The following is a 57,671-nucleotide window of genomic DNA, read 5'->3' on the forward strand; positions in this document are numbered from 1 at the left end:
TTTATTCCCGTATTTCGCGCTGAACTAAGCCCGCCGTTTGCCTGATGAATGACCTGGATTCTCGCATCCCGTTTTGCATAGTCCTCTGCAATCTCGCCTGAACGATCCGGTGTTCCGTCATTCACGAGGATGATTTCAATATCAGAAAGCGTTTGACGAAGCAAAGAATCAATGCACTCTTCTATAAATGGTTCAACATTATACATCGGGACAATAATGCTGACGAGCGGGATCATTGCGCTTCACCGCTGATTTTGTCACGCAGACCTTTAAAATACACATCTCTCGGAAAGCCTGCACGGGGTGTTTCTTTTGTTAAAAGCTCATTGACTGCGGCTGTTACGCGCTCTGGCTCCGGATGTTCTATCAGCTTCATTAACGGGATGTCTTTAAGCCATTGATAGCCCTCCATTACCTTATGGTCAAAGGAGCGAATGACAACACACGGCGTTCCTGTCAGCGCGCAAAAAATCATGCCATGAAGCCTGTCAGTGACGACGGCTTCTGCGCTTTTCAGCTTAGACCACAGTGCTTCAAGTTCTTGTTCGCGTGTATCGCGGCTGACCCGGCGGCCGATCGTTGTCGTAAAGGATTGGATCTCGCCGAATTCCTCAAATAGCGCAGCCTCGACCCGGTTCCTCTGGTCCTCCTGAAGCACGCTTTCCTGATCCTCGCGCAAACACATATAAACCCCTTCGCGTTCTGCGGGGGTCTTGCTTCTATCTAAATACAGCACCATGTCCGGCTGCTTCAAAATTGTTTTTTCTTGAAAATGCTGTTTCATAAATTGATACGTTGTTTCATCCCGTGCCATGAGCAATAGGCCGGGGTGCGCATTATAAATTTTCTGTGCCCGTTTCAGCTCTTTGCGCCCCTTTTTCGTGTCAGAAAAATGAGCCGTTGCCGGAAGCTGGATAACCCGATAGTCACGGAATGTTTTAATGATGAAGCGGCGCGTCCACTCCTCATAACGGTATAAATCCCCCATGTTTCCGCCGCCGATGATAAAGACCATATCCTCCGGATGGCGCGAGCGGATCAGGCTTTTTGCTGATTTGTAAATGTCCTTCATATCAACCTCGACGATGTCAAAGTCCGGGTATTCTTGCTCAAGAAATACCTTGCTGGCATAAGCAATTGCGTGATCTCCCAAATTGTCATGGGACGGCAGCAGGGTCAGTATGATTTTTTTCTGATGTGCTGCGGCCTTTACCGGTTGATCTGCCGCTCCCAGCCAATATTGGGACGGATATTTGACCTTTAGCAGCAGCCATTCTGCAAAATTGATTTTCAACGATTGTAACGACATGTCCTCACCCTCTGTTTCTCATTTTGTACTCGATCACCCGCTGATACACAGCCGATGCCATAGCGACGAACGGAATCATTCTGTATTTCGCCATCAGAAGCAGGCATGACCGTTTTGCGTCAAAAGGAGCAGTACCCGTTTTTGAAAGACTTTCTTGAAACACCGGGTCCGCGCATATCATGCCAACATTTCTAAGCTTTTCAAACAGTCGGCGGCTGCCGCTCGTTTTCCATTCATTCAGCATGCAGATGCTGCTGTGAAGAACGATAAAGGTATCAAGCTCCTTGCGATACTCCTCCAGTTTGTTGTTCTCCTGTAAAAACGCCGCATTCGCCTCATACAGCGCAAGTCCTGATTCAAACAATTTTTTCTGATAGCGCTGCACAATGGAGGAAAGGTGAATTCGGTAATGATAGAGCGGCGTTTTTACGTAGGATACTGAGCGGGCGAAAAAATGAGCCCTGAAGCTGAAAAACTGATCCTCGACATGCTCCAGCTCGCCTCGGAGCGGAAACGACAGCCGATGGGCTTCAATCATGCTTCTTCTGTACAGTTTGTTCCATGAAAACCCTCTGACCTTCCCTTCGAATAACGCCTTGATATAGTGCTCCTTCGGTTGATCCTGATAGGTTTGGGCAATGTCAGAGTCCATGGTTTTGCCAGTGTCCTCAAACTCTGCGGCGTAATTGCAAATGACCAGATCAGTTTCATCGCCTGCTGCCCGGAGCATCTGCTCGCAATAATCAGGCTCAATCCAATCGTCTGAATCGATAAACGCGATAAATTCGCCGCGTGCTGCCTCAATGCCTTTATTCCGAACCGCACCGAGACCCTGGTTCTCCTGATGAATCACCTTGAACCTGTTGTCCATTTTGGCGTATTCTTCTGCGATATCCGGGCTGGCGTCAGCTGAACCGTCATTGACAATGATGATTTCAATATTGTCCACTGTCTGGTTCCGCAGTGATTCGAGACACGTTCTGATATATGTTTCTGTGTTATAAACAGCGACTAACAGACTAACCGCAGGTGTTTCCATAATGACCGGCTCCTCGTGCATAAATTACCGGGAAAAAATCGTTCTGTAAGGCAGAACCGATGAATCAACCGGCATAAGCAAATAACTGTAAAGAAAATAACAAACAACGATAGCGATATAGATAAGAGCGTTCGATTTTTCATCAAATATCCTGACAAAATAAGGGACTAAGATCATTTGATACAGACCGAAATAAATATTGAATCTGGCAAAAATCACGTCCTTTGTGGCCAAAAGGCCGAACAAAAAACCAAGCAGGCACAAATTAACGACAATATCGATTTGCGGCCACAGACTCCGCAGTCGTTCTTTATAGCAAAATGCAAGGAACAGCGGCAGAACCAACACAGCGATTTTGATCACATTCATTCCATTTGTGTTCGTCATGAGCCATTTTTCATAATGGCTGTATGAGCTGTTTTCAAGTACAACGACAAACACAGAAATAAATTTTTGATATAAAAATGTCATGCCGAGAAATAAAGCGGATAGGCCGAATATCGCCGGTGACCAGGCTTTTCTTCTGACAATAAAGTACACTGGAATCATAATCAGCGCCGACGAATGAAAGAGAGAGCTGACCAGCACAATCAGGAAATATCGCTTCCAGTTCCCGCTGATGATATAACGGATCGCCCAAAACAAAGCAGCTGCGACCATGTATTGCCTGATGCCGTTAAAAGACGCGTAGTAATGAAAGGTTCCCAAAAACAAAAAGACACTCAGCTCAAACGGCCTGCCATAGTCGGCGAGTGTCTTCATAATAAAGCTGTAGGTCACGACCGCCACCGTAAAATACATGATTTGAGGATCTTCCGTGATGAAATTCATCAGCCAAAGGAGTGCGGTAAACCCCGGATCTGTCGCTGTTTTCGCAGTGCCGAAACCGAATATCTGCCACACATTTTGATAATCGCCCGCCAATTCGTACAGCAGCGTGTACGTCTGAAAATCCGTGCCGACTCGATAGCGGAGACCTGACACGAGCACAAGTGAAGCGAGCGGAATCCAGATCAAAAGCTTATTCGGCCGATACCCCGTGGCAAGCGAATCGTCACGGCCGCCGCACATTTTAGCGAACCAAGACCAAATAAATACAATCCCCATATTGACGGCATATACAATCATCGGTCATGGTCCTTTTCCGTGCTGATGTTGTATACATTCAGCAGCGCTCCTACATTTTGCTGTGCATCGTAGCCAAGTTGAGCAAGTGTTTCTTTGATGAACTCACGCTTCGGCCTGCCTGCGGCGGCCGCCCTTGCAATGGTTTCAGCCCAGACGCTGATCGGCTCAGAAAGACTTAATCTTGTGACAAGCCCGAGACCGGCGTCGACTTTTTCTGTAATGCTGTCTGAAATGATGCATGGAAGCCCCGACGCCTGTGCTTCCACAAGCACAACCGGCAAGCCTTCGTACAGAGACGGCATGACAAATACATCAAATGTGCGCATCAATTCATGGATCCGTTCTTCCGTGCCTAAAAAGAGGACGTCTGAAAGCAAATTCTGCCGGCGCGCCTCCTCCTCTATCTCCCCGCGCAACGGCCCGTCTCCCGCCAGAACGAGCTGAAAGCGAACGCCTCTTTCTTTGAGATGTGCGGCAAGTTTCAGCAGGAACGCGTGGTTTTTCACTTCATGAAACCGGGCCACATGGCCAATGATGAGCCGGTCGGCTGCAATGCCGCGTGCTGCTTTTTCTTCATCAGCCGCCTGCCCATTTGGGGCGAACAACTCAAGGTCAATCCCGTTAGGAAGAAGGTGAACACGCTCCCGCTCCATATTGGACTGTCCAAATAAAAACCTGCCCGCATCCTCTCCGCAGGCACACAGCGCTGTCGCATTTGCCAAAATGAGCCGCCTGAACACGAGCAGCTGCAATCGATCCTTCCAGTTGAAGCCGGTCTTCCAAGACGTATTGTGGGAGTGGCATACCCTGACCGGCACTCCGGCGAGCCTTGCCGCAAGGGCGATAAAACCCGTTTGGAAATCCGTGTGCGCATGAACGGCGCTGAACGGCCCGTTTTCTTTTATCGCGTTTCTCACATTCCTCACAAATGTAAGGGGATTGCTTTGCCCAATGCTCGGGACATAAAAAAGCCGCCCGCCTAAAGATAAAATCTCTTCATCGTAAGCGCACGGATCATTTCGATACGTTAAAAAGTCAAATTGCACTTTGCTTTTGTCCATTTTCCGATATAAATTCATCACCATGGTTTCCGCGCCGCCCCTGTTCATGCCGCTGAGAACATGGAGCACGCGTTTTTGGCTGCTATTCATGCTTGACAAGCCCTTCCTTTTGGTTCATCACTCTTTTTTTATGGTAGCGATTCATCACAGCTGCAGGCATAAAGGCGCGAATTAACGGTTTTGCGATATATATGTAATCAGATAAAGGAAGCTTCAAGCGTCTGCACGCCTGATAGACAAGAATGGCATTGTCGATTGAATACGTAAATGACCGCCGTTTGAATGCATCGCTGTCTTCCCTCACTTTATACAAGGCTTCCTGAAGATTATAGCCCCTGAAGCCCTCTTCAAAAAAGCGAAGCCACAAATCAATATCTTCCATTCGTCTCGTCCGCCGCACCGACCGGTAGCCTTTCAGCGTGCGGTAGGCACTCGCTCTCATCATAATCGTGCCGTGGCAAAATGGAGTCCCTTTTGCCATGATGCCCGGCTCCGGAACAGAAGGCAGAATGCGGGCGCCTCTTACGCCAAATTCATCAAACACAAGCATGCCGGTGCCAACCACCTGATAGTGTCGGTGCTTTTCTAAAAACGCGACCTGCTTTTCCAGACGGCGCGGAAACGAAAGGTCATCTCCGTCCTGACGTGCGATATAATCGCCTGTCGCATGCGAAAGACAATGATTTAATGATGCGGCAAGCCGCTTATTTGTTTTGTTTTGAATCAGTTTGATGCGGTCGCTGTAATGAGCGGCATACTGCTTCGCGATACGGAGCGTGCCGTCTGTTGACGCATCATCGCACAAAATCAGCTCCCAATTTTTATAGGATTGGCTGAGTATGGATTCTATGCTTTCTGCCAATGTGCGTTCGCAATTATAAATGCCCATAATGACAGAAACTTTCGGTCCTGAGTTCATACGCTTTTCTCCTTTGTATCCATATCCATGTACGCGGAATAAATATCTGCCATTTCTTCCACCGTTCGCGCCTCCGAGAAGCGCAAGGCTGTTTTTCGGCCTTCCTGGCCCAGCTTTCGGCAGAGCTCCGGCTTATGGTAAAGCTGTTCAATCCGGCGGGCAAAAGCAGCACTGTCACCGATTTTGATCAGAAAACCGTTTTCTCCGTCGCGGATGATTTCCCGATGCCCGCGATTATCTGTGGCGATCGCCGGTTTTTCTGCCGCCATTCCCTCAAGCACATTCATGCCGAGGCCCTCTCTAATGCTGGATGCGACAGATACATCCGCAAGCTGAATCAGCTCATGTATGTCGCTGCAAAAGCCGTAAAAACAGACATTGGCGGAGGCACCAAGCTTTTCAGCTAACATTTGATACGTTTGTTCCATTGCCCCTTCCCCGGCAAACACAAGGCGGAGCGAGGGAATTTTTTCTTTTAGCAAGGCTGCGGCTTCAATTAACTGCTTCTGGTTTTTGTTCAGATTGAGCTCAGCCGGATAAACCAATATAAAATCATCTTCACGGAACCCGTGCTTTTCTCTGAGTCTTTGCTGCTCTATCGGACTGACAGGCCGGAAACGCTCGGTGTTGACGCCAATGCCGTGAATTTTCTGCGTCCTTCCGCCCGGCCTTTGAAGTCCTTTCGCCCGTTTATAATCCTCTTCATTAATCGTAATCAGGCAGTCCGTATATGCTGAAAGCCATTTCTCGACCGGATAGTAAAGAAGCCAATTTTTCATTGGTGCTCCTTTGCAGAAGTGAAATCCGTGCGCTGTATACAGCACCTTTGTTCCGTGCCGCCGTGCCTGCCTCGCCGCCAGTCTGGCGAGAACGCCGCCGACCGGTGTATGGCAATGGACAATGTCGTATTCATAAGTGTCGATCACTTTCTTCAACTGCCTATAAACGGCCAGGTTCTGAGGGTCAAAAGGTGACCTGCGAATCGGGATGGAGAATTTCTCATCTACATACGGCAGCTTGGTTTGTCCGTTCGCGGCGACATGAACCTCCCAGCCCCTTTGTTTAAACCATTTAAAATAAGGGAGGTGAAAGGCCTTAAAATGATAATCAACAGTCGCGCAAAACAAGATCTTTTTCGTCATTTTCACTCCCCCTAATGAACACTGGCAGCCGTCATTTTGTCTGATGTATTGATTGCCGCAAACAGCCTCGCTCTCAGGTCGGCTTCCGACAGCTCATGAAAATCCTCGATAAAGCGCATCAGCACCGGCCAATCACCGTCCACCGCTTTACCGATGTGAATTTTCGGAAAGATTTGTTCAGCATGGACTTCATTTTTGTTCAGTAATTCTTCATACATTTTTTCGCCCGGACGAATGCCTGTGAATTCGATTGGAACCTGCTCTGTCGTGTAGCCGGACAAATGAATGAGGTTTTTGGCAAGATCTACAATCTTTACGGGCTCTCCCATATCGAGAACAAAAATCTGACGCCCTTTCGCCAGTGCCCCAGCCTGAATCACAAGCCTTGATGCCTCGGGAATCGTCATGAAATAGCGGGTCATTGCCGGATGTGTTACTGTCACCGGGCCGCCTTTTTCAATCTGTTTTTTGAAAATCGGAATGACGCTGCCTCGGCTCCCGAGTACATTGCCGAAGCGAACAGCGACAAATTTGGTTCTGCTGACTTTCCCAAGATTCATAATAATCATCTCTGCGAATCGTTTTGTCGCCCCCATTACGTTGGCTGGGTTCACCGCTTTGTCCGATGAAATCAGCACGAATGTCTCTGTTCCCGACATATCGGCTGCTTCCGCGACATTTTTTGTTCCGATAATATTGTTTTTGACCGCCTCTTCAGGATTATTTTCCATTAAAGGCACATGCTTATGGGCAGCTGCATGATAGACAACATGCGGCTCGTATTTTTTCATCAATGTAAACATTTTATCGCGGTCCTGCACATCAGCGATTTCCGTATGGAACACAATGTGTTTGCCGAATCGTCCGTTTAGCTCTGTATAAATTGAATGAATGCTGTTTTCCCCATGGCCGAGCAGAATAATTTCCTTAGGCTGAAACGCACTGATCTGCCGGCAGATTTCTGAGCCGATTGATCCGCCCGCTCCCGTGACGAGAACTGTTTTTCCTTTGATGCGATTCGAAATTTCGCTAGTGTCGAGGGTTACCGGCTTTCTGCCGAGCAAGTCCTCAGCTTTTACATCTCTAATTTGTCCGGCAGTTCGTGTGCCAAGCAGCATTTCATCAAAATGAGGCATAATTTTAATGCTTACTCCGGTTCGCACACATTCTTTATATAACACCTGAAGCTCATGGGTGCGGAGTGAAGGAATGGCAATAATAATAAAATTAATTTTGAGCTTTTGCACCGCAGGCATGATACTTTCTTTTCCGCCGATTACGGGCAGCCCCATAATTTCTAATTTATGCTTCGTTTGGTCGTCATCAATAAAAGCGACAGGTATGATATCTGGTTCATCTTTCGAAAGCAGCTGCCTGACCATCAGAGTCCCACCTGAGCCCGCCCCGATAATCAGCGCGCGGGACGAGGCGCAGCGTTTTTTCCTGATGCTTTCGTTTAATACTCTGGATAAAATACGGGTCCCTCCAATAGACAAAAGCTGAAGCACCCAGCACGCGGTTAACAGACGGAAGAACATCGTGTGATACACAGCATACTGAATGATACCGGTCACAGCGGCGGAAAGCGTAATGCCCTTAAGCAGGACAATCAGCTCACCAAGCCCGGTGTATGTCCACACCTGTTTATACTGATTGAACAGGAAAGCACACACATGATAGCTGAGGAGCAAGCTGACAGCGGTAAGCAGTAATGCTCCGGAGTCATAAAATTGATAGGAATCTTTTAAAAATTGATATCCTGCAATAACTGAATTTAAAACGAGGTAAGTATCCAGCGCAATAATCATTGACAGTCTTCTCCGGTAACTCAACCTTTTCCCCCCTAATTCTTTTATCGGTTTAGCTGCGGCGGTTTTCGTCTCTCCAAAAAATCGGCAGCAGCTAAACCGACAACACGTCCTATGTATATATCAGATAAGTGGGCATTTAACCCATCCTCACGCCCCGCCAGCGACGACCAGCATCTAAGGCAGCAACTTCAGCTGCCCACAGCAGAGCCGAGTGCCTCCATTGATACAGGTCAGGAGACATCACCTTTACAAAAACTAGTAGGAATAGTGTTCCGATTTTTTCATTTTCTTTTTGTTTAAAAGAGCGCCTAACAGCTTCGCATTGGATTGTTCCAGTGCATCTTTTGCTTTCAGAACGGTATCGGTTTTTGTTTTTCCGCTTAAAACGACGAGCACGCTGCCGTCTGTCTGATTTGCTAGAATCTGAGCATCTGCAACAGCCAAAAGAGGAGGGGAATCAAAGATGACGAGGCTGAATTGTTCATAGATCTCAGATATTAAATCTCCCATTGCTTTTGAAGACAACAGTTCTGCCGGGTTTGGCGGGGTCGGCCCGCTTGTCAGTACATATAAGTTATCGATCGGCGTCTTTTGCACCGTCTCACTGAGTGAAGCATTGCCGACCAGCACATTTGTCAGCCCGGTTACATTATCAACCTGAAACGTCTGATTGATGGTCGGCTTTCTTAAATCGGCATCCACCAGCAGTACTTTCTTTTCCTGCTGCTGCGCAAAGACAGCCGCAAGATTCGCTGCACTGAACGATTTACCTTCACCAGGCACAGAGGAGGTGACGAGGATAGATCGCAAGTTGGTCTGGACAGATGAGAACTCAATGTTTGTCCGAATGGTGCGATATTGTTCCGCAACAACTGATTTATTGTGTAAAACAGATATTTGAGCCAAACCTCGCCTTGCTTTCTTTTTTCTAAAGATCACTCGCTTCACTCCCCGAAATGTTTTATCCCACGATTCCGCCCTTTGTGGACATCAGGAACGGAGCCTAAGCATGGCAATCCGGTTCTCTCGCTGAGCTGCCGTGCGCTTTTGCAAGTATCATCGAGAAAATGCAGAAAAAATGCCAGTGTAATGCCGCCCATGACAGCAGCGCCAAAAGCCATGACCATATTTCGCAGCCTGGCCGGCTTGATCATCGGGCTTTCAGAAGCCTTCGCCTCTGATAATATATGTACGCCTTGTACATTCATTCTTTCATCTACTTCTTTTTCAAACTTGTTCACTAACGTGTTCGCAATCTCAGCCGCTTTCGCCGGGTCGTGATCCTGGACGGCAACGTTGATAATTTCTGATTCATTTTCACTGCTGGTAACCACTTTTCCTTTCAGCGAGGAAGCCGATTCAGATAGGTGCAATTCCGCCTTAACTTCTTCCATCAAGGCAGTGCTTTTCATAATCGATTGGAACGTGCTGCTATACTGAAGATTTCGCTGGATGTCACTGAGATTCGAGTTTTCTTCACCGTCTGATTCATGAACCAGCACCTGTGTCGACGCCTGGTAGGTCGGTGAAATGACCTTAAATTGCACAAAACCCATAATAAGGGTGACGCCGATTGTGATGAGCAGAATCAGCACGAATCTGTGTCTGACAATCGCATATAATTCTTTGAAACTCATATTCTCATTCATGTATTCATAGCCTTCAGCCTTCCCGCGGCTGGCTTCCCGCGCCCCTTTCTGTTAATGATTGGATTATAAAAGAAAACGTTATTATTTAAAAATTGCAAAATAAGCCAATAAGTTCTCTTTAGAGAACAAAATCATGATTTTCCTCTAATTTACTGCACTTCCCTTATTATTTTAAATTTTATAAAGAACGAAAAATTCTTTATAATGAACAAAATAACGACAGGAATAGAGGAGAATTTCATATTATGATTGGAAGAATTATCCGTTTGTACCGTAAAAGAAAAGGCTATTCTATTAATCAGCTGGCTGTTGAGTCAGGCGTATCCAAATCCTATTTAAGCAAGATTGAAAGAGGCGTTCACACGAATCCGTCCGTTCAATTTTTAAAAAAAGTTTCTGCCACACTGGAAGTTGAATTAACAGAATTATTTGACGCAGAAACAATGATGTATGAAAAAATCAGCGGCGGTGAAGAAGAATGGCGCGTACATTTAGTGCAAGCCGTACAAGCCGGGATGGAAAAGGAAGAATTGTTCACTTTTACGAACAGGCTAAAGAAAGAACAGCCTGAAACTGCCTCTTACCGCAACCGCAAACTGACGGAATCCAATATAGAAGAATGGAAAGCGCTGATGGCGGAAGCAAGAGAAATCGGTCTGACTGTCCATGAAGTCAAATCCTTTTTAAAAACAATGGGAAGATGATGATCGGTTAAGGGCTAACGTTCGCATCTATAGGGTAAATCTGTTTATAATGGGGGAAAAAGGGAGAGAACACAATGACTCATCAAATAGTAACGACTCAATACGGCAAAGTAAAAGGCACAACGGAAAACGGCGTACATAAGTGGAAAGGCATCCCCTATGCCAAGCCGCCTGTCGGACAATGGCGTTTTAAAGCACCTGAGCCGCCTGAAGTGTGGGAAGATGTCCTTGATGCCACAGCGTACGGCCCTGTTTGCCCGCAGCCGTCTGATTTGCTGTCACTTTCGTATACTGAGCTGCCCCGCCAGTCCGAGGATTGCTTGTTTGTCAATGTATTTGCGCCTGACACTCCAAGCCAAAACCTGCCTGTCATGGTTTGGATTCACGGAGGCGCTTTTTATCTCGGCGCGGGCAGTGAGCCATTGTATGACGGATCAAAACTTGCGGCACAGGGAGAAGTCATTGTCGTTACATTGAACTATCGGCTGGGGCCGTTTGGCTTTTTGCACTTGTCTTCGTTTGATGAGGCGTATTCCGATAACCTTGGGCTTTTAGACCAAGCCGCCGCGCTGAAATGGGTGCGGGAGAATATTTCAGCGTTTGGCGGTGATCCCGATAACGTAACAGTATTTGGAGAATCCGCCGGCGGGATGAGCATTGCCGCGCTTCTCGCTATGCCTGCGGCAAAAGGCCTGTTCCAGAAAGCAATCATGGAAAGCGGCGCTTCTCGAACGATGACGAAAGAACAAGCGGCGAGCACCTCGGCAGCCTTTTTACAGGTCCTTGGGATTAACGAGGGCCAACTGGATAAATTGCATACGGTTTCTGCGGAAGATTTGCTAAAAGCGGCTGATCAGCTTCGGATTGCAGAAAAAGAAAATATCTTTCAGCTGTTCTTCCAGCCCGCCCTTGATCCGAAAACGCTGCCTGAAGAACCAGAAAAAGCGATCGCAGAAGGGGCTGCTTCCGGTATTCCGCTATTAATTGGAACAACCCGTGATGAAGGATATTTATTTTTCACCCCGGATTCAGACGTTCATTCTCAGGAAACGCTTGATGCAGCGCTCGAGTATTTACTAGGGAAGCCGCTGGCAGAGAAAGTTGCCGATTTGTATCCGCGTTCTCTGGAAAGCCAAATTCATATGATGACTGATTTATTATTTTGGCGCCCTGCCGTCGCCTATGCATCCGCACAGTCTCATTACGCCCCTGTCTGGATGTACAGGTTCGATTGGCACCCGAAGAAGCCGCCGTACAATAAAGCGTTTCACGCATTAGAGCTTCCTTTTGTCTTTGGAAATCTGGACGGATTGGAACGAATGGCAAAAGCGGAGATTACGGATGAGGTGAAACAGCTTTCTCACACGATACAATCAGCGTGGATCACGTTCGCTAAAACAGGAAACCCAAGCACCGAAGCTGTGAATTGGCCTGCGTATCATGAAGAAACGAGAGAGACGCTGATTTTAGACTCAGAGATTACGATCGAAAACGATCCCGAATCTGAAAAAAGGCAGAAGCTATTCCCTTCAAAAGGAGAATAAATATGGGGAAAACAGGATACATTGGTGCTGCCATTGTTGTGGCAGCTTGTATCATTATTTTGTCGGCCGTGGTATGTTTACGAGACACAGTCTATTACCAGCCTATGCGCTGGACTGGCATCATACTGTTTTTCGCGGGAATTGTGATGGTTCCCGCATACTCAGCAAAAAGAAAACCCGGAAAAGAGAAGTAATTCTCTTTTCTGGGTTTTTATGTTTATTATAATCTTCCCGCGCGAATATCGTCTGTCATTCCCTCATAAGGAGCCTTCGAAATCACTTCTTCGTTGTCGACTCCTTCATTTTTCAGAAATGTAATTTCCGCAAATTCAGGTACAACGTATTTTGGATACGTTTCATATTTTTCGCGGGATTCTTTCATCAAATCAATGTGGTCATTTTGGTAGCAAACCGTAATTTCAGGATGTTCATGTACCCATTTCGGGAAGAAAATAATGCCATGCATGCGTTTTTCATTTGGCATAAAGTTTAATGAAACATCCGTGCCAGTCGGCTCTGTCCAAGACACTTTATATACGCCTTCTGTCAGTTTGACAATATTCACTTCCTGATCCCGAACCCAGCGTCCGGCAACCATTCCGCTATGAATTCTATAATCAATTGTATGGTCGTTTTTAATATAAATCTCGTATTCCCATCCGTTTTCATACGTATAAATCATGTGGCTTCCGATAAAGTTTTCCATCTTACACACTCTCCTTAGTCTTTTACTGTACTTCATAAATGTCTAGTAGAACGTAATCAGGGGTTCTTTCTGCGGAACCGATAAACAAGCGGTCATGCAGCCATTGATAGACTTCACTGCCTGTTTCAAACGTCGGTACCGTACGAAAATAAACATGTTCCGGTTCAATAATTTCCCCGGCTGCCGCTTGTTTTCGAAACGGCTCGCTGACTTGCCGTATTCCATTGTTTTCAATGTAAATCAGTTCATGATCTGCTGTTTCAATCACATACCTGGCAGATAAATCTGTTCTGCCGTTAGCGCGAATCATTTGTGAATCGGCACCGCCCGGCAAAATACGTCCCTTTACTTCCCCAGTTATTGTTCCCGAACGAATCGGAATGAATCGTCTCAGTCCCAGGCTTGTCTCACCAATCGTGATAGGCGGATCAACCTTGATTTCTAAAGAGGCGAATGGTTTTAAAACCGGCTTCTTCACGAGAACCACCTCACCTTCAGAAAAAAATCATGTAACTATTTACATGTTTACTTTAACACCATTGCAGTTAACTGTCAAACAATAGGAACATAAAAAAACAAGGACTGTTTGAAGACAGTCCTTGTCTGAAGCTAGCTTTGATAAGCAAGATATGTGCTGACAGTGCTTTTGGCAAGACAGGCAGAGGAATCTATAATCGGAATCTCACTTTGAATATGATCTAACACCGCATTTAAATCCGTGCAGGCTGAAATGATGATGTCTGCATGCTGACTGATTTCTTCATATAGCGTCTGCCACAATGCTTGTGTATGCTGCATATGATTTGGCTGTTTGATTGCGGCGATAAGCTGGTTCACAGCCTGCTGCCAATGGTCCTTGTGAATAACTTCTTGTCCATTTCCCTTCAGAACTTTTTGGTAGATGGCGGATTGGATGGTTGGCTCTGTTCCTAAAACCACCGCTTTTTTTGCGAGATGCGGAATCTCTTTTATCGTTTCCTCAACAATATGCAACATAGGAACCGACAATGCCTGCTGAATCTCTTCATAGTAGACATGCGCCGTATTACAAGGCAGCGCAATGAAATCCACGCCTGTTTTCTCGAGCTTTACCGCTCCGTCGATAATTGCTTTTTTCATCTCGTCATGGTCAATTGGACGATCTGCATAGAAGGGCGTCGGGCATGAATAGATCATCATGTGCGGGTAGTCAATATCGTTTGAAGCCCCATACAGCTTCTGACAGTAATCAATCACCTTATCAATAAACGGCGAGGTCGATTTCGGCCCCATTCCGGCTAATATTCCGATCATCAAATTCATTCCTTTCTACTTCGTACGGACCGCTTCTTCCTCTGAGCCATCCTCATAGAGGATAAAGCTTTTCGCAGCATCCACACCTAATGTAAACTCGACTTCAACAGACAATGCTCGCAGAAAGAAACGGGTTTCCGAAGAAGGAAATAACTCCAGTCTCAGCTGTCCGGCGATCTCCAAATAAAGCCGTTCATTCTCGGCAGTCACCTGTGCAGCCGTCCCATCCTGCAACAGGTAGCTGCCAACATAGCGGCTGTATATCGCCGTATCAATTGCTTTTTTCTTTTTATCAGCAGGACGTTCCGGGACCTCATATGGCTGGCCAAATAGAATATGTTCCGCCGCCTTCAGAATCGCTTGTTCATATTCAGTATCCTCTTCCTTATTACTCAAATAGATCAGTGTTTTACGATGATCGATATATCGGATCATCAACGTCGAATAGCCGGGCCACCCTCCGCTGTGGCTGACAATCCGCCCTTTTTCAGGACTGTTTTGCAGTACCCAGCCAAAGCCATAATCAATTGTTTCTCCATTGTTGAGGCGCACTGGAGAAAACGCAGATTCCTTAGAAGCCTTGCTGATGAAATCGTCCTGATATAAAGCCTGATCAAATCGAAACAAATCGCTTGTGACAGAGTTCACCGTCCCATCTCCCTGTATGCCATCGAGATACACAACATAGTTCGTTTCCTCCAGCTCATCAGGGAGGACGTATGTTTCGGAATGTACATCATACACATATCCATATGCATAATGATCAATTCGCTCAGGCGAAAGCCTCCTGTTATACACTCTTGTTTCATTCATGCCTGCCGGTAAAAAAATACTTGTTTTCATAAAATCCGCATAGCTCATGCCAGATGCTTTTTCAATGATAACCGCCAGCAGCACATACCCCGTATTGCTGTACATCCAGCCTTCATTCGGTTCAAAATAACCAGATAGCCCCTCATTCATCAGCATATCGACAATATCCTGATTCACCGCAATCTTGTGCGGATCCCAATTAGCAAAAAACCAACCCATATAATCAGGAAGCCCTGACGTATGGTTCAATAAATGCCGAATCGTTACACCCTGGTACGGAAAACCGGGCAGCCAGCGATCCACTTTATCTTCATAGCCAAGAATCCCCTTCTCCTCCAGCAAGATGATTCCCAATGCTGTAAAAGGCTTTGACAAAGACGCTAACTCAAACAAAGAGTTGGTTTTCAACGGGCGTTTTTCCGTCATTTCCGCATAGCCAAAAGAGTGGTGATATAAAATATCGCCACCCTCCGCAGCTAGAACCGTCCCGTTAAACTGATGTTTTTCGCCTAATGTCTCAAATAACGTCTGAAGATTCTTTCTTTTATTCTGCTTCATTCCTCCACCTCCCATATCTCTGTACGTTACTAACCTACTAACGTTTCAAATATTTTGAAAACAATAAAAAAAGCTGATTAATCCTCAAATAGGAAAAATCAACTTTAATATAGCGGTATTAGATCTGCATGAATCAAAAAATCCTCTTTTATGAAGTCGGAGAAGGAACTCTAGCGGCTGCAAAATGGGTTCTCGTAGTCGCTTGAATGACTCCTGCGGCAGTACTCCTCATTGCAACTGTCACCGTATCTCCGGCGTTTAACTGAAGAATTTCCGTAATGGCTACGACAGCGGGGAGATTCCCTGCTTGAAATTGGTTATTTCCGCCGCCTACCACATCTTGATTCACGAGAAATACGACTTCTAAGTTGAAGCCAACATTCGCATTCGCTTGAAATTCAACTGATGCATTAAGAGAATACACGCCTGCTGTTCTCGGGGAAAATGTAGATGTGCCGGGGTTATATTCATTCGCCAAATCAAATTGGACATTTTGAAAAAGAACTCCGCTGGCTGCATTTGCAGCAACTGACAGATTCATATTGCTGGTGGCTCTGAAAGCAGAAATAGGCTGGTTCGTCATTGGTGCGAAGGACTGGTTTTGTTGAGCTGATGGGGTATTTCCATTTGTGACACTTGGTGATAAAAGAGGTTCCGGTCGATCGTTCCTCTTAATCCATTTAGTTGGCCGGGGCTGCATAACTTTTTCCTCCTTATAAGCCTTACGCTTCTATCATTTGTTTGCTAGTTAATACATTATTATATTAATCGTTACAGACATTGAAACGGTATCTGCCCGACTGTATAAAAATAGAAATCACAGCAGCATGTTCCCAAAACAGATTACTGCTTTTGATCCAAGAGGCATGCTTCATCAAGGCATCAGACGATCTTATATGAAAGACCTCAGTTAGAGATCCTTTTTAACCCATCACATATACCTGCCGTTCACTACTATTTAGTGAAATGAGATATTATGATATTTTCTGAATTATGATTAAAAAGGCAACTTTATGCCCATGCAACAGAAGCTATAAAAAATACGGAGAATGAAAAGAAACAGATAGATTTTTTAGTTCTTTAGGCCCGTATCCCGCAAATCCTTTTATGATTTTCTATCAAACAAAAGAGGAAAATAGACCAGTTGCAATCCAAACGAGAGTCTAATAGAATGAGGTCGAAAAGTAAATCGAGCGGGTTTGTTACTGATAAAGCAGGCAAGACCTAAAATGTGTAAAGGGCAAAGTGTATACTTTGGCGTCGCCCCTTACATATTTTAGGTCTTTTTTTATTGTGCGTAACTAACTTGCCATCTTCAAATAGGAGGGCTGGAAGAAGCAGACCGCTAACACAGTACATAAAAAAGGAGACATGAACGATGAACATCAAAAAGTTTGCAAAACAAGCAACAGTATTAACCTTTACTACCGCACTGCTGGCAGGAGGCGCAACTCAAGCGTTTGCGAAAGAAACGAACCAAAAGCCATATAAGGAAACATACGGCATTTCCCATATTACACGCCATGATATGCTGCAAATCCCTGAACAGCAAAAAAATGAAAAATATCAAGTGCCTGAATTCGATCCGTCCACAATCAAAAACATCTCTTCTGCAAAAGGCCTGGACGTTTGGGACAGCTGGCCATTACAAAACGCTGACGGCACAGTCGCAAACTATCACGGCTACCACATCGTCTTTGCATTAGCCGGAGATCCTAAAAATGCGGATGACACATCGATTTACATGTTCTATCAAAAAGTCGGCGAAACTTCTATTGACAGCTGGAAAAACGCTGGCCGCGTCTTTAAAGACAGCGACAAATTCGATGCAAATGATTCTATCCTAAAAGACCAAACGCAAGAATGGTCAGGTTCAGCCACATTTACATCTGACGGAAAAATCCGTTTATTCTACACTGATTTCTCCGGTAAACATTACGGCAAACAAACACTGACAACTGCACAGGTAAACGTATCAGCATCAGACAGCTCACTGAACATCAACGGTGTAGAGGATTATAAATCAATCTTTGACGGCGACGGCAAAACGTATCAAAATGTACAGCAGTTCATCGATGAAGGCAACTACAGCTCAGGCGACAACCATACGCTGAGAGATCCTCACTACGTAGAAGATAAAGGCCACAAATACTTAGTATTTGAAGCAAACACTGGAACTGAAGATGGCTACCAAGGCGAAGAATCTTTATTTAACAAAGCATACTATGGCAAAAGCACATCATTCTTCCGTCAAGAAAGTCAAAAACTTCTGCAAAGCGATAAAAAACGCACGGCTGAGTTAGCAAACGGCGCCCTCGGCATGATTGAGCTAAACGATGACTACACACTGAAAAAAGTGATGAAACCGCTGATTGCATCTAACACAGTAACAGATGAAATTGAACGCGCGAACGTCTTTAAAATGAACGGCAAATGGTACCTGTTCACTGACTCCCGCGGATCAAAAATGACGATTGACGGCATTACGTCTAACGATATTTACATGCTTGGTTATGTTTCTAATTCTTTAACTGGCCCATACAAGCCGCTGAACAAAACTGGCCTTGTGTTAAAAATGGATCTTGATCCTAACGATGTAACCTTTACTTACTCACACTTTGCTGTACCTCAAGCTAAAGGAAACAATGTCGTGATTACAAGCTATATGACAAACAGAGGGTTCTACGCAGACAAACAATCAACGTTTGCGCCAAGCTTCCTGCTGAACATCAAAGGCAAGAAAACATCTGTTGTCAAAGACAGCATCCTTGAACAAGGACAATTAACAGTTAACAAATAAAAACGCAAAAGAAAATGCCGATATCCTATTGGCATTTTCTTTTATTTCTTATCAACATAAAGGTGAATCCCATATGAACTATATAAAAGCAGGCAAATGGCTAACAGTATTCCTAACCTTTTTAGGAATATTGCTGTTTATCGACTTATTTCCAAAAGAAGAACATGACCAAAAAACAAAATCAAAACAGAAGCCGGACTACCGGGCGGCATATCATTTTACGACGCCGGATAAATGGAAAAATGACCCTCAAAAACCGATCTATTTTGATGGCAAGTATCATTATTTCTATCTATATAACCGGGATTACCCAAAAGGCAACGGCACAGAATGGCGCCATGCCGTCTCAGAGGATTTGGTGCACTGGACCGATGAAGGCGTGGCGATTCCGAAATATACAAACCCGGACGGTGACATTTGGACCGGTTCCGTCGTGGTTGATAAAGAGAACACAGCCGGCTTCGGGAAAAATGCGCTTGTCGCGATTGTGACACAGCCCTCAGCCAAAGACAAAAAACAGGAGCAATATTTGTGGTACAGCACAGACAAAGGAAAATCATTCAAATTCTACAGTGGCAATCCCGTTATGCCTAATCCGGGCACAGACGATTTCAGAGATCCGAAAGTCATATGGGATGACCAGGATAACAAATGGGTCATGGTCATGGCTGAAGGATCAAAAATCGGCTTTTATGAATCCGATAATCTTAAGGACTGGCATTACACAAGCGGATTCTTCCCAGAACAGGCGGGAATGGTGGAATGTCCCGACCTCTACATGATGCGGGCAAGCGACGGAACGAATAAGTGGGTTCTCGGTGCCAGCGCGAATGGCAAACCGTGGGGCAAACCAAATACGTACGCCTACTGGACCGGAAGCTTCGACGGAAAAGAATTCAAAGCGGATCAGACTGAAGCCCAATGGCTTGACTATGGCTTCGACTGGTATGGCGGTGTGACGTTCGAAGACAGCAAAAGCACAGATCCATTAGAAAAGCGGTATGCGCTTGCCTGGATGAACAATTGGGATTATGCCAACAACACCCCGACAATGAAGAACGGCTTTAACGGCACAGATTCTGTCATACGCGAACTCCGGCTGAAGGAGCAGGATGGAACATACAGCCTCGTCTCACAGCCGATTGAAGCTTTGGAGCAGCTGACTGTTTCAACTGACGAAATAGAGGATCAGGATGTGAACGGATCAAAAACATTGTCGATAACAGGTGATACGTACCAGCTTGATACGGATCTTTCTTGGTCAGAGCTAAAGAATGCAGGCGTCAGGCTCAGAGAATCAGAAGACCAAAAACGCCATATTGATGTCGGTATTTTCGCTGAAGGCGGCTATGCTTATGTCAATAGAGCAGCCACAAATCAGCCTGACAAAAGCAATACCTATGTCGAAAGCAAAGCTCCTTATGATGTAAGCAAACGTAAGGTGCATTTGAAAATACTTGTCGATAAAACAACGATAGAAGTATTTGTTGGCGACGGGAAAACCGTTTTTTCAAATGAAGTCTTCCCAAAGCCTGAAGATAAAGGAATTACCCTTTATTCTGACGGCGGCACAGCCTCCTTCAAAAATATAACAGTGAAACACTTTGATTCGGTTCATGAATAAAAACAGGGGTAGCGCAGGCTGCCCTGTTTTTTTATTAGGAGCGGTATTCTCTGTTACATATTGGGCATTGTAAGAAATATAAGGCTGGTTTCAAAGGAGGAAGCGAATGTCTAAACAAGGAAATTTTCAAAAATCAATGTCGCTGTTTGATCTGATTTTGATTGGGATGGGAGCCATCTTTGGATCAGCGTGGCTGTTCGCTGTCAGTAATGTCGCTTCAAAAGCAGGGCCCTCCGGCGCTTTTTCCTGGATCCTCGGAGGAGCCATTATTTTGTTAATCGGGCTCGTATATGCAGAGCTCGGAGCCGCTCTGCCCCGTACCGGAGGCATCATTCGATACCCCGTTTATTCACATGGCCACCTTGTCGGCTACTTAATTTCGTTTGTCACGATTGTCGCTTATACAAGCTTGATTTCAATTGAAGTGACAGCTGTGCGCCAGTATGTGGCCTATTGGTTTCCCGGCCTGACCATTAAAGGGTCTGATTCACCGACCATTTCCGGCTGGATCTTGCAGTTTGCCCTATTATGCTTGTTTTTCCTGCTGAATTATTGGAGCGTCAAAACCTTCGCTAAGGCGAATTTCATCATATCGATTTTTAAATATATTGTGCCGATTACCATCATTATTGTGCTGATCTTTCATTTTCAGCCGGAGAATTTATCCGTTCAAGGATTTGCACCGTTTGGATTTACAGGTATTCAGGCTGCCATCTCGACAGGCGGCGTCATGTTTGCGTATCTCGGCCTGCATCCGATTGTATCTGTAGCAGGTGAAGTCCAAAATCCAAAACGCAATATCCCGATCGCTTTAATCATTTGCATCATCGTTTCAACCATCATTTATACTGTTTTGCAGGTCACCTTTATTGGTGCAATCCCGACAGAAACACTGAAACATGGCTGGCCGGCAATTGGCCGGGAGTTCTCATTGCCGTTTAAGGATATTGCGGTCATGCTCGGGTTAGGCTGGCTTGCAACGCTTGTCATTTTAGACGCCATTCTGTCTCCTGGTGGAAACGGGAATATCTTTATGAATACGACATCCCGCCTTGTTTACGCCTGGGCGCGTAACGGCACATTATTTGGCATATTCTCAAAGGTCAATAAAGATACGGGGACACCCCGCGCTTCGCTTTGGCTTTCGTTTGCCCTGTCCATTTTCTGGACACTTCCCTTTCCTTCGTGGAACGCGCTCGTCAATGTCTGTTCAGTCGCGCTCATTCTTTCATATGCGATTGCACCCATTTCTTCAGCTGCGCTGAGGGTCAACGCGAAGGACTTAAACAGGCCGTTTTATTTAAAGGGAATGAGCATTATCGGGCCGCTTTCCTTTATATTTACAGCGTTTATCGTGTACTGGTCAGGATGGAAAACAGTCTCCTGGCTGCTCGGTTCACAGCTCGTGATGTTTTTGATCTATCTCTGTTTCAGCAAATATACGCCTAAAGAAGATGTCAGCCTCGCTCAGCAGCTGAAATCAGCCTGGTGGCTTATTGGGTTTTATATTATGATGCTGATCTTTTCCTACATCGGTTCTTTCGGACATGGTTTAGGGATTATCAGCAATCCCGTCGACCTCATTTTAGTCGCGATCGGCTCACTTGCGATTTATTACTGGGCAAAGTATACCGGGCTCCCAAAAGCCGCCATTGATTACGATAAATAAAGAAGCAAGAGGTTTTCTTGCTTCTTTATTCTTTACAAACATACATACACGCGATAAAATGAATGATAGTCAGTCATTATCGGAGGTGTTCCTCATGCCAAAACAAACATCGGGCAAATATGAAAAAATTCTGCAGGCTGCCATAGAAGTCATTTCTGAAAAAGGCCTCGACAAAGCTTCTATTTCTGATATTGTCAAAAAGGCCGGCACTGCCCAAGGAACATTCTATTTGTATTTCTCATCTAAAAATGCCCTCATACCGGCCATTGCAGAAAATCTTCTCACCCATACACTTGATCAAATCAAAGGTAGGCTGCATGGGGACGAAGATTTTTGGACCGTTTTAGATATATTAATTGATGAGACATTTCTCATTACAGAACGCCATAAGGATATTATTGTCCTCTGTTATTCCGGGCTTGCGATCGACCACTCCATGGAAAAATGGGAGACGATCTATCAGCCTTATTATTCCTGGCTTGAACAAATCATCAACAAGGCCATTGCAAACCATGAGGTAACGGAAGGAATCAATTCAAAATGGACGGCCAGAACGATTATCAACTTGGTCGAGAATACTGCGGAACGATTCTATATCGGATTTGAACAAGATGAAAATGTTGAAGTGTATAAAAAGGAAATTTTTTCTTTCTTAAAACGGAGTTTAGGCACAGCTTAAAAAATGACTGGGTAACACCGCTCATTTTTTAATGTCTTAAAAATGACTGACGTTCATTCATAAAAATAGAGAGGTGTTTCATTTGAATTGGGTTCTTGTTTTTATTGCAGGGCTTTTAGAAGTTGTTTGGGCCTCTTCCCTCAAACATGCCGATTCGCTTTTGGATTGGATCATCATTTTTATCTTAATCGCGGTCAGCTTTATCCTGTTGATCCGCTCTTATCAAAAAATCCCGATGGCCGCGGCGTACACTGTGTTTGTCGGAATCGGAACCGTCGGAACATATCTGACTGGAATTGTTCTGGGCGAATCCTTCTCAGCAGCCCAAATGTTCTTTTTAGCTTTATTGCTGGCTGGCATTTTAGGAATGAAATTATTTACGAAAGAAAGCAAATCTCAGCCGGGAGGTGAACAATAATGGCATGGTTTTTATTAGTGATTGCCGGCATAGAAGAAATTATAGCTGCCATTGCCATGAAATATATAGACGGAACAAGAAAAAAATGGCCGATCATTGTGATGACTGTTGGATTCGGCTTATCCTTTTACTGCCTGTCCCAAGCGATGATCGTCCTGCCTGCCGGAGTCGCATATGCCGTCTGGACTGGCATTGGAAGCATTGGTGTTTCGGCGGTCGGGCTCATTTGGTTTAAGGAGCGGTTTCAGCTATCACAGGTGATTTCACTTTGCCTTATCCTAGCCGGCGTCATCGGCCTGCGTCTTACGTCATCTTCATAAAATCAAGGCATATACAGCTGTATATGCCTTTGCCATTAAGCTTCGTGATGTTTTTGAAGATGAAGCGGCGGCGGGATAAGCCAGCCTTTGTTTTTTAGCAGCCTTAAGTATTTTGCGCCGGTTGCCGCTTTCGACATATGAAATTGCCCAAACATCATGGCAATATCCTCACGAATCGATTGCCCCATCATTTTGCTGCATGTCACAAGACCTGCAGCATTTTGTGCTGCCGCGGAGGCCGCCACATCCGGATCGAGAAACCGTGCGCCAGGCGGAATATCGTTAAGATCTGCTGTCGGCGGTTCAGGAGAAGCCGGCGGCAGCGCCACCCCGTTTTCTTTCAGGATCGTGCTGACCTGCTTGATTTCATCTTGGCATTTCTCAATAGACTCACGAAGCAGCTTCTTCAGGTCGTCATCACCGACATGATTCAATAGCATTTGGTAATTGCCGACCATTTTATTGCCCGCCATCACATAACTCCATAAGCCGAATACCTCACCATAATGCATCGGTTCATCCTGCGGATTTCCGCTTAAAATACCCATGTTCATCCTCCTCGCAAATTCAATATCGCACACATTCCATAACGTGCCCGAGAGAAGGAAAATTTATGTTTCAGCGTGAGAGATTTATGAAACAAAACAAAAAAGACAAGAGCGGCAAATCGCCAAACCCTTGTCTTTCCTGTTGTTCTATTGGACGCGCTCGGAGGGATTCGAACCCCCGACAGACGTGGTACCGGAAACCACCGCTCTATCCAACTGAGCTACGAGCGCAGAATGACTGCGTTATGAGAACGTCAGCACAACTAATTATACGATAATTCCATTCAAATAACAACCCTCTATTTCGAGAGGCCGTTTTTTAAATAGACAAAGCATCTTAATTGGCAATCTGACATACGATGGTTTGAACCCCTGTATTTTTGGGGAAAATGGGAAAAAGAGACGACTTTGCATATCAGGCCAGCTTTTTGTTTGACCTTTATTGACCAAAAATGTATCATGTAACTACATACTTACCTAAAAGGTGAAGGAGGAGCATTATGAATTTAATACCTACAGTCATTGAACAAACGAACCGCGGAGAAAGAGCGTATGACATTTATTCTCGTCTATTAAAGGATCGTATCATCATGCTTGGATCTGCGATTGATGACAACGTTGCGAACTCCATCGTGTCACAGCTGTTATTCTTAGCAGCAGAAGACCCTGAAAAAGAAATTTCTCTTTACATCAACAGCCCGGGCGGCTCTATTACAGCCGGTATGGCGATCTATGATACCATGCAGTTTATTAAGCCGAAGGTATCTACAATTTGTATCGGTATGGCTGCGTCAATGGGCGCGTTCCTGCTTGCAGCCGGGGAAAAAGGCAAACGCTATGCACTTCCAAACAGTGAAGTCATGATTCACCAGCCTCTTGGCGGTGCGCAAGGTCAAGCGACAGAAATTGAAATTGCTGCGAAACGCATTCTCTTGCTTCGCGACAAATTAAACAAAGTCCTAGCTGAACGTACTGGCCAGCCGCTTGAAGTGATCGAACGTGACACAGACCGTGATAACTTCAAGTCTGCTGAAGAAGCGCTTGAATACGGCCTGATTGACAAAATTTTGACTCACACAGAAGACAAAAAGTAATAACACAACCTGCAAGAGCTGCGTCTCTTGCAGGTTTTTTCATTTAAACACTTTTGATTCTAAACTGCTCCCATTCCTCATGTAACAGCTCAAGCGTCAAATCACTCGTCTGCCTCACAACCAGATCAGCACCAAGCATCGGCTGCCTTTGACCGACACCAACCGCAAACATCCCCGCAGATTTGATTGCAGAAATGCCTGCTTCTGCGTCTTCTATTGCCGCGCAATCAGCAGGGGAAACATCGAGCATCGCTGCAGCTGTTAAAAAGATGTCAGGATCAGGCTTCCCCTTCGCAAGAGTCGTCGGATCAACAATGGCATCAAAATCATCGATAATTGCCAAACGTCTTAAAATCTTAGGAGCATTGCGACTTGAAGATGCTAACCCGATTTTTATATTTTCGTTTTTCAATTGACATAGGAGCCTGCCAATCCCCGGTAAAAGATCTTCCGGCGTCAATTTGCCGATCAACGTTTGATAATCGTGATTTTTCCGATGCATAAGTTCTTGTTTCTCCGCATTTGTATACTTTGTTTCCGCACCGCCAGAGATCAATATGCTTTCAAGTGACTCTTCTCTGCTGATTCCTTTTAGCCTTTCATTCATGTCTCTGTCAAAGGGGATATTGATTTGTTCTGCGATGTGCTTCCAAGCGAGAAAATGATATTCAGCAGTATCTGTTATCACTCCGTCTAAATCAAAAATGACCGCTTTCATATACTAATGCCCATCACAGCTTCATAAGGTTTGAGGCTAATACTATTTAAGTCAGCCCGCTCCTGCGGATAGTTTGAAATCAGCACTTTCCAACGCTCATGAATCAGTTCTGGAGGCGCTTCGAACAGAGCCTTTTCTTCCGATAAATTCACAACGACAAGAAGCTTTTCCCCTTGATATTCTCGAAGGTAAGAAAAGACCTGCGGATCATTCTCCTGCAAAAGCTGATAATCGCCATATATCATAATCTTATATTGCTTTCGTAATTGAATGAGCTTCTGATAGTAAAAGAAAATCGAATCTTGATCTTTCAAGGACTCTTTCACATTGATATCTTGATAGCGGGAATTTACCGGTATCCACGGGTCTCCGGTTGTGAATCCCGCATGTTTTCCGGCATCCCACTGCATCGGTGTTCTCGCATGATCCCTTCCTTTTATCATCACGGCTTTGAGAAACTCTTTTTCTGACATCGTTTTGTTTTCGACGACTAGTTCACAATATGCATTCTTTATTTCAAGATCATCATACATCTCCAGCGGCATATCGCTGTTGACCATGCCGATTTCTTCTCCCTGGTAAATAAACGGCGTTCCTTTCATGCCGTGCAGAACCGTTGCAAATGCCTTCGCACATTCCTTACGCAGCTTCCCGTCATTGCCCCAGCGGGAAATAACCCTCGGCTGGTCATGGTTTTCAAAATAAAGGGTATTCCAGCCGACATTCATTAACCCGGTCTGCCACCTTGTCATCGTCTTTTTTAAAGCAATCAAATCAAACGGCTTGATCTGCCATTTCCCATTTGGCGAGTTTTGTTCTGTATCAATATCCATATGTTCAAATGTAAAGATCATATTCAGCTCTTGCCTGCTTGCATCTGTGTACTTTTTCGCCTCTTCAATATCAGAGCCGTTTGCCTCTCCGACTGTCATGCAGTCGTAATGAGAAAGCACTTCCCTGTTCATCTCTTGAATAAACTCATGAAGACGTGGGCCGTTAGAGTGATAACGGCCGACAATATAGCTGCGGCTGTGATTCGTTTCGTAGTCCGGAAAATCGGTGTATTTAGAAATAGAGCCGATCACATCCATCCGCCAGCCGTCAACGCCTCTCTCCATCCAGAATCTCATTACATCATAAACTTCCCGGCGAACGGCTTCGTTTTCCCAATTTAAATCAGGCTGTTTTTTCGAAAAGTAGTGCAAATAATACTGCCCTGTTCCTTCATCGTATGTCCACGCTGAGCCTGAAAAGATCGATCCCCAATTATTCGGCTCTGAGCCGTCCGGTTTAGGATCTTTCCAAAAATAATAATCCCGGTAAGGATTGTCCTTCGACTTGCGGCTTTCAGTAAACCAAGCATGCTCATCTGATGTGTGGTTCACGACCAAATCCATGACGATTTTCATTCCGCGTTTATGGGCTTCATCAATCAGCTGAAACATATCTTCATTTGTCCCAAACTTTTCATACATGTTTTTGTAATTGCTGATATCATATCCGTTGTCATCCTGCGGGGAATCAAATACCGGGGAGAGCCAGATGACATCCGCCCCGAGATTTTTGATGTAATCCAGCTTTTGAATCACACCTTGCAAATCCCCGAATCCATCTCCATTGGCATCATAAAAACTGCGCGGGTAAATTTGATAAACGACAGCTTCTTTCCACCATTCACTCATTAGGCGTTCTCCTTTCACATCGTCCCTGTAGGACAACTGGTTCCTCATAAACGTTCATGTGCAGCGGCTCGCCTTTTACAAGCTCAAAAATAACGCGCTTTTCGTCAACCGTCACATTGATTAATCGATTTCGATAATTGATGTTGAATGAATATTCGTCCCATTCTTTCGGCAAAAACGGAGCAAATGACAGCGTCTCATTCGCGGTGCGCATGCCTGCAAAGCCATGAACGATTGCCAGCCAGCTACCCGTCATTGAAGTAATATGCAAGCCTTCTTCCGTATCATGATTGTAATTATCAAGATCAAGCCTTGCTGTGCGCTTATATAATTCGAGCGCTTTCTTTTCCAGCTTGAGTTCGGCTGCGAGAATCGCATGGACAGAGGGCGATAGGCTTGATTCATGAACAGTCATCGGCTCATAAAATTCAAAATTTCGCCGTTTTTCTTCCATTGTAAAACGGTCATTAAAAAGATAAATGCCTTGGAGAACATCTGCCTGCTTAATAAAATTGGAGCGGAGAATCTTGTCCCATGACCAATTCTGGTAAAGAGGCCGTTCCGCTGGATCTAATTCGTCAACTGTTTGCAGGTCTTTGTCCAAGAACGTGTCATGCTGAACGAAAATTTGCAGTTCTTCACTAAATGGATAGTACATGTGCTGGATGATTTCTCTCCAGACTTCCAATTCTACTTCCTGCACATCCAGATGGCGGCGTTTCTCCGCTGAGATACTTTCGAGACTTTGTAGAGTATACTCCAACGTCCAAGCCGCAATGACATTCGTATACCAATTGTTGTTAACGTTGTTTTCGTATTCATTCGGCCCTGTGACGCCATGGATCATATACTTATTTTTTCGTTTCGAGAAGTGAACACGGTCGGCCCAAAATCTGCTGACTGCCACAAGTACGTCTATCCCGTATTCTTCCATATAGTTACGGTCGCCTGTATAATTGATATAATTGTAGATCGCATAACAGATCGCGCCATTGCGGTGAATTTCTTCAAAGGTGATTTCCCATTCGTTGTGGCATTCATCACCTGTGAACGTCACCATCGGATAAAGTGCCCCCTTCATCCCCAATTTTGCAGCGTTTCGTTTGGCAGCCTCCAACTGATGATAGCGATACAAAAGCAGGTTTTTCGTCACCTCCGGCTCGGCTGTCGCCAAATACATCGGAACGGCGTACGCCTCAGTATCCCAATATGCGGCACCTCCATATTTCTCGCCAGTAAATCCTTTCGGCCCGATATTCAAACGGGCATCGCCCCCGTAATATGTCGAGAATAACTGAAAGATATTGTAGCGGATTCCTTGTTGAAGCTCCTCATCTCCTTTAATCTCAATGTCCGCTTTTGCCCATCTTTCCTTCCATCGATCAGTGTGCCTCCGTTTTGCATCTTCATAGCCGTTCTCTACCACATCCGCCAAAAGCTCCTTGGCTTTCGATAAAAGCTCTTCCTCCCGAAAATCACGGGAAGTCGTGACAATCACAAACTTTTTCAATGATGCCTTCGTTTGATAACTGTAGCGATTCTCGACATACATTTCAGTCGTTTTAAAGCTTTCATGGACAAAACCCTCCGTCTCGTTTGCCATTGCGGCTAATACCGTGAAGCGCGGTGTTCCAAATGGATTTTCGATCGTTTTTGCCGCTAAATGGCCGCTGTGAGAATCAGCACCTTTCGCTTCCTCCTGCCAAAACTGTTCTTGGTAGTTAGAATCTTCATTTGCCACATTTCCATCCAGGTAAGGAACAAGCGTAATGACAGCATCTCCCGTCAAGCACTCCGCTTCATAATGAATCGCACAGAGTTCTTTTACAGCAAGGCTAAGAAACCGCTCTGACCTGATTCTGACGGTTTTATCTTGAATGCGGACAACAGCGCTTCGCCGCAGAATCCCCTCTTTCATATTGAGTTCTACCTCAAATAATTCGATTGGGTTTTGATGGAGATCGATTTTTTCACCGTCAACATATAGGCCTATGCCCATAAAGTTCATCGCATTGATCACTTTTCCGAAATATTCTGGATACCCGTTTTTCCACCAGCCTACTCGCGTTTTGTCGGGGAACCACACGCCTGCAATATATGTGCCTTGGTGACTGTCGCCTGAATAGCCTTCTTCAAAATTCCCTCTGACCCCCATATAGCCATTGGCAAGAGACGTCAGGCTTTCCAGCAGCCGTGTATGCTCCTTATTAAATGTATTTGTTTTGATTTTCCATTCATCAATCTCAAATAACCGCTGATTTATCATCATTTCCTCCCGAATGTAAGTTTCCATTATCACGGCGGGTTTTGGTCAAATATCTAAATGCAAAAGAGATCATCAAAGTAACGCCACACGAATGGATCATCAATACAGTAATCAAATCAAAATGAACCATGCCGATAGCAGCTGCCGCAAATGCCGGCAGTGCTGATGCGCAAATCGCTATAGAGGCCGCTTCCTTGAATGATGCAATAGAGACCATGTTTGATATTTTTGTGATCCAGAGGCCACCTGCAAGAACAAACGTTAACAAAAGCTGGATCATAGAAACCACCGTATATGCCAGCATCATGATCATCGGCTTATACTGTGCCAACCACAATGTATCGATCAAGACCTCTACATCATGGACGTTTGGTTTCTCGAGCTTAACGTCCATTTTCGCATAGCCAACAGAAAACCCCGTTTCGTTTTGATCGGTGATCACCAGTTGATCAGGTTGAAATATGATGGCGTTTTCAAATCCAGTTACTTTCAATCGCCCATTTTCACCGCTTGTCTCATATTCATGCTTCATATCGACTGCCATCACATTCTGCCCATCTTCAATCCTCTCAGAGCTCTTCCCGCCTGTTAGTTTTCCGTTCCTGATTTGAAAACCCTGCAATTGATCAGCAAATTGATCATTAACTCCTTGAATCGCTGACGGCATGAAAGATGAAACGCTGAAGCGATCCATTTTCACAAACGAAACCGCTAACGGCGCCATTAAGCAGGCCGTTAAAAACAGAAAGAGAAAAGAGAGCTGCAGCCAGCTGAAGGTATTCCCATAGCGGCAAACACCTGATGGGGATGCAGCCGCCTTCAGGCAGCGGATGATAAAGCTTTTATTCTCCAGATTCTTCATTGGCATTACCCCTTTGTTCCGCCGGCTGTCAAACCGGACACAAAGTTCTTTTGGAGAAAAAAGAATAGAACGCATATCGGCAGTGCGGCTAGTATGGCACCGGCTGCAAATAGAGCTACTTTTTGCTGCTGCGGATTAGAAATAAAGGATTGTAATCCTACAGCGATGGTCAGCCTTTCCGGTGAGCGAAGCAGAAATTTCGTCAGCAAATAGTCGCCAAACGGTGCCATAAACGCCCAAAGCGCTTGTACCGCGAGCATTGGCTTAACAAGCGGTAGAACAATTGAAGCGAAAATCCTCAGATGTCCCGCTCCGTCAATTCGCGCGGCTTCATCAATTTCTCTCGGCACAGTATCAAAATAACCTTTCATCAGCCACGTGTTCATCGGAATTCCGCCGCCGATATAGATCGCTGTTAAAAACCAGTATTGATCGAGTGCGCCTATTAGCATCGCCAAGACATAAAAAGCAGTCAGCGCCGCCATTGTCGGCACCATTTGAATGATTAAAAAGAATATCAGGCTCTTTTTTCTGCCTGCAAACCGATAGCGGCTGTACGAGTACCCGGCAAGTGTCACAATCGTAACCTGCAAAACCATGACCGATAGCGCGATGACAAGTGTATTGCTGTACCAATTGAGATAAAGCGTTTCGTCAAATAGCCGCTTAAAATGATCCAATGTCCAAGGACCCGAAAAATCGAGCTGAAAAGCCGCCGAATTCCCCACACGGAAGGCTGATGATGCCGTAATCAGCAACGGATATATAATGACAATACTTAAAAGCGTCAAAAATAAATACGTACAGATTTTATTAAGCATTCTGGCAGTGCTCGCGTTCACCTACATAACCTCCTCATTGCCAAAAGCATTCGATTTTTTGAAAGCAATCAGTGAAATTCCAATGACAATGAAAGAAATTAACAGTGTCACAGCCGCCGCAACGGAATATTGGGGTGATGTGCCTGTTGTCAGTTTATAAATCCACGAAATTAAGATATCGGTCGATCCGGCCCCGGCTCCCGCACTGCCTGGCCCTCCCTCATTAAATAAATAGATGATCGAGAAATTATTGAAATTAAACGTATACTGAGTAATCATCACGGGTGCTGTGGCAAATAAAATCATCGGGAATGTAATATGCCGAAAACGCTGAATAAAAGTGGCCCCGTCAATCTTTGCCGCTTCATACAATTCACCTGGAATCGCCTGAAGCACTCCCGTTACCATGACATATATATATGGAAAGCCGAGCCACGTTTGAATCATAATGAGGGCTGTCTTTGTCCAGAAAGGATCGGTCTTCCACGCGATCGCAGGCAGCTCGACAAACGGCAGGTGATTGAATAATGGTATCACCTGTGCATTCACCGCTCCTATGCTGTCGTTAAACATGTTGGAAAAACTCATGATTGTAATAAACGCCGGAACAGCCCATGGAAATAAGAAAATCATTCGAAATATCCGCTTGCCTTTTATAAAATCCTGATTGACGAAAAGGGCCGTCACAATACCTAAAATGATTTGCAGCGTTGTTGCACAGATTGTCCAGATAACCGTCCAGCCCAGTACATTCACAAATGTTTCACGATAGGAGCCAAGGAAAAAAATATTTAAGAAATTTTTAAACCCGACCCAGTCAATCAGACGATTAGGCGGAATATGATAAAAATCATAGTTTGTTAATGCAACAAACAGAGTCACCAAAACCGGAAAAATAATCACAAACACCATCATGATATATGCCGGCAGTGTAAATAGATACGGAAAACCTTTATCGCCCGCATGACAGATCATATCCTTGGCTGTTGTATTGACTTCCAAACCCGCCGCTTTCATAGCGGCGGTCTTACGTGAATCATGAATATTAAAGATATAGAACATGAGGAAAATCATTGTCACGATCAATTGCAGCGTGCCTTCAATCAGCATAAACAGCGAGTGATCTTCACCGGGAACACTTCCCAATGTCATCAATCCGGTTAGCGCCTGTATACCGAAAACGCATAATTCAAAAGCAAACAAGCCTGTGATGGCAAGAAATAAGAGCCCCTTTGACAACTGCTGATTCGCAATCTGCCCAAGTCCTGGAATGATCGATAAAAGCCCTGCCTTTCGTTTTTGCTTTGTAAGTGTGTGATGTTTATTCATTTTTCCGCCCTCTATTCTTCCGGACGCTATCCCGCCGTTTTATTTCACATACTTTTCTTTAATATTTTCCTTTATGACGTTTACAGCATCATTCGCTGATGTTTGTGTCGATTTTTTTCCTGAAGCTGCATCAAAAATTAAACTTTCCGCTCCTGTCCATACTTCAGCCATTTCCGGAATATTTGGAGTCGGCGTTGCTGTTTCATATTGTTTAATCACAGCTGACGTCAGTTCATTCTTTTGCTCATCGGCTTTCTTCCTTGCAGCCGTGTTGGCCGGAACTTCGTTTGTATCCTCATAAAAAGCGTAAGCATTGGCATCATTTGCAGCATACTCAAGCCATTTTTCAGCCAGCTCGGGCTCTTTTGTATATTTCGAGGCAACCCAGCCCTTCCCGCCAGCAAAAGGGGCGTATTCTTCTCCATTTGGCAATGTCGGAATGGGAGCCGCTCCGTAGTTCAATTTAGCCTCTTTATAGTTGGCAGCTGACCAAGGACCGCCAATGATCGCAGCCGCTTTGCCTTCTAAAAACATCTGCTGAATAAAGTCGTCTGCGCTTGAATTGTCTTGCATTCCTTTCGGCCAATATGTCTCAAACCATTTCTCCGCATATTTCACCGCTTCTACAGCCCCTTTATTGTTCAGGCCGATGTCCCCGGAATCTGTGCCGTTTTTTCCAAACACATATCCGCCGTATCCAGCCAATAAGCCGTACGACATATAAAAGTCAGTCCATTTTGCTAAAAATCCGGTTGATTTTCCTTTTTCCGAAGCAAACGCGAATCGAGGATCTTCCGTTAACTTTTCAAGGTCTTTAAATGTTTTTGGCGCTGTTTTTAAAAGATCTTTGTTGTAATACAAAATAAGTGTCTCAATGACTAGCGGCATTCCGTACACTTTGCCGTCAACTGTCACCTGCTGCATTTCTTTATCACCAAAGCTTTTTGTGTTAGATGGCTTAATATCAAGTAAATGTCCTTGTTGTCCCAAACCGCCGATCCGGTCATATGCAGCAAGCATAACATCAGGCGCATTACCCGCCGGGCCATCAAGAGGAAGCGCTTCTAACTGTTCGAACATTTGCTTTTCAACAATTTTTACTGTGACATCATTTTCTTTTTCGAACTTTGTTTTTATGCTTTCAATGTATTCTTTATACGTTTCTTCGACAGACACAGTCAGCACCTTTTTGCCATCAGAGCTTGCTGGATTTTTTGAACTTGAGCAGGCGGCAAGGCCGATTGCCAGGAATGATGCCGCCAATATGGCGAACCCCTTTTTTAAAAGAACCATCTCTTTTCCTCCTTCTATTTACGAAACTATAACAATTGTATTGTCCTATAGAAAGCGGTTACAACAACTTTCGATTTGTTACCGATAACAGAATGTTATACAGGGGCGGCAGCACTCAAAATCAAAAATTCTCCCGGCTGAACGGCAATGACATCGTGATGCTGTAGCGGCTGCTCTGTCCATGCATCACAGATTTTCTTATTCCTTTCAATATTCAACTCTCGTAAACTGACATATTGAACCGCATTCCCTTGATTAAAGAAATAAATCACTATTTTTTCATCAAGAGTCCGTGAAAAGCTAATAAAATCGTTTTGGTCATCCAGCAGATTCCACTCAAGATGTCCTTCAGTCAATAAAGTGCTTTCCTGCTTGCGTAAAGCAATTAACCGTTTCATAAATTGCAGCATGTCTTGGTTTTGCTTCTCCTTTTCCCAAACCATACATTTCCGGCATAATGGATCATTTTCGCCGTCCAGCCCGATTTCCGTCCCGTAATAGATGCATGGTGAGCCTGTCTGGGCAAACATAAAGGCCAGCAACGCGCGTGCTTTCTTCTCATCATTGCGGCATCTGGTCAAAAGGCGCTTTGTATCATGGCTATCCAGTAAATTAAACATCACCTCATTGGCTTGCTTCATTCCATTCATCAAATGTGCATTGACACGGTAGGCCATACGTGAGGCTGGGATCGTCCGGTCAGCAAAATATTCAATCATAGGCTCTGTAAAAGGGTAATTCATCGCCGCATGAAATTCATCCCCTCTAAGCCAGGGTTCGGCAGAATGCCAGATCTCACCTAAAATATAAACGTCAGGCTTTTCAGTAGATACAGCCTGCCTAAATGTCTTCCAAAACACGTGATCCACTTCATTTGCGACATCCAAACGCCAGCCGTCAATGTCAAATTCGCGAATCCAGTACAAAGCAATATCAAGCAAATATTTCTGCACTTCGGGATTAGCCGTGTTTAGCTTCGGCATATCAGCTGTAAAAGCAAACCTGTCATAATTGTCGTCTGTGACGGGAAAAGAGTGAATATGGAACCAGTCTTTATAGCGGGATCGAGCTCCGTTTTTGACGACATCCTGCCATTGCGGAGACGCGCTTCCTATATGGTTAAAAACCGCATCTAGCATAATTCTCATCCCCCGCTGATGAAGCTGGCTGACCAATGTACGAAAAATCTCTGGATCCCCGAAATGCGGATCAATAGAAAAGTAATCCAGCGTGTCGTATTTATGATTAGAAGGCGCGGAAAAGATCGGCGTCAGATAAATGCCGTTCACCCCTAAATCCTCTAAATAATCAAGCTTGTCAACAATCCCTTGCAAATCTCCTCCAAAAAAATCATTGACGCCCGGGTCCTTGCTCCCCCACGGCAATGCATTCTTCGGTGACAAGTCTTCTCTTCCATTTGCAAAACGCTCCGGAAAAATTTGATACCAAACCGTTGACTTGACCCATTCAGGCGCTTGAAATGTATCAGCCTCGTGAACAAACGGAAATTTAAAGTAATAATGAATCGTTTCCAGTGTTTTTTCGTTATAAGGGCATACACCCGAACTTCCGAAAAAGATGTCTTCATGATCGTCTGTTACAACAAACGCATATTGTAAACGCCTAAATGGCGGCACCACTTCAGCAAACCAATAGTCATGCATTTCTGTTGCAGCAATTTTTCTCATCGGCTGCTCGTTTGCCGACCACTTGCCGTCGTTGTACTCATAGGGATCACCCCAAATGAATCGAATGTGATCTGCATCACCTTTTTTCGTCCGAATCTTGATATGCACAGTCCGCCCATTATAAGAATAAGCATCTGTGCTGAATGGCTGGTGGTGAATCGCTGCATATTCCATCATGTTTCCCCCTTTGATTTCCGTTTTATTGAAGCCGGCTCATAGTTTGAAAGTATCATGATGAAATTGTGGGAACAATCCTTTTCACCCTGTTACCGATAACAGAATACGGCGCTTACAGCGTTGATTCTCGTACAATTAACTCTGGTTCAAAAAATAGACTTCCTTGTGCAGCACCGTCTTCATTCATTTTTTTCAGCAACATTTTCGCACAGGCTTCCCCCATTTCAACAACAGGCTGTCTGACCGTAGTCAAGCGCGGCGAGGAGATGCGATCAAGAAACACACCGTCGTTCCCGGTAACCGCAACGTCTTCTGGAATTCGCTTTCCAAGGGATTGCGCCGCACGAATGACGCCGAGCGCGATTCGATCAGATGCGCAGACAAATGCGGCCTGATTGTCCATGGATTTCAGCAGTTCTCTTGCAAGGCCTTCACTTTTCTTAGAACTGTTGTCGATCCGAAACATATTCGATTTTTTAAAGCTTTTATTCATCGCCCGTATGTACCCCTGTTCTCTTGCACGTTCGAAAGGCTCATCTAAATCAATGCCAAAAAAGACAACTTCCCGCTCCCCCAGCCCCATAACATGGCGGGTTGCCATAAAAGTGCCTTTCTCGTTATTCACATCGATAAAGTCATAGCCCATTTCATTTTGTCCAAATACGACGAGCGGCTTCTCAAAAGCTTTTATTACACCTTCAAAATCGTTCTTTCTCAAGCCGGTGGCAATAATGCCGTCACATTGGCCAATATTAAGAGAATTTCTTGTCACAAGCTGGAGAGCATAGTGATTGCGATCCAGCTCCCTGCTGATTCCTGTCAGCAGGTTCATGTAATATGGTTCTGTCGTATCCATTTCCTCAAGTATCAATAGTTTCACAACCTGTGTTCTGTTTTGCACGAGCGCTCTCGCCGCATAATTAGGGATGTAATTCAGCTCTTTCATCGCAGAATGAACAAGCTTTTTCAATTCATCTGTCACCGTCTCAGGGTGATTGATCACTCGTGATACCGTCATTTTCGAAACATTTGCTTTTTTCGCTACATCTGACAATGTTGCCATTTTCATCCCCTCCTTATCTGTGCTTATTATCCAAACTAGTGATAAAGTCCTCTATTACTGTTAAATATACGATGCAGGCAAAAGAGAAATAAAAAAGAGATTTCCCTTAAGGAAACCTCACTTTGTTAAAAACACTCGATATTTCATGGATCATAACTCATTCTCTCCACTTCCATGAGAAAGTCTCTTTTTTAAATTTCTGTCCACTTTTTTTCTAAAATCGGATAAGAATAAGTTTGCATTTGCTCAATTAACTCATCCGGCCGTGACGAGCTGTGAATCAGTTTTAGGTGCGATTCGTTAGAAAACCCTTCTTGAATGCTGTATTTCACCATTTTCATCATTGGCTCAAAATACCCGTTTACATTATACAGTCCGATTGGCTTTTGGTGGATGCCGATCTGTGCCCAGCACAGCACTTCAAATAATTCTTCATATGTACCGAAGCCGCCCGGCATCGAGATAAAGCCGTCCGCCAGCTCGCTCATTTTAGCCTTTCGTTCATGCATCCCGTTTACTTCAATCAGCTCAGTCAGATTCTGATGGACAACCTCCCCGCTGAACAAACCGCTCGGCATGACCCCGATTGCAGTTCCGCCGTTTTCCATAATCGCGTTAGCAATCGTGCCCATCAAGCCTACGCGGGAGCCCCCATAGACAAGGCCGATTCCCTGCTCAGCCATATACACGCCAAGCTCTGCCGCTTTTCTTTTATACGCTTCATTTCCCCCAGGGTTTGATCCCGCAAATACACAAATGGTTTTCATCTTGTCATCTCCGCATCTATATATCGTGTTAAACATTCAAAAACACACTATATATTGTCCCATCTTCATGTGATAATATCAATATGAAATACATAAAGAATGCAGGAGTGATGAGGTTGCAGCTGGCTGATGCAGAAAAATGGATGAAAGAGTTTTACGAAAAAAGAGGCTGGACAGAATACGGACCTTTTATTCGCGTCGGCTTTTTAATGGAGGAAGCCGGAGAATTGGCCCGGGCTGTCAGGGCGTATGAAATCGGCAGAGACCGGCCGGATGAGAAAGAATCGTCACGCGCTGAGCAAAAACAAGAATTGATTGAAGAAATGGGAGATGTCATCGGAAATATCGCCATTCTTGCTGATATGTATGGTGTCTCTTTAGAAGACGTCATGAAGGCCCACCAAGAAAAACTGACAAAACGATTTGAGCATGCATAAAAAAGCGGCCGCGATGGCCGCTTTTTTTAACCTGTGATTTCATCATGGTGATCAAAGAAATGCTGCTTTCCTATTTTGTGAAAAAGGCCTGTTTTATGCAGTAGCTCCTTCGGCTGCGATTGCAATCCTACAATCATCAGCTTTCCATTGTGGCGTTTAATTCGATTCATAATGTTCCCAAGCACCGCTTCAGCTGACGTATCCATATAGTGCACCTTATTCATGAGCAGAATGAGGGTTTTCGGTTTTTTCTGTACATGCTCCAGCAATGACGATTCAAGGGAATCAATTGACCCGAAAAACAGCGGCCCTTCTATGGCATACATGCTGACAGATGGATCTTCTCTCTTCGCCAGAACAGGATGCGATTCCTGATTGTGGATGCGGGTCGCTTCGCTCATTCTTCTGATAAAGAACACAAATGCGAGCAGCAATCCGGTTGCCACACCGATGATTAAGTCAAACAGAACCGTAAGGGCAAAGGTCGCCGCCAAAATAAAGGAATCAGCGTTTTTCAGTCTCAGCATGTTTGCGACTTCCTTGCGCTCACTCATATTCCATGCGACCACCATGAGAATCGGTGCCATACTGGCGAGCGGCACATGGGACGCATAAGGCGCAAATACAAGCAGGACAAGGAGAACGACTACGCCGTGAACGACGCCGGAAACTGGGGAAACCGCTCCGTTTTTTATATTGGTCGCCGTTCTCGCAATCGCTCCTGTAGCCGGGATTCCGCCAAACAGGGGCGCTGCCATATTCGCAATTCCCTGGCCGACAAGCTCCTTGTTGCTGTCATGCTTTGAGCCCTTCATGTTATCGGCGACCATTGCGGACAAAATCGACTCAAGTCCTCCAAGAAGCGCGATGACAAGCGCAGCCGGAAACAGCATAACCATTTTATCCAAAGTAAGCTCAGGAAACTGAAATTCAGGCAAATGGCGGGGGATTTCACCATAAGTTGACCCGATCGTTGCCATGCGGTCAGGGAAAAAGACAACCGCGACCACTGTGGAAATAAGAAGCGCCAACAAAGCGCCCGGCACTTTAGGCATCACCTTGGCGGATACAAGCAAAATGACGAGCCCGATCACAGCTGTCAAAATGGCATACACGTTAAAGGTGCCGAGCTGCTGCACAATTTCAAACATGTTGTGGTGAAAGTTCTCATGTTTTTCAACATTTCTCAATCCGAGAAAATTAGCGATTTGTTCCGTAAAGATCAGCACGGCAATTCCGGCTGTAAAACCGACGATAACGGGTTTAGGCACAAATTTCATTATTTTTCCGAGCTTAAACAGCCCAAACAGCACCAGCATTACCCCTGCCATAAACCCTGCGATCAGCAGATTCTCTAATCCGTACTGCATGATAATGCCGAACAGTATCGGGACAAAGGCGCCTGTCGGACCGCCAATTTGATATTTAGATCCCCCGAACAAAGAGATACAAATCCCCGCTATAACAACAGTGTACAGCCCGTATTCGGGCTCGACTCCCGAGGCAATGGCAAACGCCATTCCTAAAGGAATTGCCACGACACCTACTACGATACCTGCAATTAAGTCTTTCTGAAATTTCTGTAAATTGTATCCCTTGAATCTCCCTGAGAATCGCATATTTTGTTATAACCTCCCTTATGAGTGATTGTTTATTAGCTCAGTTTCATAACCGTTAATGACCACATCAAGTTTTCCTGTTTCAGGATGAATGACAAGTCCGTGAACCGGCACCTTTTTCGGAAGCAGCGGATGATTCTTAATCATGTTCACACTGTGGGAAACGCTTTCTTCCACGCTGTGAAAACCGGTCAGCCACGTTTTCAAATCGAGTCCGGCACTCGTCAGCAAATTCAGGCAGCTATCCTCCACCCCGCGTTCCTTTGCTTTCTCAAGAATCGAGGACGCATTTAGCCCTGACATTCCGCATTCATGATGGCCGACAATGCATACCTCTTCAGCCTGCAATTCATAAATCGCGACCAGTATGCTTCGCATCACGCTTCCAAATGGGTGAGAAACGATGGCTCCCGCGTTTTTTACAATTTTAGCATCACCGTTTCTAAGCCCCATTGCTTGCGGAAGAAGTTCTGTAAGCCTTGTATCCATACAGGTGACAATGACGAGCTTTTTTGAAGGAAACTTTGTCGTTTTGTACGGTTCATACTTCTTCTCTCTGACAAACCGCTGATTGTGTTCCAAAATTGATGTTAAAGAAACCATTTGATTCATCTCCCATCCATATGATTTTGCAAGCCTTCTTACCCAGCTTACAGTAAGGAATTATAGCATAGGAATAAGCCAAGAAAAGGATTTCAAAAAAAGACACTATAATTGGACTGTAGAATCAAAACATAAACATTTATATCTTTCAAAGATAATAAAATTTATATTTAATGAATCCTATAATCCGGCTGCTGCTCGCATATTGATGATTTGTCTGACAAAAAATATGGGTGAATTCTGATAATTAAAAAACTTTTTTAAGCAGATTTAGCTGTTCGATCTCCATTTTAAGTTCAAAAGAACCAGAAAATAAAAAGAACGCAGCTATATTTTTAACATCTATTTATTTCCGATATAATGAAATAGACAACAGCCATAAAGGGGGAGCCTTGTTGAAACCATTTGTATTTATCACAAAACCGATTCCTGAAGAGATTGAAGCATTCATCGGTGAACATTGCCGTTATGAAGTATGGCAGGAGGATACGCTTCCGAGTGACGTGCTATTTGAAAAATTAAAAGATGCGGAAGGGCTTTTAACGTCAGGGACTTCCGGGCCGTCAATCAATCGTGAGTTGCTGGAACACGCGCCTAAGCTCAAAGTGGTCAGCAACCAATCAGTAGGCTACGATAACTTCGATATAGAAGCAATGAAAGAAAGAGGAGTCGTCGGGACTCATACACCTTATACACTGGATGACACAGTTGCAGATCTGGCTTTTTCACTGATTCTGTCTTCCGCCAGACGTGTTGCCGAACTGGACCGTTTTGTCAGAGCAGGAAAATGGGGAACCGTGGAAGAGGAAGCGCTTTTCGGAATTGATGTTCATCATCAAACGTTAGGCATTATCGGCATGGGCAGAATTGGAGAACAAGCAGCGAGACGCGCCAAATTTGGTTTTGATATGGAAGTGCTTTATCATAACCGACATCGCAAACAAGAAACAGAAGACAGCATCGGCGTTAAGTATGCAGAGCTTGATACATTGCTGGAGCGATCTGATTTTATTCTTCTCATTACGCCGCTGACTGACGAAACCTATCACATGATAGGAAAACGCGAATTTAAATTGATGAAGGATTCAGCAATTTTCGTCAATATTTCCCGGGGAAAGACAGTTGATGAGAAAGCACTGATTCGCGCTCTTCAGGAAGGCTGGATCATGGGAGCCGGCTTAGATGTATACGAAAAAGAGCCTGTCACCCAAGATAATCCGCTCCTGCAGCTGGATAATGTCACGCTGCTTCCTCATATCGGTTCAGCAACAGCTAAAGTGCGCTTCAACATGTGCAAACAGGCCGCCGAAAATATGATCGCAGCCATTCAAGGACAAACACCGAAAAATCTCACAAGAGAATTTCAATAAATCAAAAATCCGGTCTGATAACAGACCGGATTTCATTTTACATACGCTGAAGAACAGCACGCTTATAAATATGACGGGTAACGATATAATAAAGAGCCTGGAATACAAAATAAATGAAGATGACAATTACGGCCTCAAGAAATAAATTGGAATTCAGCATATTACTTAACGCTGCATACGCAAAGCCCGCGTGAATCGTACCTGCGATAAATGGGATGAAGAATAAAAATCCTATTTGCTTTCCAAGGATCGAGTGAATCTCTTTGTCCGTAACCCCTATCCTTTTTAAGGCTAACACCTGCACTCTCGTATCTTCTATTTCCGTAAACATCCGCAAATACAGCATGCTTCCTTGCACGATAAAAAACAGCACGCTGACAAACAGACCAATAAACAGCATTAATGCAACTCCCTGCTTTACAATTTGATAACTGGGAGCACGTGTTTGAAAATCAGATGTATGTTCTTTCGGCACCATGTTTTCAAGCTTTTCAGAGACATCCACCGTCTCCTGCCAATGCTCAAGCTCATAACCTACCATTCTCATCTGTTCCTTCAGCGGCACATCCTGTGACAGACTGTCAAAGCTCTTTTCGCTGACAACCAATAAACGGCTGACTCCATCGACAGACATCAATATCCCTTTGTTTTGCTGCTTTTTCATGACATAGGAAAGGGTTTTTCCTGACTTCATATGAAATGCTGCTGTTTCCCCTTCTCCAAATGTGTCTTTCACCATCATTTGAAAAGAAACATTAATAAATGCTTCATTTTCTTGTAAATGAATAACTGGGAACCCTTTTTCCTTTGCGACTTGATTATAGACTTTTTCTGAAATCAGCAGAGCTTCCGCTTCCATCTTCTTATTTCCATACGGCAAGTCTGACTGAAAAGTGACAGGAATCCCTGTGGCATCCACCTTATACTTGATAACAGCATGAGCTTTTTTCAATGTATTCTCAGCTGTCTCAGGCTTCATGACCTGAAAGCGGGAAGCATCCTTTTCCACCCAGGAAACAGACTGAGGAATGCTTTGCTCCTCCTGCCTTTGTAAATCGGAATAAAACATATAGATGACACCTGTAGCTGTTAATATGACCGCTGTAATGACAGAGGTTAAAAACAGCATGCGTGCATGATCCTTCAGCCTGAATATCATGTTGGAACGCACAATGATATTCGTGCCTTTGTAGAAGCTGTGTTTCTTTCGGTACAGCATGCGGAAAAACGCCACACTGCTTTGGGTAAAAAAGAAATACGTGCCAATTAACACTAAAATCAAAATTGGAAAAACCCGAAACATCATGTCAATTGCATTGGCTGTTGCAGATAGATAATAACCGCTGCCAAGACATAGCAAAGACAATACAGTGAGCCATTTCGAATAAACTGGCAAACTTTTCGGCTTTTTGGCCGATTTAATCAGTTCAATGATTTCCAGCTTCCGAATCCGTCCCAGTGATAAAATGAGCAGCGTCTGAAACAGGATGAGAAAGCCGACAATTGTCATCACAAACGCTTTCGGCACAATGGCAAACGAAATCGGCACCTTCACGCTGAGCATCCATGTCATGATCATAAAAAACAGTTTTGAAAATAACAGGCCTGCTCCAATGCCGGCCGCAATCGCCGCAAGAGAAATAAGTGACTGCTCATAATAAATCATCTTGCGAAGCTGCTGCTTTGATGTGCCAAACAGTGTCAGCAGCCCAAACTCTTTCTTTCTTGCCTGCAAAAACGCTGAATTGGAATATGTAATGAAAAATATACAAAACACAATGATGACGACAAGAGCTGCGCTCAAGCATGTTTTGACAAGGCTTCCGCCATATATATTGTCTTCATTGACATCAGGATGAAAAATAAATGATGTGAAGACAAAAAACACCGAAACGGCAAACACACAGCTTAAAAAGTAGGCCACATACCGTTGCAGATTCCCAAGAATGTTTTTACGGGCGATAGTTCTCAAATTCATGAAAATCGCCTCCCAACACACTCAAGGTATCCAATATACTTTGATAAAACACCTGCCTGTTTGTTCCTCTGTGAATCTCTGAAAAGAAACGTCCGTCTTTAATAAAAACAATTCGTTTACAGAAACTTGCTGCTGTGGCATCATGCGTAACCAACAGAATCGTCGCTTCCTTTTCCTCATTCAGCTGAGCCAGTGTGTTCATCACTTGCTTTGCCGATTTTGAGTCGAGGTTTCCTGTCGGTTCATCGGCAAGAATGAGCGCCGGATTGTGAATAATCGCTCTGGCACAGGCTGCCCGCTGCTGCTGTCCGCCCGACACCTCATATGTGCGATGATCGAGAATGTGCTTGATTTGCAGCGTATCCGCCAGTTCATCCAATCGGGCTTCCATTTCTCTCAGCTTTACCTTATCCAATGCGAGCGGCAAGAGAATATTTTCACGAATCGTCAGCGTATCAAGCAGATTAAAATCCTGAAAGACGAAGCCGAGTTCTCTTCTGCGAAACAAAGCCAGCTCTTGGTCCTTTAACGTTTTCGGCTGAATGCCGTTGATCATCATCTCGCCCTGGGTCGGCTTATCAATGGTAGCCAGCAAATTCAAAAGCGTGGTTTTTCCGCTTCCCGACGGCCCCATAATCCCGACAAATTCCCCTTTTGACACACTGAGATCAAAGGCGCTGAGCGCTTGGTATGATATTGTTCCTTTATTTGAATAGTACGTTTTCGATAGGTTCGTTGTTTGCAACACGTTCATGTTCTGCTCCTCCTTTTTCTTTATTATAAAAAGGAAGTCAGCATCCTCCCATCGAACTTTCTTGCAATTCCGCTCCCCAACCTTACAATGCTGTCACATTCACGAGGGTGTCACTTGAAAACACGATGGTCATCACAGTGCCAGCCCCTTCTTTTGATTCCGCATACAGCTTATGGCCGAGACGGCTGCACACCTGTTTTGCCAAATAAAGGCCCATTCCAGTTGCCTCTTTCATGGTTCGTCCATTTTCTCCGGTAAAAAACGCGTCAAAAATCCGCGGCAGATCCTGCGGCGGTATGCCGATTCCTTCGTCGGCAACCGACAATCGCGTCTCATGTCCCTGCGTTTCAATACGGATTGTAATAGGGTCTCCCACACCTTGCTTTGAATATTTTAAGGCGTTGAAAAGGATTTGCTCAACAACAAAGGAAAGCCACTTTTGATCACTGGAAATCTGAATGGCATTTGGCGGCACATGTAATGTTGGAAAAAGGCGCCGTTTAATAAACTGACGTTTTTCCTGATTGATCAGTGAACGAACCATTTCTGTCAAATCAAAGGTTTGCGGCTTTACATCAAATGCAAATTCCTCCAGCCGGGCCGTTTGCAGCATCATATCAAGACCGTGGCGAAATCTCTCATTCTCATCCTCCAGCTCCTCTAAAAACGTCGAAAAAGAGGATGAGGTTCCGTTTTTTCCTTCCTGAATCATTAAGGATATGACGGATACCGGTGTTTTCATATGGTGGACCCATTGGTTGGTGAAGGTATAATGCTGTTTTTGCTGATTGATATATTGTGAGAGCCTGCTTTCGTATTGCTGCCCGAGTGCGTTGATCATTTTCGTCCAAAGCGCTTGCTCTCCTGTTCTTGGCTTTCGGGCTTTCAAAGACTGTCCGATGTCATTCGAAGAAGAGGCTTGTTCTGCAAGCTTTTTAACATATGTAAGAAAGGAAATTTGCCGAACATAATCAGCAGCAAAACCTGCGGCTAAAAGAGTACCGGGCAAAATCCATATGTACATCATATTTTCTTTGGAAGGTTCTGCGCCGCTCTCGATAATGCTTAAATACGCAATCAGCATGGCGGACCCTATCCCTAATAATGAAAATAGAATAATGGCTAAGCGGTCGATGAGATAAGTCTTTAACACTCCGCTTCATCCTTCCGATTGACTTGAAATTGATAGCCTTGTCCTCTGATTGTGGAAATGCAATCTTTCAGTCCTGCATTCTCCAGTTTTCTCCGCAGCCGGTTGACATTGACCGTTAACGTATTGTCATCGACAAAATCAACGTCATCCCATAACGCCTCCAATAGTTCATCACGAGAGACAATTTTTTTATGCTCCCTCACAAAAATCGAGAGAAGCTGGAATTCTTTTTGGGAAAACAAAATCCGGACGCTGTTCCACTCCGCTTCATTTTGATCAGGATAAATCGTTAGCCCGCCAAGCTCCACTATTCTTGATTCCTGCGGCAAAGAGGGCGAGTATTCACCATATGTGCGGCGCAGGACGCTTTTGATTTTGGCCATCACTACCTCTAGATGGAACGGCTTTGTGATATAATCATCGCCGCCATTTTCAATCGCCATTACCTGATTCAGCTCATCGGTCCGTGCCGATATAAAGATAATCGGCGCATTGGAAATGGTACGGATTTGCCTGCACCAATAAAACCCGTCAAAAAAAGGCAGGTTGATATCAAGCAGCACAAGATCAGGCTTCATTTCTGCAAATTCCAATTTTATATCATTCAGCTGTTCAGCAATTTTCACTTCATATCCGTATTTTTGAAGATGACCGCCCAGCAAAGAAGCAATCCGCTCATCATCTTCCACAAGCAAAATCCGATACACGTTGATCCCCCTTATATGTACATCACGATGATTTTTCTAGAAGATTCCAAAATTATTATAGCATGTGCGGAATAGTAAATCGGTCTTTTTCTTTTCGTTATGATAGAATAATAAAGGTAAAATTTTCATAATAGGCAGGTGTCGTGATGAAGAAAATCATGCTGTTTCTGGCAATTACGTCAATTCTTTCAGCATGTCAGCCCAACTATACCGGGAAATACATAGAAATTGGGGATACACTAACTGACTATACCAAAGAGTGCTTTAAAGAGAATGAAATTCCTTATAAATATGAAAAGGGAAAACTGTATATCCCAGAAGACGCATTTGATACAGCAATCTACACTTGTTCATAAGAAAAAGCTTGCAGATAACCTGCAAGCTTTTCACGTTACAAAAAATGAGTATTTAATTTCTCTTCAAATTCTGAAGGACCGATGTCGCTTTTTTGAATGTCACCGCCGTTTTCATGAATCGTAAAATGGCGCTCTGACATGACCATCCTTCCGCTCGGCGTCAGCTTTGAGGCAAGCAGGGATTTGTTAAAAGGAGATTTTTCATGAGAGTGAATGATGTCCTTCATGTTATCTAAATCACCGAGATCACTCTCTTCAAGAGTAAAGGCGTACCCAATTTGCCAGCCTTCTCCTTTGTCCATCAGCAGAACATGGCTGCCCTTTTCTGTCTCTTCTTTTTTGATTCGGAATGACCCGACTGGTGACTGTACCGTTTCTCCGGAAAGCGGTATCGGCTGGAGCGCCAGGTTGATACCGAAGCCGATATCAACGATGTAATCGCCGTTTTCCGCAGACAGCCATACAGCAGCATGCGTCCCTTCTAGTGCCCATCCCTCTTGATTGCCTGCATAAACCGTTCCTCGAATGAGCTTCACATGAAACCCGGCCTCATGCAAGACAAAATAAAGGAAACCATTTAGATCGTAGCATAGGCCGCCATGCTGATCTTTGAGCAGACGTCGCCATAGCTCTTCTTTTGTGATCTTATAATTCTCTTTTGCAAGTACGGCACGGTTTTCGAATGGAAAACGGTATGCCATTGCTTTGAGAAAAAGGGGAAGATCGCCGAAGCTGACATGGTCTTTCTCCCAGCCGATTTTCTGAAAGCAGTCTTTAAGAAAGTCACTCATTTTTATCACCTAAACTTCTTCTTGAACGTAGGCAGCCAGCTTCTCCAGCGCCTCTTGTTCATCTTCTCCCTGGGCAATCAAGGTAACCTCAGTGCCTGTGCTTACCGCAAGGCTCATCAGCCCCATGATGCTTTTGGCGTTTACTTTTTTCCCATCCTTCTCAAGAAACACATCTGACGTAAACCGGTTTGCTTCTTGTACAAACAAAGCAGCAGGACGTGCTTGCAGTCCTGTCTTTAATCGAACTTCCACTTTCTGTTGAACCATAAGATCTCCCCTTTTCTTTACGGTTATTTTAAAGTGACGGTTTGCCCTGTCCGCAGCTGTTCTGCGATTTCGTCAAGTTTTCTCAGCCTGTGATTGATCCCTGATTTGCTGATTTTCCCGCTTGCTACCATTTCCCCCAGCTCTTTCAGCGTCACTTCCTGATAATCAATCCGCAGCTGCGCAATTTCCCGAAGTTTTTCAGGCAGCGCCTCCAGGCCGATTCTTTCATCGATGTATTTAATATTTTCCACCTGTCTCAGCGATGCGCCGATTGTTTTGTTTAAGTTGGCTGTTTCACAATTGACGAGGCGGTTGACCGAATTTCTCATGTCCCGGACGATTCTGACATCCTCAAATCGCAGAAGCGAATTGTGAGCGCCAATTACGTTCAGAAACTCTGTAATCTTTTCAGCCTCTTTTAAATAGGTAATGTAGCCTTTTTTCCGTTCAAGCGTTTTGCTGTTTAACTGAAACTCATTTAACAGGTCGCATAATGAATCGTTATGCTCCTTATAAAGAGAGAAGATTTCTAAATGATACGAGGAGGTTTCCGGGTTATTGACCGAACCTCCTGCCAAAAATGCTCCTCTCATATAAGAACGCTTGCAGCATCTCTTTTTGACCAGCTCTTTCGAAATACTTCGTTCAAACACAAAATTCTCCCCGAGTATTTTTAAATCCTCTAAGATCGTTTTTGCATTTTCTGAAAAACGCACAATATAGACGTTATTCTTTTTCAGCCGCATTTTCTTTCTGACCAGCAGCTCGACCGACACATCATATTGTTTTTTCAGCAATGTATAGATGCGGCGGGCAATCGCCGCGTTTTCGGTTTGAACATCGAGTACGAGATGGCGGTTTGTAAATGATAAAGCTCCATTCATCCGAATGAGTGCAGACAGCTCGGCATTAATGCAGCAGTCCTTCACTTCCAGATTCGTTAATTCTTTTTTTGTTTCTGATGCAAATGACATATAGCCACCTCATTTCAAGGCTTCATTCTTTCAGTAAATCAACAAGAAGAGAGGCCACTTTATGTGTATCGTGACGTATTACGTCATTTTTATACGTTACAATTTGATCTCTGATGACTTCAAGCCCCATCGCTTTCAGCTCTTCGATATCAAAATCAACAGGACACGCCGATTCCATTTCGTACTTACGTTTTATTTCGTCGGGAATGTCTTCACTGTTCACTAATATCGTATCAATAAAACCGCAGCCCATATGCTGATTGAGCGCTTTCACATGATCAGCAGCGGTGTAATGGAGCGTTTCGCCGGGCTGAGTCATCACGTTGCAAATGTATACTTTTTTCGCCGGCGCCTTTATCACTTCTTCCCCGATTTTTGGGACGAGCAAATTGGGAAGAATGCTTGTATAGAGGCTTCCCGGGCCGATAATAATCAAATCCGCTTCCCTGATCACGTCTATTGTTTCCGGCAGCGGATCAATCTGTTCAGGCGTGAGAAAAACACGCTTAATGCGCTGTCCGTATTCTGGGATCGTTGACTCGCCTGAGACCACGCGGCCGTCTTCCATCTCAGCATGCAAAACAACACTGGCATTGGCAGCCGGCAAAACCTTTCCTCTGACATTCAGCACCTTGCTCATTTCAGTGACAGCGTGAAAAAAATCACCGGTTATATTTGTCATCGCTGCCAAAATCAAATTCCCGAGAGAATGGCCTGTTAAGTCATTCCCTTTATTGAAGCGGTGCTGAAAAAGATCTTCAACAAGCGGCTCCACATCGGATAAAGCGGCAAGCACATTTCTGATGTCTCCGGGAGGCGGAATTTTCAGTTCATTCCGCAGACGGCCAGAGCTTCCCCCATCATCGGCAACTGTTACAATGGCCGTGATGTCAACAGGTTTATGCTTTAAGCCCCGAAGCAATACAGAAAGACCTGTACCGCCGCCAAAGATTGCAATTTTCGGCTTATGTCCCATCTTATTTCCGGCTTCTCTTTTCAATGTCCCGGTGAGTAACATGAGTATAGTAATCCTTTTTGAAATAATCAGCTAAATTCTCGGCTAATGTCACAGAGCGGTGCTGGCCCCCTGTGCAGCCGATCGCAATGACAACCTGGCTTTTTCCTTCTCTTTTATAAGATGGAAGCATAAAGCTCAGCAGATCAATTAATTTCTCATTGAACTTTTGTGTTTCATTCCACTTCATGACGTAAGAGGAAACCTCTTTATCCTTGCCAGTCAGCGGCCGCATACTTTCGATATAGTACGGATTCGGCAAAAATCTGACATCAAAGACGAGATCTGCATCAATTGGAATACCGTATTTAAAACCAAATGACATGACATTCACGGTAAATGTCTCTCCTTGGTTTGTCGCAAAGTGCTTCACGATTTTTTCACGCAAATCACGCGGCTTCATGTCAGACGTATCGTAAATGATTTGAGAGCGGCCTTTTAATTCCTCAAGCAGCTCTCGTTCCAGCGCGATGCCTTCAAGCGGCAGGCCAGTCGCTGCCAGCGGATGCGAGCGTCTCGTTTCTTTATATCTTGTGACGAGAATGGAATCCTTCGCGTCCAGGAATAAAATTCGCGGTGTGATCCACGGATTTTCGGCCATTTCATCCAGCGCTTCAATCAGCCGGTCAAAAAATTCGCGGCCGCGCAAATCCATCACGAGCGCAACTTTGCTCATTTTCGAATTTGATTCCTTCATCAGCTCTAAAAACTTCGGAAGCAATGAAGGCGGAAGATTATCGACGCAGAAATAGCCGAGATCTTCAAAGCTTTGGATCGCGACCGTTTTCCCCGCTCCCGACATTCCGGTTATAATGACAAGCTGAATATCATGTGATTCACTAGCACTCATCTTTCTCCCCCCTGACTTGTCTTTCTATTTGATGTGCTGCGGGTCTAAACGATAACTGAGCAGCTCAAATTCCGGTGTATACGTAAATGTGCCGTGCAGCAGCCCTTGTCCCTTCATCATAAAATCAAGGATATGGCCGTCTCCAGGGGCCATAGGCAGGTTCTGAATGTCATTGACATCGTGCCACTGCAGTTTGCCTTCCTCTGATTCTGATACATTTTGTCCTGTATATGAATCAGCGACAAACGTAAACATCATCCACTCGGAGACAATGTGGTCACCGTCTTTAATAATAAAGGTAAAAACGCCTTTTAATTGAGGATTTATGATATAGATACCAGTCTCTTCTCTGTACTCTCTGATGACGGAGTCTCTAACTGATTCTCCGCTCTCCATCTTGCCTCCCGGCGCGACCCACCATCCGCGTCTCGGCTTTTGAAGCAGAAGAACTTTGTCATCCGTCTGAAGCACACAATTTGTCACTCTTTGCAAGTACGTCACCTAACCTTCGTCCTGTCATCGTCTCTTTATTATACCGCTTCAAGATGCCTCCCACAATGAAGAGACATTGACAATCTTTTCTTCTATTTTACAGCATATTCATTCCTTAATTCAGATGATTTTGCTGTAACTGGCATTCATCTTTTATTTATGGACAAAAAAAGGACACGGATAACTGGAGAATCCGTGCCAAAAAAGTGTATTCATTATAAAAAGGGGGTCAATTACTTTATTAATCATAACCGAAAAGCATTACACATGTGTTACAGCGGAATTAAAACCCAGTAACGTAATGTGAAACTCGTATGACAGCCCTTTTTATTTTAAGGTTTTCAGCGTTTCTTGGAGCTCTTCGACATAATGCTGTACGCTTTGTGCCGCAATACTTCCGTCTCCTGTAGCCGTTACGATTTGGCGCAGTGATTTTTCGCGGATGTCTCCGGCAGCGAAAATCCCTTCAACCTTCGTCTCCATGCGGTCGTTTGTTTCGATATAGCCTTCTTCATTCGTAATGCCCAGGTTTTCAAACGGTTTAGACAGAGGAAGCATGCCGATGTAAATGAATACGCCATCTGTTTTGAATTCACTTTCTTCACCGGTTACCGTATCGACAAGCGTTACGTTACCGACTTTGCCGTTTTCCTCATGAATTTCCTTCACGGTTTTGTTCCACAGGAAGTCAACTTTTTCATTATCAAATGCTCTCGCTTGAAGAATACTTTGAGCACGGAGTTTATCTCGTCTGTGAACAATTGTTACTTTTGAAGCGAAACGAGTCAGATACACGCCTTCTTCAACCGCGGAATCTCCGCCGCCAACAACGACAAGCTCTTTGCCTTTAAAGAAAGCGCCGTCACATACTGCACAATAAGATACACCCCGTCCGCCCAATTCTTTTTCGCCAGGCACACCGATTTTTTTATATTCCGCACCAGCAGCAATGATGACAGCACGTGCTTTATATTCCTTTGAACCAGCTTTGACTACTTTGTACTCTTTGCCGTCAACGACTTCTTTAATATCGCCATAAGCGTATTCAGCGCCGAATTTTTTCGCGTGTTCAAACATTTTGTTAGAAAGCTCAGGCCCAAGGATACTTTCGAATCCAGGATAGTTTTCTACATCTTCCGTATTGGCCATTTGTCCGCCAGGAATTCCTCTTTCAATCATTAATGTCGATAAATTCGCTCTTGATGTGTATACAGCGGCCGTCATCCCAGCAGGGCCCGCGCCGATTATAATCACGTCATAAATTTTTTCTTCTGACACACTATTCACTCCTTAAACCATCTTTTCAAGTTTGGGCTCTTTCTTATAAGATAAGAATCCCCATCAAACGTATTCCTTACCCATATCCTATAAAATCTCATGGTGATACGCTATTTTTTTGCTCAACACGATTAAATGTATTCGAAAAGGGTATATGTTAATAAAGAAAGAGCCTTCTGTTTTAGAAGGCCCTTGTCATATTTATTATTGAACAACACGTCTTACAACGCCTTTAAATGCTTTTTTCCAGTAAGGATTGCTCATAGAGTCAACAGATACGCCATGAGATGTATTGTCGTTTAGGAAAGTACCGTTTCCTAAGTAGATTCCTACGTGTCCATTTGTTTTGTAAGTGTCAAAGAACACAAGGTCTCCGCGTTTCATTTCAGACGCGCTGACAGCTTGTCCTCTGCCAACTAACGTATCAGTAGTTGTCCCGCCTACAGGTCCAAGGTTAACACCTGCAGAAGCGTATGCCCAGCGTACGAATGATGAGCAGTCAAAAATACGGTTGTTGATATCAGATTGGCTGCGTCCGCCGCCAAACTTGTACGGAGATTGTCCTACAATGCTTGAACCAACGCTGATCGCGCCTTCAATTCCGCCAGAGTTGCTGATAACAGTGCCGCCTGAATTGCTGTTTGAGCCGCTGCTCTTCTTAGAAGATGAGCCGTTTGACGAACTGTTTGATGAACCGTTAGAAGAATTGTCTGAAGAATCATCAGATGAGCTTGCTTTTGCTGATTCAGTTGTCGCCGTTTGACTGTCATCTGTTTGTGTTTCGTCAGATGCTTTTTGTGCTTCTTCCTGCTTTTTGATCAAAGCAGCCGCTGCTTCTTGTTCTTTTTTGATGCGTGCTTGTTCAGCTTCAGTATTTGCTTTTTGATTTGCAAGTTCAGACGCCTCTGATTTTAATTCAGAAATCGCTTTAGCCGTTTTCTTCTGGCTTGCTTTTGCTTCGTCGAAAAGCTTGTCTTTTTCATTAAGCTGTTTATCAAGGTCTTTTTGCATTGTTTCTAATTTAGCCAATGCAGCTTGAACTTCTTTCAGCTTGTCATTCAAATCCGCTTCAGAATCCTCGAGCTTCGCTTTATCCTGCTCTTGCTGTTTGATTAAATCTTTGTCTGCGTCCACAATAGATGAAACCGCAGTCGCACGAGAGATAAAGTCACCAAAGCTTGTTGATCCTAAAAGAACATCTATGTATCCTTGAGATCCGCCGCTTTCCTGTAAAGAACGAACGCGTTTTTTCAGGATTTCATTGCGTTTTTCGATGCGTGCTTCAGTTTCTTTAATCTCTTTTTTCAGTTTTTTGATTTCTTCTTTTGTTTTATCATTTTCTTCTTTTTTATCTTCGATCTTGTTACTTGTATCAAGCGCCTTAGCGTTAATGTCTTTCAGTTCTTTTTCAATCTTTGATTGATTTTCCTGAAGTTCAGTTAATTCTTTTTCCTTCGCTTCAATGCTGGAAGCAACCTCAGATTGCTTGCTTTCGATTTTTTGTTTCTTTTCATCTAATGTTTCCGCCGATGCAGTTTTACTTGTAAATGGGATCAAAAAACTGCTTGTCCCGATGACGGAAGCCAAACCAAGTGTCAATAAACTCTTTCTCACTTTTTATATCCTCCCTTTTACTGTGAACCTGTCCTCATTTGGAATCGTATTTTGAACATCAAGTTTCGTTCCTCATACTCTACGAGGAATGATGGTTGTTTATGGTTAATTATTCTGTGCATCTCTTATTCTGGTTGTATAGCGTTTATTTCACATCATATGTAAAAAACACTAATTCCTTATGTACGAGAATCATTATACCATCAAGTTTCGACAAATTAGCGATAAATTTTATTACATTTATGTTTCAAACAGATGTCAAGTCACACATCATTTGTCATTTTTCTTAAGCGTGCAAAAAAACTGTCGATATTATTTTTTAAATATAATCTATCAAACAAAAAAGAGTCGATTAAATAAATCGACTCTTTAAAATTTACTATTCTAGAATATCATCAATATATTTCATATATTTCGTCAACGTTGCCGGAGAGATGCCGAATCGGGCCGCTGTGTCTTTTTTCGTGTCTTGCTTGCCATGGGCTTCTTTCCAAATATAACAGATGGCTGCTGCCCAGCCTTTCTCATTCTTCAACGGAGCAGCTGCACGAATTTGCTGGATGACATGGAAAACCCAGCAGCTCATGACTTCTGTTTTCATCTCTTCTTTTTCAGCTTGCTCTAATAGTTTGACCGTTTGATAGGCGAAAAGTGCATCCTCTGAAACGTCAGCAGCCGCGGAATCTCCATTCAGAAGCAGCTTTACAAAATGATTTTCAAAAGGAGCGGTGATTCTCTTTGAGCGTATCACCGCTTCAAGATGCTCCGTTTCTCCCTTTGTGCTGCTGATATAATAGGCTGCGAGACGCTGTTCCACAGATGAAGGAAGAGCTTCCCTCCGCTCAATCCAAGGCGCCGGGCGGTCTTCGCCGGGATATTGCGACTCGACTTTTCTCCAGATCGTCTCGGCAAAGTCGGTATGTCCCGTAAAATAAGCAGAGCAGGAAAGCCAGTAAAAGAAGGTGTCGTCACCTTCAAAGCCGGTTTTATATAATGATTTGAGCCATTTATATCCGATCTCGTAGCGGCCGACAAGCGCCAAAGTAGCACCCAATTTATAACGCTGCTCCATTAGCATCGGATAGACATTGGAGAGCTGATCACTCAATTCCACCACTTTTTCGTCTTCTCTTTCATAATAGTAGAAAACGAGAAGATTGCATAAGGCGTGAAGATTTCCTTCATTATGAGAAAGCACTTCATAAGCGGTTTGCTTCGCTTTTACAACGTTTCCTGAATAGAAATAGGCAAGCGCGAGATTGTTGTATGCTGACCAAAGCTCCGGATATTCAGCTGTGATTTCCTCAAGCGCCGCAACCGCTTCAGCAAGCTGGCCGCTTTCCAGCAATGACTTTGCCCGATCCTGTTTCACCAGCAGTTCATCCTGATCATACAACGAATCCTCAATGCCGTCGTCTCCTAAATCGAGCAAATCAAGCAGACTATCGTTTTCTTCGGCGAATTCACCATCCGGGTCCGCATCAGAATAAGCGGCCGCTTCCTTATAAGCTTCCTGGAAGAGCCCCAGATGGGCAAAGTTATTCGCTTTAAAGTAATGGCACTCCGGCATTTCGGCCTCCAGATTTGCCATGATATAGTCAAGAAGATCGTTCGACTCTTGATATTGGCCCATTTCCGAATAAATGACCGCAAGCTGTGAAAGCATCTCTGAATCCTCCGGCTCCAAATGAACCGCGCGCTGAATCAGTTTGCTTGCCCGTTTTAGATTGCGCTCTTTATACGCTTTCAAGCCTTTATGAAAAAAATATTGTCCATCTTGAAGCAGCTGGACAATTTGTGCGTGATTTTTATGTTCAGAAGTGTGTTTTCCCACAACTACCCTCCGTTTTATACAATATTACCGTCAGTAGTATACCATAAATCGTAAGCCCCTCAATAGTTCAAAAGGAAGGATTGGGAAAATCCCTCCTCTTTTTTATTGGCTGATTCGACCAGAATTTACCCGGCTTTGTTTTCTAAGTCCGCATTCATTTTCAGCTGCTGTTCAGCAAAATCCCTATAAAGACCATGGGAAGCCATTAACTCATGGTGTGTTCCACGACCGGTAATTTCCCCTTTTTCAACAAACAAAAGCTGGTCCGCATCTACAACGGTAGATAGGCGGTGAGCGATCACAATCGTTGTGCGGCCCTCCATCAGCACCTCAAGCGCCTGCTGAACTGATTTTTCAGATTGGCTGTCGAGACTTGAGGTCGCTTCATCGAGCATAAGAATGCTTGGGTTACGGAGAAGCGCTCTCGCAATTGCGATTCTCTGCCTTTGTCCGCCTGACAGCATAATGCCGCGTTCGCCTACTTCTGTATCAAACTGATTCGGCAGCTCCTTTATAAAATTGAGCGCATATGCCATCTCCGCGGCTTTTTCGATCTCAGCATCCGTCACATCTCGTTCTAACCCGTAGCAAATATTTTCTCTGATTGACCCGGACATTAACGGGCTTTCCTGCGATACATACCCGATATGCTCCCTCCACGATTCAAGCGAGTAAGTATCGACCGGCTCGTCCCCCAGTCGAATGGTCCCTGCAGTCGGAGTATAAAAACGTTCAAGCAGCTTAAACAGCGTCGTTTTCCCCCCGCCGCTCGGACCGACAATAGCTGTGACTTTACCTGCTTCAATGACGGCGCTGATTTCTTTTAAAATCAGCTGATCAGGCTTGTATCCAAAAGACACGCGATCAAGCTGAATAGGGAGATGCGCATTTTCAATTTGTTTTCCTGTCACTGTATCTTCTTCTTCCTCTGCTAAAATCTCAATCATTCGTTCTGTTGCACCGATTGATTTTTGCAGCTGTGTGAAAAACGTTGTAATCTGGCCCATCGGCATTATAATTTGAAACAAATATAAAATAAAAGCCACGAGCGCTCCCGCCGTGAGTTCGCCTGAAGATACCTGCATGCCGCCATATCCGATCACTGCGACAAGCGCTGCCATTAGCACGAGTGAGATAAGCGGACCGACAAGTGATTGAACCTTAGCTTCTCGAACGCCAAGCTTAAATAATGATGAAATCCCTGTTTTCCCGCGGCCGTATTCGACATCCTCCGCATTTGAAGCTTTGACAAGTCTGATTTCCGGGAGAATTTGATTCAGCAGGCCTGTAAAACGGGCTGTTTCATCTTGTGTTTCCCGTGAAATGGAGAACATTTTCCGTCCAATCGGCACCAAAATAAGAGCGGCCAGCGGAACGACCACTAACACAAGCAGTGTCAGCTTCCAGTTCATAATAAACAAGATTGTCAATGATCCAATGACAGAAATGATGCCTGTAATAAATCCGCTGATATGGGTTGTAATCAATTCTTTGACCACCATCGTATCGTTCGTTACACGGCTGACTGTTTCTCCGGAAGCATTTGTATCGAAATAAGAGACAGGCAGCTTAATTAATTTCTTCCATAATAACTCCCGCAGCCCGGAAATGATTTTTTGTCCATTATAGTTAAGCGCATAGGTGGCATAAGCGCTTAAACCCGCCTGAACGAAAAACACCAGCGCGATCAAACCGATTTGCGTGCCTGACAGATTTGACATAGAAAAACCATCGACAAGCTGCTTCGTTAATAATGGAATGAGCAGGCTGACCAGCGTGGTTACTACACTGAGGGCAAGCGCAAAGGCGAGCTTTCCATAAGAAGGATTGGTCCGTCTTACTAAGGCAAAAAAGGGTTTCAATTTACTTTTAGATTTTTGTTTCTTGGTTGGCATATATTTTCCTCCTGTTTCAGCGTTCAGAAAGGTGAAAAGTCATAGCAAAAGGATGATTTTTACTCTTTCTCAATCATATCAATGGAGAAAGACTTTTTCAGTATATTTTTGCCGTGATCAAAATAAAAATCTCCCACTCATTGTTTGAATAGGAGATTTTTGTGTTAGACATCTTTCACTGGCTTCTTTT

Annotated in this window: 56 protein-coding genes and 1 tRNA gene (2 of these 57 cut by a window edge); 13 read left to right on the plus strand and 44 right to left on the minus strand. The window is 44.4% G+C overall.

Annotated elements, in window-relative coordinates; translation table 11 throughout:
• The 10 genes from SB658_RS12385 to SB658_RS12430 all read right to left on the minus strand — a co-directional run.
• Nucleotides 1-236, minus strand: the start of a protein-coding gene (locus tag SB658_RS12385) for a glycosyltransferase (protein WP_144500519.1). It extends 799 nt beyond the left edge of the window; only the first 236 of its 1,035 coding nucleotides appear in the window; it begins with the start codon at nucleotides 234-236; its stop codon lies off the left edge, out of view.
• On the minus strand, nucleotides 233-1,309 hold the full coding sequence (locus tag SB658_RS12390; protein ID WP_069703644.1) for a polysaccharide pyruvyl transferase family protein: 1,077 nt from the start codon (nucleotides 1,307-1,309) through the stop codon (nucleotides 233-235). Before SB658_RS12390 ends, SB658_RS12385 begins: the two co-directional genes overlap by 4 nt.
• Before the next feature lie 4 nt (nucleotides 1,310-1,313).
• On the minus strand, nucleotides 1,314-2,348 hold the full coding sequence (locus SB658_RS12395; RefSeq protein ID WP_069703643.1) for a glycosyltransferase family 2 protein: 1,035 nt from the start codon (nucleotides 2,346-2,348) through the stop codon (nucleotides 1,314-1,316).
• Between the two features lie 24 nt (nucleotides 2,349-2,372).
• A complete protein-coding gene (gene epsG / locus SB658_RS12400; protein ID WP_015714749.1) occupies nucleotides 2,373-3,476 on the minus strand; it encodes a biofilm exopolysaccharide biosynthesis protein EpsG in 1,104 nt (367 codons plus the stop codon).
• Nucleotides 3,473-4,627 (minus strand): glycosyltransferase family 1 protein, encoded by a 1,155-nt coding sequence (locus SB658_RS12405; RefSeq protein ID WP_015714750.1) that lies wholly within the window; start codon nucleotides 4,625-4,627, stop codon nucleotides 3,473-3,475. Before SB658_RS12405 ends, epsG begins: the two co-directional genes overlap by 4 nt.
• On the minus strand, nucleotides 4,620-5,456 hold the full coding sequence (gene epsE / locus SB658_RS12410; protein WP_003244557.1) for a glycosyltransferase EpsE: 837 nt from the start codon (nucleotides 5,454-5,456) through the stop codon (nucleotides 4,620-4,622). Before epsE ends, SB658_RS12405 begins: the two co-directional genes overlap by 8 nt.
• Nucleotides 5,453-6,598: a glycosyltransferase family 4 protein gene (locus SB658_RS12415; RefSeq protein WP_021480651.1), complete on the minus strand. Its 1,146-nt coding sequence runs from the start codon at nucleotides 6,596-6,598 to the stop codon at nucleotides 5,453-5,455. Before SB658_RS12415 ends, epsE begins: the two co-directional genes overlap by 4 nt.
• Before the next feature lie 11 nt (nucleotides 6,599-6,609).
• Nucleotides 6,610-8,430 carry a polysaccharide biosynthesis protein gene (locus SB658_RS12420; protein ID WP_170948336.1) on the minus strand — a complete coding sequence of 607 codons (1,821 nt, stop codon included), beginning with the start codon at nucleotides 8,428-8,430 and terminating at the stop codon, nucleotides 6,610-6,612.
• 234 nt (nucleotides 8,431-8,664) lie between these two features.
• Nucleotides 8,665-9,348: a protein tyrosine kinase EpsB gene (gene epsB, locus SB658_RS12425; protein WP_003228249.1), complete on the minus strand. Its 684-nt coding sequence runs from the start codon at nucleotides 9,346-9,348 to the stop codon at nucleotides 8,665-8,667.
• Nucleotides 9,349-9,353: 5 nt separating this feature from the next.
• The gene (locus SB658_RS12430; RefSeq protein ID WP_003228247.1) at nucleotides 9,354-10,058 is read right to left on the minus strand and encodes a YveK family protein; all 705 of its coding nucleotides are present in this window, start codon (nucleotides 10,056-10,058) and stop codon (nucleotides 9,354-9,356) included.
• Between the two features lie 245 nt (nucleotides 10,059-10,303).
• Between SB658_RS12430 and slrR the strand changes: the two genes are divergently transcribed.
• The 3 genes from slrR (at nucleotide 10,304) to SB658_RS12445 (ending at nucleotide 12,500) form a co-directional block, all read left to right on the plus strand.
• Entirely contained in the window at nucleotides 10,304-10,762 is a 459-nt protein-coding gene (gene slrR, locus SB658_RS12435; RefSeq protein WP_003228245.1) for an HTH-type transcriptional regulator SlrR, read from the plus strand.
• Between the two features lie 74 nt (nucleotides 10,763-10,836).
• A complete protein-coding gene (pnbA, locus tag SB658_RS12440; protein ID WP_144500518.1) occupies nucleotides 10,837-12,306 on the plus strand; it encodes a para-nitrobenzyl esterase in 1,470 nt (489 codons plus the stop codon).
• A 2-nt stretch (nucleotides 12,307-12,308) separates the two neighbouring features.
• Nucleotides 12,309-12,500 (plus strand): hypothetical protein, encoded by a 192-nt coding sequence (locus SB658_RS12445; RefSeq protein WP_003228241.1) that lies wholly within the window; start codon nucleotides 12,309-12,311, stop codon nucleotides 12,498-12,500.
• Nucleotides 12,501-12,526: 26 nt separating this feature from the next.
• On the opposite strand, the gene padC is transcribed toward SB658_RS12445, so the two are convergent.
• The 5 genes from padC to SB658_RS12470 all read right to left on the minus strand — a co-directional run bounded on the left by padC (nucleotide 12,527) and on the right by SB658_RS12470 (nucleotide 16,376).
• Nucleotides 12,527-13,012: a phenolic acid decarboxylase gene (padC, locus tag SB658_RS12450; protein ID WP_003243190.1), complete on the minus strand. Its 486-nt coding sequence runs from the start codon at nucleotides 13,010-13,012 to the stop codon at nucleotides 12,527-12,529.
• A gap of 22 nt (nucleotides 13,013-13,034) precedes the next feature.
• Nucleotides 13,035-13,490 carry a DUF3237 domain-containing protein gene (locus tag SB658_RS12455; protein ID WP_041850507.1) on the minus strand — a complete coding sequence of 152 codons (456 nt, stop codon included), beginning with the start codon at nucleotides 13,488-13,490 and terminating at the stop codon, nucleotides 13,035-13,037.
• Between the two features lie 131 nt (nucleotides 13,491-13,621).
• A complete protein-coding gene (gene racX, locus SB658_RS12460; RefSeq protein WP_032726905.1) occupies nucleotides 13,622-14,305 on the minus strand; it encodes a broad specificity amino-acid racemase RacX in 684 nt (227 codons plus the stop codon).
• 15 nt (nucleotides 14,306-14,320) lie between these two features.
• Entirely contained in the window at nucleotides 14,321-15,676 is a 1,356-nt protein-coding gene (locus tag SB658_RS12465; protein WP_144500517.1) for a serine hydrolase, read from the minus strand.
• Between the two features lie 148 nt (nucleotides 15,677-15,824).
• The gene (locus tag SB658_RS12470) at nucleotides 15,825-16,376 is read right to left on the minus strand and encodes a C1q-like domain-containing protein (RefSeq protein WP_029946010.1); all 552 of its coding nucleotides are present in this window, start codon (nucleotides 16,374-16,376) and stop codon (nucleotides 15,825-15,827) included.
• Between the two features lie 678 nt (nucleotides 16,377-17,054).
• On the opposite strand from SB658_RS12470, the gene sacB reads away from it, so the two are divergent.
• The 6 genes from sacB (at nucleotide 17,055) to SB658_RS12500 (ending at nucleotide 23,186) form a co-directional block, all read left to right on the plus strand.
• Nucleotides 17,055-18,476 (plus strand): levansucrase, encoded by a 1,422-nt coding sequence (gene sacB, locus SB658_RS12475; RefSeq protein WP_014480964.1) that lies wholly within the window; start codon nucleotides 17,055-17,057, stop codon nucleotides 18,474-18,476.
• 73 nt (nucleotides 18,477-18,549) lie between these two features.
• Nucleotides 18,550-20,100, plus strand: coding sequence for a 2,6-beta-fructan 6-levanbiohydrolase (gene levB, locus SB658_RS12480; RefSeq protein WP_049140396.1), 1,551 nt, complete (start codon nucleotides 18,550-18,552; stop codon nucleotides 20,098-20,100).
• 106 nt (nucleotides 20,101-20,206) lie between these two features.
• Complete coding sequence (gene aspP / locus SB658_RS12485; RefSeq protein ID WP_003228228.1) at nucleotides 20,207-21,769, plus strand: aspartate/proton symporter AspP; 1,563 nt, start codon at nucleotides 20,207-20,209, stop codon at nucleotides 21,767-21,769.
• Nucleotides 21,770-21,863: 94 nt separating this feature from the next.
• A complete protein-coding gene (locus SB658_RS12490; protein WP_186437834.1) occupies nucleotides 21,864-22,448 on the plus strand; it encodes a TetR/AcrR family transcriptional regulator in 585 nt (194 codons plus the stop codon).
• A gap of 82 nt (nucleotides 22,449-22,530) precedes the next feature.
• Complete coding sequence (locus SB658_RS12495; protein ID WP_014480966.1) at nucleotides 22,531-22,866, plus strand: SMR family transporter; 336 nt, start codon at nucleotides 22,531-22,533, stop codon at nucleotides 22,864-22,866.
• Nucleotides 22,866-23,186, plus strand: coding sequence for a QacE family quaternary ammonium compound efflux SMR transporter (locus tag SB658_RS12500; protein WP_003228222.1), 321 nt, complete (start codon nucleotides 22,866-22,868; stop codon nucleotides 23,184-23,186). The genes SB658_RS12495 and SB658_RS12500 overlap by 1 nt, the downstream gene beginning before the upstream one ends.
• A gap of 35 nt (nucleotides 23,187-23,221) precedes the next feature.
• Here SB658_RS12500 and SB658_RS12505 read toward each other — a convergent pair whose 3' ends face one another.
• Nucleotides 23,222-23,734 (minus strand): DUF3231 family protein, encoded by a 513-nt coding sequence (locus SB658_RS12505; protein WP_014478056.1) that lies wholly within the window; start codon nucleotides 23,732-23,734, stop codon nucleotides 23,222-23,224.
• A gap of 155 nt (nucleotides 23,735-23,889) precedes the next feature.
• Nucleotides 23,890-23,965 (minus strand) — tRNA-Arg (locus SB658_RS12510).
• Between the two features lie 269 nt (nucleotides 23,966-24,234).
• Between SB658_RS12510 and clpP the strand changes: the two genes are divergently transcribed.
• Entirely contained in the window at nucleotides 24,235-24,828 is a 594-nt protein-coding gene (gene clpP / locus SB658_RS12515) for an ATP-dependent Clp endopeptidase proteolytic subunit ClpP (protein WP_003228214.1), read from the plus strand.
• A 43-nt stretch (nucleotides 24,829-24,871) separates the two neighbouring features.
• Here the strand turns inward: clpP and pgmB are convergent, their stop codons facing one another.
• From pgmB to SB658_RS12565, 10 genes are all read right to left on the minus strand, one after another.
• Nucleotides 24,872-25,546 carry a beta-phosphoglucomutase gene (gene pgmB, locus SB658_RS12520; protein ID WP_108029105.1) on the minus strand — a complete coding sequence of 225 codons (675 nt, stop codon included), beginning with the start codon at nucleotides 25,544-25,546 and terminating at the stop codon, nucleotides 24,872-24,874.
• Nucleotides 25,543-27,228, minus strand: a complete 1,686-nt coding sequence (gene malL, locus SB658_RS12525; RefSeq protein WP_144500516.1) for an oligo-1,6-glucosidase — start codon at nucleotides 27,226-27,228, stop codon at nucleotides 25,543-25,545. Before malL ends, pgmB begins: the two co-directional genes overlap by 4 nt.
• The gene (gene mdxK / locus SB658_RS12530; RefSeq protein WP_003243769.1) at nucleotides 27,221-29,494 is read right to left on the minus strand and encodes a maltose phosphorylase; all 2,274 of its coding nucleotides are present in this window, start codon (nucleotides 29,492-29,494) and stop codon (nucleotides 27,221-27,223) included. Before mdxK ends, malL begins: the two co-directional genes overlap by 8 nt.
• On the minus strand, nucleotides 29,472-30,356 hold the full coding sequence (locus tag SB658_RS12535) for a DUF1189 domain-containing protein (RefSeq protein WP_003243870.1): 885 nt from the start codon (nucleotides 30,354-30,356) through the stop codon (nucleotides 29,472-29,474). Before SB658_RS12535 ends, mdxK begins: the two co-directional genes overlap by 23 nt.
• A 5-nt stretch (nucleotides 30,357-30,361) precedes the next feature.
• Nucleotides 30,362-31,198 carry a maltodextrin ABC transporter permease MdxG gene (gene mdxG / locus SB658_RS12540; protein ID WP_410601696.1) on the minus strand — a complete coding sequence of 279 codons (837 nt, stop codon included), beginning with the start codon at nucleotides 31,196-31,198 and terminating at the stop codon, nucleotides 30,362-30,364.
• The gene (gene mdxF / locus SB658_RS12545; RefSeq protein ID WP_003243114.1) at nucleotides 31,199-32,506 is read right to left on the minus strand and encodes a maltodextrin ABC transporter permease MdxF; all 1,308 of its coding nucleotides are present in this window, start codon (nucleotides 32,504-32,506) and stop codon (nucleotides 31,199-31,201) included.
• Between the two features lie 39 nt (nucleotides 32,507-32,545).
• Nucleotides 32,546-33,799: a maltodextrin ABC transporter substrate-binding protein MdxE gene (gene mdxE, locus SB658_RS12550; RefSeq protein ID WP_003243721.1), complete on the minus strand. Its 1,254-nt coding sequence runs from the start codon at nucleotides 33,797-33,799 to the stop codon at nucleotides 32,546-32,548.
• 95 nt (nucleotides 33,800-33,894) lie between these two features.
• Nucleotides 33,895-35,664 (minus strand): maltogenic alpha-amylase, encoded by a 1,770-nt coding sequence (gene mdxD, locus SB658_RS12555; RefSeq protein ID WP_120363521.1) that lies wholly within the window; start codon nucleotides 35,662-35,664, stop codon nucleotides 33,895-33,897.
• 112 nt (nucleotides 35,665-35,776) lie between these two features.
• Nucleotides 35,777-36,727, minus strand: coding sequence for a LacI family DNA-binding transcriptional regulator (locus SB658_RS12560; RefSeq protein WP_029318349.1), 951 nt, complete (start codon nucleotides 36,725-36,727; stop codon nucleotides 35,777-35,779).
• A gap of 191 nt (nucleotides 36,728-36,918) precedes the next feature.
• Nucleotides 36,919-37,494: an LOG family protein gene (locus tag SB658_RS12565; protein WP_085185652.1), complete on the minus strand. Its 576-nt coding sequence runs from the start codon at nucleotides 37,492-37,494 to the stop codon at nucleotides 36,919-36,921.
• A gap of 116 nt (nucleotides 37,495-37,610) precedes the next feature.
• Between SB658_RS12565 and SB658_RS12570 the strand changes: the two genes are divergently transcribed.
• Nucleotides 37,611-37,931: a MazG nucleotide pyrophosphohydrolase domain-containing protein gene (locus SB658_RS12570; protein ID WP_003242570.1), complete on the plus strand. Its 321-nt coding sequence runs from the start codon at nucleotides 37,611-37,613 to the stop codon at nucleotides 37,929-37,931.
• A gap of 26 nt (nucleotides 37,932-37,957) precedes the next feature.
• On the opposite strand, the gene SB658_RS12575 is transcribed toward SB658_RS12570, so the two are convergent.
• On the minus strand, nucleotides 37,958-39,550 hold the full coding sequence (locus SB658_RS12575; protein ID WP_003228175.1) for a SulP family inorganic anion transporter: 1,593 nt from the start codon (nucleotides 39,548-39,550) through the stop codon (nucleotides 37,958-37,960).
• Between the two features lie 18 nt (nucleotides 39,551-39,568).
• Nucleotides 39,569-40,162 (minus strand): beta-class carbonic anhydrase, encoded by a 594-nt coding sequence (locus SB658_RS12580; RefSeq protein ID WP_003228173.1) that lies wholly within the window; start codon nucleotides 40,160-40,162, stop codon nucleotides 39,569-39,571.
• Nucleotides 40,163-40,545: 383 nt separating this feature from the next.
• Between SB658_RS12580 and SB658_RS12585 the strand changes: the two genes are divergently transcribed.
• A complete protein-coding gene (locus SB658_RS12585) occupies nucleotides 40,546-41,523 on the plus strand; it encodes a 2-hydroxyacid dehydrogenase (RefSeq protein WP_144500513.1) in 978 nt (325 codons plus the stop codon).
• 37 nt (nucleotides 41,524-41,560) lie between these two features.
• Here the strand turns inward: SB658_RS12585 and psdB are convergent, their stop codons facing one another.
• From psdB to psdR, 4 genes are all read right to left on the minus strand, one after another.
• On the minus strand, nucleotides 41,561-43,501 hold the full coding sequence (gene psdB, locus SB658_RS12590; RefSeq protein ID WP_085185651.1) for a lantibiotic ABC transporter permease PsdB: 1,941 nt from the start codon (nucleotides 43,499-43,501) through the stop codon (nucleotides 41,561-41,563).
• The gene (gene psdA, locus SB658_RS12595) at nucleotides 43,476-44,255 is read right to left on the minus strand and encodes a lantibiotic ABC transporter ATP-binding protein PsdA (protein ID WP_003228167.1); all 780 of its coding nucleotides are present in this window, start codon (nucleotides 44,253-44,255) and stop codon (nucleotides 43,476-43,478) included. Before psdA ends, psdB begins: the two co-directional genes overlap by 26 nt.
• Before the next feature lie 82 nt (nucleotides 44,256-44,337).
• Complete coding sequence (gene psdS, locus SB658_RS12600) at nucleotides 44,338-45,408, minus strand: two-component sensor histidine kinase PsdS (protein WP_032677022.1); 1,071 nt, start codon at nucleotides 45,406-45,408, stop codon at nucleotides 44,338-44,340.
• Nucleotides 45,402-46,115, minus strand: a complete 714-nt coding sequence (gene psdR / locus SB658_RS12605) for a two-component system response regulator PsdR (protein WP_003228163.1) — start codon at nucleotides 46,113-46,115, stop codon at nucleotides 45,402-45,404. The genes psdS and psdR overlap by 7 nt, the downstream gene beginning before the upstream one ends.
• Before the next feature lie 146 nt (nucleotides 46,116-46,261).
• Between psdR and SB658_RS12610 the strand changes: the two genes are divergently transcribed.
• On the plus strand, nucleotides 46,262-46,471 hold the full coding sequence (locus SB658_RS12610; RefSeq protein ID WP_014665489.1) for a hypothetical protein: 210 nt from the start codon (nucleotides 46,262-46,264) through the stop codon (nucleotides 46,469-46,471).
• A 35-nt stretch (nucleotides 46,472-46,506) separates the two neighbouring features.
• On the opposite strand, the gene SB658_RS12615 is transcribed toward SB658_RS12610, so the two are convergent.
• The 11 genes from SB658_RS12615 to SB658_RS12665 all read right to left on the minus strand — a co-directional run.
• Entirely contained in the window at nucleotides 46,507-47,271 is a 765-nt protein-coding gene (locus SB658_RS12615) for an arylamine N-acetyltransferase family protein (protein WP_003228151.1), read from the minus strand.
• A complete protein-coding gene (locus SB658_RS12620) occupies nucleotides 47,272-47,529 on the minus strand; it encodes an HPr family phosphocarrier protein (RefSeq protein WP_003219835.1) in 258 nt (85 codons plus the stop codon).
• Between the two features lie 23 nt (nucleotides 47,530-47,552).
• Nucleotides 47,553-48,503 carry a DNA-binding protein WhiA gene (gene whiA, locus SB658_RS12625; protein ID WP_003228147.1) on the minus strand — a complete coding sequence of 317 codons (951 nt, stop codon included), beginning with the start codon at nucleotides 48,501-48,503 and terminating at the stop codon, nucleotides 47,553-47,555.
• Nucleotides 48,504-48,525: 22 nt separating this feature from the next.
• A complete protein-coding gene (gene mgfK, locus SB658_RS12630; RefSeq protein WP_003228145.1) occupies nucleotides 48,526-49,479 on the minus strand; it encodes a gluconeogenesis morphogenetic factor in 954 nt (317 codons plus the stop codon).
• 1 nt (nucleotide 49,480) lies between these two features.
• Nucleotides 49,481-50,368 (minus strand): RNase adapter RapZ, encoded by an 888-nt coding sequence (rapZ, locus tag SB658_RS12635; RefSeq protein ID WP_003228143.1) that lies wholly within the window; start codon nucleotides 50,366-50,368, stop codon nucleotides 49,481-49,483.
• A 24-nt stretch (nucleotides 50,369-50,392) separates the two neighbouring features.
• Complete coding sequence (locus SB658_RS12640) at nucleotides 50,393-50,869, minus strand: 8-oxo-dGTP diphosphatase (RefSeq protein WP_010886622.1); 477 nt, start codon at nucleotides 50,867-50,869, stop codon at nucleotides 50,393-50,395.
• Between the two features lie 318 nt (nucleotides 50,870-51,187).
• Nucleotides 51,188-52,138 (minus strand): thioredoxin-disulfide reductase, encoded by a 951-nt coding sequence (trxB, locus tag SB658_RS12645; RefSeq protein WP_003228139.1) that lies wholly within the window; start codon nucleotides 52,136-52,138, stop codon nucleotides 51,188-51,190.
• A 204-nt stretch (nucleotides 52,139-52,342) separates the two neighbouring features.
• Nucleotides 52,343-53,752 (minus strand): peptidoglycan DL-endopeptidase CwlO, encoded by a 1,410-nt coding sequence (gene cwlO, locus SB658_RS12650; protein ID WP_003228138.1) that lies wholly within the window; start codon nucleotides 53,750-53,752, stop codon nucleotides 52,343-52,345.
• Nucleotides 53,753-54,131: 379 nt separating this feature from the next.
• A complete protein-coding gene (locus SB658_RS12655) occupies nucleotides 54,132-55,586 on the minus strand; it encodes a tetratricopeptide repeat protein (protein WP_003228135.1) in 1,455 nt (484 codons plus the stop codon).
• A 125-nt stretch (nucleotides 55,587-55,711) separates the two neighbouring features.
• The gene (bmrA, locus tag SB658_RS12660; protein WP_003228133.1) at nucleotides 55,712-57,481 is read right to left on the minus strand and encodes a multidrug resistance ABC transporter ATP-binding protein/permease BmrA; all 1,770 of its coding nucleotides are present in this window, start codon (nucleotides 57,479-57,481) and stop codon (nucleotides 55,712-55,714) included.
• A 164-nt stretch (nucleotides 57,482-57,645) separates the two neighbouring features.
• Nucleotides 57,646-57,671, minus strand: partial view of a hypothetical protein gene (locus SB658_RS12665; RefSeq protein ID WP_003228131.1) — the 3' end only. 334 nt of this gene lie beyond the right edge of the window; 26 of the gene's 360 nt are visible here — the last part of the coding sequence; its start codon lies off the right edge, out of view — the gene reads right to left on this strand; the stop codon is at nucleotides 57,646-57,648.

Source organism: Bacillus sp. SIMBA_008, from assembly GCF_046535495.1.
GTDB classification, from domain to species: domain Bacteria; phylum Bacillota; class Bacilli; order Bacillales; family Bacillaceae; genus Bacillus; species Bacillus subtilis.

Bases quoted from the DNA above. Each gene is read 5' to 3' on its own strand.
- SB658_RS12390 (WP_069703644.1), bottom strand. From the start codon at position 1,309: ATGTCGTTACAATCGTTGAAAATCAATTTTGCAGAATGGCTGCTGCTA.
- SB658_RS12395 (WP_069703643.1), bottom strand. From the start codon at position 2,348: ATGGAAACACCTGCGGTTAGTCTGTTAGTCGCTGTTTATAACACAGAA.
- epsG (WP_015714749.1), bottom strand. From the start codon at position 3,476: ATGATTGTATATGCCGTCAATATGGGGATTGTATTTATTTGGTCTTGG.
- SB658_RS12405 (WP_015714750.1), bottom strand. From the start codon at position 4,627: ATGAATAGCAGCCAAAAACGCGTGCTCCATGTTCTCAGCGGCATGAAC.
- epsE (WP_003244557.1), bottom strand. From the start codon at position 5,456: ATGAACTCAGGACCGAAAGTTTCTGTCATTATGGGCATTTATAATTGC.
- SB658_RS12415 (WP_021480651.1), bottom strand. From the start codon at position 6,598: ATGACGAAAAAGATCTTGTTTTGCGCGACTGTTGATTATCATTTTAAG.
- SB658_RS12430 (WP_003228247.1), bottom strand. From the start codon at position 10,058: ATGAATGAGAATATGAGTTTCAAAGAATTATATGCGATTGTCAGACAC.
- slrR (WP_003228245.1), top strand. From the start codon at position 10,304: ATGATTGGAAGAATTATCCGTTTGTACCGTAAAAGAAAAGGCTATTCT.
- pnbA (WP_144500518.1), top strand. From the start codon at position 10,837: ATGACTCATCAAATAGTAACGACTCAATACGGCAAAGTAAAAGGCACA.
- SB658_RS12445 (WP_003228241.1), top strand. From the start codon at position 12,309: ATGGGGAAAACAGGATACATTGGTGCTGCCATTGTTGTGGCAGCTTGT.
- padC (WP_003243190.1), bottom strand. From the start codon at position 13,012: ATGGAAAACTTTATCGGAAGCCACATGATTTATACGTATGAAAACGGA.
- racX (WP_032726905.1), bottom strand. From the start codon at position 14,305: ATGATCGGAATATTAGCCGGAATGGGGCCGAAATCGACCTCGCCGTTT.
- SB658_RS12465 (WP_144500517.1), bottom strand. From the start codon at position 15,676: ATGAAGCAGAATAAAAGAAAGAATCTTCAGACGTTATTTGAGACATTA.
- SB658_RS12470 (WP_029946010.1), bottom strand. From the start codon at position 16,376: ATGCAGCCCCGGCCAACTAAATGGATTAAGAGGAACGATCGACCGGAA.
- sacB (WP_014480964.1), top strand. From the start codon at position 17,055: ATGAACATCAAAAAGTTTGCAAAACAAGCAACAGTATTAACCTTTACT.
- levB (WP_049140396.1), top strand. From the start codon at position 18,550: ATGAACTATATAAAAGCAGGCAAATGGCTAACAGTATTCCTAACCTTT.
- aspP (WP_003228228.1), top strand. From the start codon at position 20,207: ATGTCTAAACAAGGAAATTTTCAAAAATCAATGTCGCTGTTTGATCTG.
- SB658_RS12490 (WP_186437834.1), top strand. From the start codon at position 21,864: ATGCCAAAACAAACATCGGGCAAATATGAAAAAATTCTGCAGGCTGCC.
- SB658_RS12500 (WP_003228222.1), top strand. From the start codon at position 22,866: ATGGCATGGTTTTTATTAGTGATTGCCGGCATAGAAGAAATTATAGCT.
- SB658_RS12505 (WP_014478056.1), bottom strand. From the start codon at position 23,734: ATGGGTATTTTAAGCGGAAATCCGCAGGATGAACCGATGCATTATGGT.
- clpP (WP_003228214.1), top strand. From the start codon at position 24,235: ATGAATTTAATACCTACAGTCATTGAACAAACGAACCGCGGAGAAAGA.
- pgmB (WP_108029105.1), bottom strand. From the start codon at position 25,546: ATGAAAGCGGTCATTTTTGATTTAGACGGAGTGATAACAGATACTGCT.
- malL (WP_144500516.1), bottom strand. From the start codon at position 27,228: ATGAGTGAATGGTGGAAAGAAGCTGTCGTTTATCAAATTTACCCGCGC.
- mdxK (WP_003243769.1), bottom strand. From the start codon at position 29,494: ATGATAAATCAGCGGTTATTTGAGATTGATGAATGGAAAATCAAAACA.
- SB658_RS12535 (WP_003243870.1), bottom strand. From the start codon at position 30,356: ATGAAGAATCTGGAGAATAAAAGCTTTATCATCCGCTGCCTGAAGGCG.
- mdxF (WP_003243114.1), bottom strand. From the start codon at position 32,506: ATGAATAAACATCACACACTTACAAAGCAAAAACGAAAGGCAGGGCTT.
- mdxE (WP_003243721.1), bottom strand. From the start codon at position 33,799: ATGGTTCTTTTAAAAAAGGGGTTCGCCATATTGGCGGCATCATTCCTG.
- mdxD (WP_120363521.1), bottom strand. From the start codon at position 35,664: ATGATGGAATATGCAGCGATTCACCACCAGCCATTCAGCACAGATGCT.
- SB658_RS12560 (WP_029318349.1), bottom strand. From the start codon at position 36,727: ATGGCAACATTGTCAGATGTAGCGAAAAAAGCAAATGTTTCGAAAATG.
- SB658_RS12565 (WP_085185652.1), bottom strand. From the start codon at position 37,494: ATGAAAACCATTTGTGTATTTGCGGGATCAAACCCTGGGGGAAATGAA.
- SB658_RS12575 (WP_003228175.1), bottom strand. From the start codon at position 39,550: ATGCGATTCTCAGGGAGATTCAAGGGATACAATTTACAGAAATTTCAG.
- SB658_RS12580 (WP_003228173.1), bottom strand. From the start codon at position 40,162: ATGAATCAAATGGTTTCTTTAACATCAATTTTGGAACACAATCAGCGG.
- psdB (WP_085185651.1), bottom strand. From the start codon at position 43,501: ATGAATTTGAGAACTATCGCCCGTAAAAACATTCTTGGGAATCTGCAA.
- psdA (WP_003228167.1), bottom strand. From the start codon at position 44,255: ATGAACGTGTTGCAAACAACGAACCTATCGAAAACGTACTATTCAAAT.
- SB658_RS12610 (WP_014665489.1), top strand. From the start codon at position 46,262: ATGAAGAAAATCATGCTGTTTCTGGCAATTACGTCAATTCTTTCAGCA.
- SB658_RS12620 (WP_003219835.1), bottom strand. From the start codon at position 47,529: ATGGTTCAACAGAAAGTGGAAGTTCGATTAAAGACAGGACTGCAAGCA.
- whiA (WP_003228147.1), bottom strand. From the start codon at position 48,503: ATGTCATTTGCATCAGAAACAAAAAAAGAATTAACGAATCTGGAAGTG.
- mgfK (WP_003228145.1), bottom strand. From the start codon at position 49,479: ATGGGACATAAGCCGAAAATTGCAATCTTTGGCGGCGGTACAGGTCTT.
- rapZ (WP_003228143.1), bottom strand. From the start codon at position 50,368: ATGAGTGCTAGTGAATCACATGATATTCAGCTTGTCATTATAACCGGA.
- bmrA (WP_003228133.1), bottom strand. From the start codon at position 57,481: ATGCCAACCAAGAAACAAAAATCTAAAAGTAAATTGAAACCCTTTTTT.